General features: G+C 60.7%; 49 protein-coding genes, 1 other RNA gene and 2 pseudogenes (2 of these 52 cut by a window edge). 19 read left to right on the forward strand and 33 right to left on the reverse strand.

All coding sequences use genetic code 11. From position 1 onward, the window contains the following. From smpB to A5789_RS38000, 4 genes are all read left to right on the forward strand, one after another. A protein-coding gene (gene smpB / locus A5789_RS22030) for an SsrA-binding protein SmpB (RefSeq protein WP_063013852.1) crosses the window boundary here: on the forward strand, positions 1 to 271 show its 3' portion. The gene continues 203 nt to the left of window position 1, outside the view; only the last 271 of its 474 coding nucleotides appear in the window; its start codon lies off the left edge, out of view; it ends in the stop codon at positions 269 to 271. A gap of 81 nt (positions 272 to 352) precedes the next feature. Next, positions 353 to 723: a transfer-messenger RNA gene (ssrA, locus tag A5789_RS22035) on the forward strand. Between the two features lie 97 nt (positions 724 to 820). After that, positions 821 to 997 (forward strand): hypothetical protein, encoded by a 177-nt coding sequence (locus A5789_RS36775; protein ID WP_156511333.1) that lies wholly within the window; start codon positions 821 to 823, stop codon positions 995 to 997. A gap of 204 nt (positions 998 to 1,201) precedes the next feature. Continuing rightward, positions 1,202 to 1,438, forward strand: coding sequence for a hypothetical protein (locus tag A5789_RS38000; RefSeq protein ID WP_063013796.1), 237 nt, complete (start codon positions 1,202 to 1,204; stop codon positions 1,436 to 1,438). Here the strand turns inward: A5789_RS38000 and A5789_RS38610 are convergent. The 18 genes and pseudogenes from A5789_RS38610 to A5789_RS22130 form a co-directional block, all read right to left on the reverse strand. Next, positions 1,358 to 2,401 (reverse strand): annotated as a pseudogene (locus A5789_RS38610) (recombinase family protein); the annotation flags it as partial. The gene A5789_RS38000 and the pseudogene A5789_RS38610 overlap by 81 nt on opposite strands. After that, positions 2,361 to 3,923 carry a tyrosine-type recombinase/integrase gene (locus tag A5789_RS35835; RefSeq protein WP_082856991.1) on the reverse strand — a complete coding sequence of 521 codons (1,563 nt, stop codon included), beginning with the start codon at positions 3,921 to 3,923 and terminating at the stop codon, positions 2,361 to 2,363. The gene A5789_RS35835 and the pseudogene A5789_RS38610, both read right to left, overlap by 41 nt. Further along, entirely contained in the window at positions 3,920 to 4,288 is a 369-nt protein-coding gene (locus A5789_RS38615) for a helix-turn-helix domain-containing protein (protein ID WP_082856990.1), read from the reverse strand. Before A5789_RS38615 ends, A5789_RS35835 begins: the two co-directional genes overlap by 4 nt. Beyond that, positions 4,285 to 4,713 carry a recombinase family protein gene (locus A5789_RS22065; RefSeq protein ID WP_063013786.1) on the reverse strand — a complete coding sequence of 143 codons (429 nt, stop codon included), beginning with the start codon at positions 4,711 to 4,713 and terminating at the stop codon, positions 4,285 to 4,287. Before A5789_RS22065 ends, A5789_RS38615 begins: the two co-directional genes overlap by 4 nt. Next, positions 4,710 to 5,345, reverse strand: a complete 636-nt coding sequence (locus A5789_RS22070; protein WP_169812409.1) for an ImmA/IrrE family metallo-endopeptidase — start codon at positions 5,343 to 5,345, stop codon at positions 4,710 to 4,712. The genes A5789_RS22065 and A5789_RS22070 overlap by 4 nt, the downstream gene beginning before the upstream one ends. Before the next feature lie 135 nt (positions 5,346 to 5,480). After that, positions 5,481 to 5,888: a helix-turn-helix domain-containing protein gene (locus A5789_RS35845; protein WP_082856988.1), complete on the reverse strand. Its 408-nt coding sequence runs from the start codon at positions 5,886 to 5,888 to the stop codon at positions 5,481 to 5,483. Between the two features lie 103 nt (positions 5,889 to 5,991). After that, positions 5,992 to 6,672, reverse strand: coding sequence for an antirestriction protein ArdA (locus tag A5789_RS22080; protein ID WP_063013779.1), 681 nt, complete (start codon positions 6,670 to 6,672; stop codon positions 5,992 to 5,994). Beyond that, positions 6,665 to 7,075, reverse strand: a complete 411-nt coding sequence (locus tag A5789_RS22085) for a hypothetical protein (RefSeq protein WP_063013777.1) — start codon at positions 7,073 to 7,075, stop codon at positions 6,665 to 6,667. The genes A5789_RS22080 and A5789_RS22085 overlap by 8 nt, the downstream gene beginning before the upstream one ends. A gap of 110 nt (positions 7,076 to 7,185) precedes the next feature. After that, the gene (locus A5789_RS22090; protein ID WP_063013775.1) at positions 7,186 to 7,590 is read right to left on the reverse strand and encodes a hypothetical protein; all 405 of its coding nucleotides are present in this window, start codon (positions 7,588 to 7,590) and stop codon (positions 7,186 to 7,188) included. A 91-nt stretch (positions 7,591 to 7,681) separates the two neighbouring features. Continuing rightward, positions 7,682 to 8,308: an MT-A70 family methyltransferase gene (locus tag A5789_RS22095; protein ID WP_063013773.1), complete on the reverse strand. Its 627-nt coding sequence runs from the start codon at positions 8,306 to 8,308 to the stop codon at positions 7,682 to 7,684. Then, on the reverse strand, positions 8,305 to 9,306 hold the full coding sequence (locus A5789_RS22100; protein WP_082856987.1) for a replication-relaxation family protein: 1,002 nt from the start codon (positions 9,304 to 9,306) through the stop codon (positions 8,305 to 8,307). The genes A5789_RS22095 and A5789_RS22100 overlap by 4 nt, the downstream gene beginning before the upstream one ends. Beyond that, a complete protein-coding gene (locus A5789_RS22105) occupies positions 9,303 to 11,486 on the reverse strand; it encodes a type IV secretory system conjugative DNA transfer family protein (protein ID WP_063013771.1) in 2,184 nt (727 codons plus the stop codon). Before A5789_RS22105 ends, A5789_RS22100 begins: the two co-directional genes overlap by 4 nt. Further along, positions 11,476 to 11,706 carry a hypothetical protein gene (locus tag A5789_RS36780; protein ID WP_155525634.1) on the reverse strand — a complete coding sequence of 77 codons (231 nt, stop codon included), beginning with the start codon at positions 11,704 to 11,706 and terminating at the stop codon, positions 11,476 to 11,478. The genes A5789_RS22105 and A5789_RS36780 overlap by 11 nt, the downstream gene beginning before the upstream one ends. A 204-nt stretch (positions 11,707 to 11,910) precedes the next feature. Further along, positions 11,911 to 12,117: a hypothetical protein gene (locus A5789_RS22110; protein ID WP_227462793.1), complete on the reverse strand. Its 207-nt coding sequence runs from the start codon at positions 12,115 to 12,117 to the stop codon at positions 11,911 to 11,913. Further along, positions 12,114 to 12,353: a hypothetical protein gene (locus A5789_RS22115; protein ID WP_155525633.1), complete on the reverse strand. Its 240-nt coding sequence runs from the start codon at positions 12,351 to 12,353 to the stop codon at positions 12,114 to 12,116. Before A5789_RS22115 ends, A5789_RS22110 begins: the two co-directional genes overlap by 4 nt. A 14-nt stretch (positions 12,354 to 12,367) precedes the next feature. After that, complete coding sequence (locus tag A5789_RS22120) at positions 12,368 to 13,828, reverse strand: hypothetical protein (protein ID WP_063013767.1); 1,461 nt, start codon at positions 13,826 to 13,828, stop codon at positions 12,368 to 12,370. A gap of 62 nt (positions 13,829 to 13,890) precedes the next feature. Beyond that, positions 13,891 to 15,096, reverse strand: a complete 1,206-nt coding sequence (locus tag A5789_RS22125; protein WP_063013765.1) for an OmpA family protein — start codon at positions 15,094 to 15,096, stop codon at positions 13,891 to 13,893. Positions 15,097 to 15,204: 108 nt separating this feature from the next. Continuing rightward, complete coding sequence (locus A5789_RS22130) at positions 15,205 to 15,765, reverse strand: hypothetical protein (protein WP_155525632.1); 561 nt, start codon at positions 15,763 to 15,765, stop codon at positions 15,205 to 15,207. Between the two features lie 478 nt (positions 15,766 to 16,243). Between A5789_RS22130 and A5789_RS22135 the strand changes: the two genes are divergently transcribed. Next, a complete protein-coding gene (locus tag A5789_RS22135; RefSeq protein WP_063013761.1) occupies positions 16,244 to 16,960 on the forward strand; it encodes a hypothetical protein in 717 nt (238 codons plus the stop codon). Between the two features lie 148 nt (positions 16,961 to 17,108). Continuing rightward, complete coding sequence (locus A5789_RS22140) at positions 17,109 to 17,393, forward strand: DUF3892 domain-containing protein (RefSeq protein ID WP_063013759.1); 285 nt, start codon at positions 17,109 to 17,111, stop codon at positions 17,391 to 17,393. Between the two features lie 200 nt (positions 17,394 to 17,593). Here the strand turns inward: A5789_RS22140 and A5789_RS22145 are convergent, their stop codons facing one another. Beyond that, positions 17,594 to 18,061: a hypothetical protein gene (locus tag A5789_RS22145; protein WP_063013757.1), complete on the reverse strand. Its 468-nt coding sequence runs from the start codon at positions 18,059 to 18,061 to the stop codon at positions 17,594 to 17,596. A 285-nt stretch (positions 18,062 to 18,346) separates the two neighbouring features. On the opposite strand from A5789_RS22145, the gene A5789_RS36785 reads away from it, so the two are divergent. The 7 genes from A5789_RS36785 to A5789_RS22175 all read left to right on the forward strand — a co-directional run bounded on the left by A5789_RS36785 (position 18,347) and on the right by A5789_RS22175 (position 29,533). Further along, positions 18,347 to 19,939 (forward strand): hypothetical protein, encoded by a 1,593-nt coding sequence (locus A5789_RS36785; RefSeq protein WP_155525631.1) that lies wholly within the window; start codon positions 18,347 to 18,349, stop codon positions 19,937 to 19,939. Between the two features lie 1,656 nt (positions 19,940 to 21,595). Continuing rightward, on the forward strand, positions 21,596 to 22,690 hold the full coding sequence (locus tag A5789_RS36790; RefSeq protein WP_227462801.1) for a hypothetical protein: 1,095 nt from the start codon (positions 21,596 to 21,598) through the stop codon (positions 22,688 to 22,690). Further along, on the forward strand, positions 22,687 to 24,219 hold the full coding sequence (locus A5789_RS36795; RefSeq protein WP_155525629.1) for a hypothetical protein: 1,533 nt from the start codon (positions 22,687 to 22,689) through the stop codon (positions 24,217 to 24,219). Before A5789_RS36790 ends, A5789_RS36795 begins: the two co-directional genes overlap by 4 nt. A gap of 183 nt (positions 24,220 to 24,402) precedes the next feature. Continuing rightward, entirely contained in the window at positions 24,403 to 24,705 is a 303-nt protein-coding gene (locus A5789_RS22160; protein ID WP_155525628.1) for a hypothetical protein, read from the forward strand. Continuing rightward, positions 24,702 to 26,633: an RHS repeat protein gene (locus A5789_RS22165; RefSeq protein WP_064905989.1), complete on the forward strand. Its 1,932-nt coding sequence runs from the start codon at positions 24,702 to 24,704 to the stop codon at positions 26,631 to 26,633. The genes A5789_RS22160 and A5789_RS22165 overlap by 4 nt, the downstream gene beginning before the upstream one ends. 33 nt (positions 26,634 to 26,666) lie before the next feature. Beyond that, positions 26,667 to 27,542, forward strand: a complete 876-nt coding sequence (locus A5789_RS22170) for a hypothetical protein (protein ID WP_155525627.1) — start codon at positions 26,667 to 26,669, stop codon at positions 27,540 to 27,542. A 764-nt stretch (positions 27,543 to 28,306) separates the two neighbouring features. Further along, positions 28,307 to 29,533, forward strand: a complete 1,227-nt coding sequence (locus A5789_RS22175; protein ID WP_155525626.1) for a helix-turn-helix domain-containing protein — start codon at positions 28,307 to 28,309, stop codon at positions 29,531 to 29,533. Positions 29,534 to 29,557: 24 nt separating this feature from the next. Here A5789_RS22175 and A5789_RS22180 read toward each other — a convergent pair whose 3' ends face one another. Further along, entirely contained in the window at positions 29,558 to 29,836 is a 279-nt protein-coding gene (locus A5789_RS22180; protein WP_063013742.1) for a hypothetical protein, read from the reverse strand. 312 nt (positions 29,837 to 30,148) lie between these two features. Here A5789_RS22180 and A5789_RS22185 point away from each other — a divergent pair, with 312 nt between their 5' ends. After that, positions 30,149 to 31,387, forward strand: a complete 1,239-nt coding sequence (locus A5789_RS22185; protein WP_063013740.1) for an IS110 family transposase — start codon at positions 30,149 to 30,151, stop codon at positions 31,385 to 31,387. On the opposite strand, the gene A5789_RS38015 is transcribed toward A5789_RS22185, so the two are convergent. Next, on the reverse strand, positions 31,368 to 31,745 hold the full coding sequence (locus A5789_RS38015; protein ID WP_227462792.1) for a helix-turn-helix domain-containing protein: 378 nt from the start codon (positions 31,743 to 31,745) through the stop codon (positions 31,368 to 31,370). The two genes, A5789_RS22185 and A5789_RS38015, sit on opposite strands and share 20 nt — an antisense overlap. Before the next feature lie 91 nt (positions 31,746 to 31,836). On the opposite strand from A5789_RS38015, the gene A5789_RS22195 reads away from it, so the two are divergent. After that, positions 31,837 to 33,024 (forward strand): hypothetical protein, encoded by a 1,188-nt coding sequence (locus A5789_RS22195; protein WP_063013736.1) that lies wholly within the window; start codon positions 31,837 to 31,839, stop codon positions 33,022 to 33,024. Positions 33,025 to 33,115: 91 nt separating this feature from the next. Here the strand turns inward: A5789_RS22195 and A5789_RS22200 are convergent, their stop codons facing one another. Then, positions 33,116 to 35,005, reverse strand: a complete 1,890-nt coding sequence (locus A5789_RS22200; protein WP_063013734.1) for a DUF262 domain-containing protein — start codon at positions 35,003 to 35,005, stop codon at positions 33,116 to 33,118. Positions 35,006 to 35,205: 200 nt separating this feature from the next. On the opposite strand from A5789_RS22200, the gene A5789_RS22205 reads away from it, so the two are divergent. After that, a complete protein-coding gene (locus A5789_RS22205; RefSeq protein WP_155525625.1) occupies positions 35,206 to 35,739 on the forward strand; it encodes a hypothetical protein in 534 nt (177 codons plus the stop codon). Positions 35,740 to 35,978: 239 nt separating this feature from the next. Here A5789_RS22205 and A5789_RS22210 read toward each other — a convergent pair whose 3' ends face one another. The 9 genes and pseudogenes from A5789_RS22210 to A5789_RS22230 form a co-directional block, all read right to left on the reverse strand. Further along, positions 35,979 to 39,359, reverse strand: coding sequence for a Swt1 family HEPN domain-containing protein (locus A5789_RS22210; protein WP_063013730.1), 3,381 nt, complete (start codon positions 39,357 to 39,359; stop codon positions 35,979 to 35,981). A 165-nt stretch (positions 39,360 to 39,524) separates the two neighbouring features. After that, positions 39,525 to 42,365: a DUF1156 domain-containing protein gene (locus tag A5789_RS22215; protein ID WP_321190236.1), complete on the reverse strand. Its 2,841-nt coding sequence runs from the start codon at positions 42,363 to 42,365 to the stop codon at positions 39,525 to 39,527. After that, positions 42,362 to 45,928, reverse strand: a complete 3,567-nt coding sequence (locus tag A5789_RS22220; RefSeq protein WP_063013726.1) for a helicase-related protein — start codon at positions 45,926 to 45,928, stop codon at positions 42,362 to 42,364. Before A5789_RS22220 ends, A5789_RS22215 begins: the two co-directional genes overlap by 4 nt. Positions 45,929 to 46,250: 322 nt before the next feature. Continuing rightward, entirely contained in the window at positions 46,251 to 46,586 is a 336-nt protein-coding gene (locus A5789_RS22225; protein ID WP_063013724.1) for an Lsr2 family protein, read from the reverse strand. 155 nt (positions 46,587 to 46,741) lie between these two features. Beyond that, on the reverse strand, positions 46,742 to 47,824 hold the full coding sequence (locus A5789_RS35850; protein WP_082856984.1) for a patatin-like phospholipase family protein: 1,083 nt from the start codon (positions 47,822 to 47,824) through the stop codon (positions 46,742 to 46,744). Then, positions 47,821 to 49,668 (reverse strand): ThiF family adenylyltransferase, encoded by a 1,848-nt coding sequence (locus A5789_RS35855; protein ID WP_227462798.1) that lies wholly within the window; start codon positions 49,666 to 49,668, stop codon positions 47,821 to 47,823. The genes A5789_RS35850 and A5789_RS35855 overlap by 4 nt, the downstream gene beginning before the upstream one ends. 234 nt (positions 49,669 to 49,902) lie before the next feature. Next, a pseudogene (locus tag A5789_RS38620) lies at positions 49,903 to 50,316 on the reverse strand (hypothetical protein); the annotation flags it as partial. Continuing rightward, the gene (locus A5789_RS36800; RefSeq protein WP_155525624.1) at positions 50,313 to 51,578 is read right to left on the reverse strand and encodes a hypothetical protein; all 1,266 of its coding nucleotides are present in this window, start codon (positions 51,576 to 51,578) and stop codon (positions 50,313 to 50,315) included. The pseudogene A5789_RS38620 and the gene A5789_RS36800, both read right to left, overlap by 4 nt. Positions 51,579 to 51,957: 379 nt before the next feature. After that, positions 51,958 to 52,152, reverse strand: coding sequence for a helix-turn-helix domain-containing protein (locus tag A5789_RS22230; protein ID WP_063013722.1), 195 nt, complete (start codon positions 52,150 to 52,152; stop codon positions 51,958 to 51,960). A 1,150-nt stretch (positions 52,153 to 53,302) separates the two neighbouring features. Here A5789_RS22230 and A5789_RS22235 point away from each other — a divergent pair. The 3 genes from A5789_RS22235 (at position 53,303) to A5789_RS35860 (ending at position 56,525) form a co-directional block, all read left to right on the forward strand. After that, on the forward strand, positions 53,303 to 54,106 hold the full coding sequence (locus A5789_RS22235; RefSeq protein ID WP_063013720.1) for a TetR/AcrR family transcriptional regulator: 804 nt from the start codon (positions 53,303 to 53,305) through the stop codon (positions 54,104 to 54,106). Positions 54,107 to 54,473: 367 nt separating this feature from the next. Continuing rightward, a complete protein-coding gene (locus tag A5789_RS22240; RefSeq protein ID WP_155525623.1) occupies positions 54,474 to 55,178 on the forward strand; it encodes a hypothetical protein in 705 nt (234 codons plus the stop codon). A gap of 693 nt (positions 55,179 to 55,871) precedes the next feature. Further along, on the forward strand, positions 55,872 to 56,525 hold the full coding sequence (locus tag A5789_RS35860) for a TetR/AcrR family transcriptional regulator (protein WP_082856982.1): 654 nt from the start codon (positions 55,872 to 55,874) through the stop codon (positions 56,523 to 56,525). A gap of 60 nt (positions 56,526 to 56,585) precedes the next feature. Here the strand turns inward: A5789_RS35860 and A5789_RS35865 are convergent, their stop codons facing one another. Both A5789_RS35865 and A5789_RS22245 read right to left on the reverse strand, forming a co-directional pair. Continuing rightward, complete coding sequence (locus A5789_RS35865; RefSeq protein WP_169812408.1) at positions 56,586 to 57,047, reverse strand: aminoacyl-tRNA deacylase; 462 nt, start codon at positions 57,045 to 57,047, stop codon at positions 56,586 to 56,588. A 617-nt stretch (positions 57,048 to 57,664) separates the two neighbouring features. Continuing rightward, on the reverse strand, positions 57,665 to 57,671 hold the end of the coding sequence (locus tag A5789_RS22245) for a DUF6875 domain-containing protein (protein ID WP_063013716.1). Its footprint extends 653 nt past the window's final position; only the last 7 of its 660 coding nucleotides appear in the window; its start codon lies off the right edge, out of view; the stop codon is at positions 57,665 to 57,667.

The raw sequence follows: 57,671 nt of genomic DNA on the forward strand, positions 1-57,671 counted from the left end.
CGGGCACGGCACCTGGACCAACCACGCCCCGCGCCGCACTCGGAAACTGCTGCTGCACCGTCGCGAGATCGACAAGCTCACCGGCAAGACCAAGGAGAGCTCACAAACCCTCGTCCCGCTGTCGATGTATTTCGCCGACGGCAAGGTGAAGGTCGAACTGGCGCTGGCCAAGGGTAAGCAGGACTACGACAAGCGCCACGACCTGGCCCGCCGGACCGCGGAGCGAGAGGTGACGCGCGAACTCGGCCGGCGCGTGAAAGGTATGCACTGACCGGCGGGAATGTATGACGGCGAAGTGATGTTAATATGAACAGCCCGGCCCACCAGCCGGGTGTTCAACTGAGTTGAGTACGGGGCTGATCGGTTTCGACTGCGTACGTCGATTCAGGGGAAGCGTGTCGGTGCAGGCAGGAGACCACCGTAAGCGTCGCTGTAACCCAATAAGCGCCGATTCTCATCAGCGCGACTACGCTCTCGCTGCCTAAGCAGTAGAGCGTGTCTGTCAGTCCGGGTTTGCTCTCGGCCCGGGTACTGGCATCAGCTAGAGAGCTCTACCGTGCGGCTCGGTCGCGGAGTCGTACGGGACATCGAACAGCGACTGGGATCGTCATCTCGGCTTGTTCGCGTGACCGAGAGATCCGAGTAGAGGCTCAGCGAACTGCACACGGAGAAGCCCTGAAGAAGCGGCGGAGGACCCGGGTTCAATTCCCGGCAGCTCCACCACAGCGGCCTTACTCGAAACGGGGTCCGTAAGGACATCGTGGAGGGTAGGGCCGCTTTTTCCGTTTCTGGACGTGGCTTGGCGCGGGGAGGTGCCGGGGTGCTCGCAGATCGAGCGGGTGCCGGCAGCATTGTGAAGATCGGCGAAGGGCTGGCGAAGTCGGTCGGTGCGGACCCCGTCAATGTCGAGGTAGAAGCGCTCGAAGAAGGTGTGGTTGAGATGGCGCCTCACCGCGTCGGTACGGGTGCGATAGAGCTGGGCAGGCTCGTTCAGTAGGTCGAGTCCTCGTTTGAGCACCTCGACGCCCACGGCGAGTTCAGCGCCGGTGGCCGCCAGGCTGGCTTGGACGCTAGAGCGGTCGGTCTCGATCGCGCGGAGCCGGGATTTGATCTTGGCTTGTGGCAGCGTGCCGTCGGCGGCGAGGTCGAGTAGGCGCTCTTCCTTGGCGTCGAGCTCCTTGAGTCGCGTGGTGAGCGTGGCATGCATGGTACGGACGCTGGACTGTTCGTCGGCCAGCGCTTCATCCAGCAGTCCGCGGATGGTCGTGTGGAAGCTGCTGGGAAGGCTGAGCGTGGCGTAGTGGTCGACGATGGCGCGTTCGACTTGCTCGGCCGGAATGTGGGGCATGTCGCAGTGGTTGTCTTGCCGCCCTCGGCAAAGGAAGTAGCCATAGAGGTGGCCGTTCCGTCCTCGGGCTTCGGTGTAGATGAAGCGTGACGTTCGCCCGCGATTGTGGCATCGATCACAAAATAGATCGCCTTTGAGGTAGTGCTGATGGATGCGGTCGCGTTGCCCGCGCCGGCTGCGCATGTCCACGACGTCTTGAACGCGATCGAACAGTTCTTGCGTGACAATCGGTTCATGCCGACCGGGGCGGAGTTCGCTGTCGACTTCGATCCATCCCGCGTAGTAGGGGTCTTGGAGCATCCGATGCAACAGTTTGAACGAGACCGGGCGCTCCGGGATGGTGCCACGTGCACGTGCGGTCAGTCCGAGGTCGGTCATCGTTGCTTCGAGCTGTTCGAGGCCGTAGTCGCCGGTCGCATAGAGTTCAAATGCCTTGTGTACCAAGGGAGCACGCTCTGGATCGAGGGCGATGGTGTTGATTTGTTTGCCTTCGTATTCGACCCGGACGTTCAGGTAGCCAACTTTGGCGAAGCCAATCGTGCCGCCGTTGCGGGCCTTGGTGCGCATCTTCTCCTGAATGTCTAAGCCCTGCAACGTATTCATCAGGTGATTCATCACGTCGAGCATGCCCTCCATCGCCACCGCGTGGGGACCTTCGCCGAAGTCCTCTTTGGCGCTGATGATGCGCACGCCCATCTTGTTGAGCTGCGTCTCGATGATGGCGGCGTCGAAGCGGTTGCGAAAGGCGCGCGAGCGCATGTAGACGATGACGTACCGGACTTCGGGATGGTCGGCGAGGTACTTGAGCAGTTCCCGGAAGACGGGCCGCTTGTCGATCGTCTTGGCAGAGTAGCCGGGTTCGATGAACTCCTCGACCACGTCCACCCCCATCGCGTCGGCCTTGGCGTGCCCTTGGGTGCGTTGGGTGGAGATGGACAGACCGTCGGGGTCGATGTCGATGGCAGTGTCGAGCTGCTTCTTGGTCGAAACACGCAGTAGGAGAACAGCTTTGTCACTTCTCTGACTCCTGCTCGGTTGGGTTCGTCGGGCCATTGGGTGCCTCCTTGCATGTGGGGGAGAGGAACGGTGGGTTCGTTTGTGTCAAGTCTGTGTGAGTCGGAATCCATTGCCACAGAGGCCATTCGGAGGATCCGGTCGGGCTAATCGCGTTGACGGCAATTTTGACGGCAACACAGCCGAACTTCCACGTCCTTTCGCGTGTTCGTACGACGTTGTGTATAGAGGTCAGACGCTCTTGCAAGGTGGCCCCGTTTGCTCTGAAGAGCCTTGTGTCCCCAGTTCGAGCCTGGGAGGAGCCACCAAGGAAAGCACCTAACCCATCAGGGGTAGGTGCTTTCCTTTTCTGTGGATGACGGTTGGTCGAAGTGCCCGCATACGCCGTTTGACGGCGATTCTGACGGCTACGCTGCCTTTTGACGGCTGCCGTGAACAAACGGTCCTCGACTTTGCTGAGGGCGTTGCGCTTGCTGGCGAGATCCACGTGTTCATAGATGCCGGTGGTGCGGACGTCGCCGTGGCCGAGGATTGCTTGGATGTCGCGGGAGTGGACATCGAGGTGCTTCTGGGTGGTGGCGTTGCTGTGGCGGAGGCCATGCAGTGTGATTCGTGGTAAATCAAGCCGTTTGCAGATCCGCATGAACGATCTCGCCAGATTGTGTGACTCCAGCGGTCGTCCGGTGCTAGTCGTGAAGACCAGCTCGTTCTCATCGCCAGCGCCTTGCCAACTTTCACCGGCAGTGCCCCTGGCGACTGCCTGGCCGGCTCGGTGCTGCAGGAGCAGGTCGCGGGCTGTCGCGAGTAGGGGTTCGTCTCGTCGGCTCGACTCTGTCTTGAGCTCGACCTGCCGAAGTTCACCGTCGATACGTTGCACCTGTTGGCGGATGCGAAGTACGCCATGATCGAAATCGACGTCACACCACCGAATGCCGACGACTTCACCGGCACGCAGTCCGTAGAGCGTGAGCAGGACGAAGGCTGGATAGAGCGGGTTCTCGCGGGCAGCATCGAGAAACTGAACCGTCTCATCGGGAGTCCAGTGCGCTGCTTCCTTGGCGCGGTGGCGCGGCAGTTCGACCAGGCGGGCGACGTTTCGGGTGATCACTTCCTGGCGCATTGCGTAGGTGAGGGCGGCGCTGAGCACTTTGCGGGTCTGGTGGAGGGTGGGGACCGATCGGCCGTCGGCGTGGAGGTTGTCGAGGAAGGTCTGCACCGTGCGCACGGTCAGTCTGTTGAGGTAGTAGTGGCCGAGGCCAGGTTTGATGTGCAGACGTACAGCCGACTCGTGCCGCTTCACGGTGAGGGAACGGCGTTTTTCGTGTTCGAGCCAGAAGTCCAGGTATTCGCCGACTTTCCATGCGCGGTCGGCAGGTAGGAGTCCCCGGCGGGCTTCATCGATGGCCTGGGTGAGTTTGGTGTGGGCCTCGGCGCGGGTACGGCCGTAGACGCGCAGTCGGCGCGTCTTCCCGTTGACCGTGCCGAGGTACGCGGCGCCTTCCCACCGCCCATCCTTCCGCCGGTACAGAGTGCCCTCGCCGTTGGTCCTACGCCCCGTCATGGTCGGCCTCCGGCATCGGATAAGTTGCCGACGAAACGCTCAATTTCCATGATGGGTACGAATCGTCGGCGCCCGATCTTCACCGTCGCGAGCTCGCGACGGTGGATCAGCTGGTAAACGCTCCATCTGCTTAGCCGAAGTCGCTCACAGGCTTCGGGAACCGTCAGGAGTGTCGACTGCGTGCTCGTGGTCGCGGGGGCCTTTGGCAAGTTGCCGAGTTGGGTGCGAAGCCACGCAGGATCGTCGGTCCCGCGGTCGGCCAATCTGAGCGCCACCGCTCCAACTGTTCGCAGCAGGGCGCGCGTGTCATCGGACAACACGGCAGAGCGCTCCGTGCGCGGCGTGGTTGCGGTAGCACGGGTCATGCCGGTGTCTCCGCAAACGAATGTGCGACCGGATGCTGGGAATCCTGGTTCGGCAGAAGCACCCGGACGTCGAGGCGTCGGAAGTGTTCGGTGAGCAGCTGCGCGTGGGCGCTGTTGAGCGCAAACCGGCGAGCTGAGGGGAAGATTGCGTAGCGGATGTCAGGGTGCTGTTCCAGGTGGGCAAGCAGTCGTCGAAGTACGGGGCGCCGCCGCAAGCTCGTTGCGGGAGCGCCGATCTCGACGAATTCCTTCACGATGCCAAGCTGATGCTTGGCCGCGGTGCGGAACCCTGCTTCGCGCTGCAGCTGAATGCGGATCGGCTCACCGCCCGCCGCCCTGTCTGCTTCGGACACGGCAGCTACGGACAAGAACATGACGGCCGGCGTGAAGCTTGCGTCGTTGACGACAGCATCCTGAGGACTCATGCCGCCCTCCAACTGGGGCTACCCTGAACGGCGGAGCCCACACGGACTCGCTCGTCGTAAAGACGCTCACGGATGACATCATCGGGAACGTCAAAATAGGCTGCGAGAGAGGTGATTTCGGTGAGGCCCGCCCGGAGGGCGCGTCGGAGAAGCTGATCCGGCACAAGCAGGTGACGGGCGAAGTAGTCGGCTGCGCGCTCCGCCTCACAGGCCGAGGATCTGACCGAGGGGCTTGGATACAGGGCCGCTGTGCGGCCGTGGTCAAGCACTCGCTTGAACTCGTGGGCGAGATAGATCCTGTGTCGTTTCCAGCTATCGGCTCGACGGAGCGAGATGACCCACTGTCGCGTGTGAACGTCCCAGAAACTGGCGTGGGCGATTTGCTGGTCGGGCGAGTACTCGATGCGGATACGGGGCAGCTCGGTGATGAGCTCTATGGGGGTGAATCCGGTGGATCGCCCTTCTCGCATGAGGGCGATCGCTTGTTGTTTGGCTAAGCGCAGGCTGTGGTCCCAGCGCACCGGTTGGCGAGGGATGAGGCCTCGCAGTTTGGCGATGATCCCTCGCGGCGGCGGGCCGGCGTGCGGGCGCTTCAGCTTGATGAGTTGAACTGACGGTGTCGTGGTTGGCATGGTGGTCTCCTTCCAATTGTTGTAACTGTCTCTATTTCCTTTCGTTTGCGTGGTGAACGGAATTGTTTTGCAGTTGCCTCCCTTTTGCAGCGGCCTCCTTTCATTGTCAGTCATTTACTTGTCGCCGAATCGTTGTCAGGCGGGCGGATTAGAGTTGCGGTTAATGGCTTCGTGGTAAATGTCGATATCCGGAGCGCTTCGTTTGACGAGCATGTTGATGCGCGCCTGGATGTGCTGAGCGACGTCGTCAGGGACACGGTGGTACGTGACCGCGATGTGCGGTCGATCGGTCGGCCGCTCCGTCTTGGGCATCCATCCGGCTTCGTTGAGCAGGATGTCCACCGGCATTTCCAGTCCGTCGGCAATGGCCTTTAGTGAGCGTGGGCTCGGATGAGCAAAGCTGCCTTCCTCAAGACGTAGTATTGAGGAATACGCCAAGCCGGTGCGGCGAGCGAGGTCGCTGCGCGTCAGACCTAGGTCTTTGCGTCGTTTCTGAATAATCACGGCTATCCGTTTGGCTTCGTGGGTCCGCGATGCGGCCATGTATCAATTCTCCCGTTTATTTCACGAATTAATAATAACTCCTTTTGTGCGTATGCGCAAAAGTAATTGCTATTTCGGCAACCTCTGCCATCGGTCATTGCTTTTATGTTTTTTCGTCGAATATCCACACGCCGCCACCTTCTGCCGGAAAGGCCACGATGTCGTCCTGTGCCAGCAGTTGCTCGCCGATCGCCTCGTAGTCGATGTAGGCCAGGTGTTTGAGCTGGTCCGGGAAGGCGTCTTTCAGGACGTCATCCAGTCCGAGCGGTGCGAGCAGGTGGCGCACGTAGCCGTCGACACTTTCGTAGTGCCCCTGGTAGGCACGCTCGAAGCGGCTGAATTGGCTGGGGTCGTCTTCGTGGGCGCTGGCCCAGGCGGAGAACGCCGGGCCGTAGTCGATGATCCCTTGCGCGACCGCGCTCAGAAGTTCGATGGTATGTACACCTTCAAGCCCCAGGGGGCCGGTGGTCGGCCGGAAGCTGGCGTAGCCCTGGTAGTCCCAGATGTAGAGTCCTTCGCGGTCATAAACCTCCTGCTCACCGAACATGCTGTAGAGCTCGGCGTGGATGCTTCGGGGGTCTCGGGCCATATCTATCCACGCACCGTCGGTCAGTTCGGCCCGAAGCGGCAACCCTCTGGTGACGTAGATGCGCGGATACCGCGGCGGATCCTTCTCGTGGCCGATTTCGGCCTCACGGTAGGTTGGCTCGTCATCGGAGGGTTTACGGGCGGCCTCTGGTTGGAAGTTGCTGTGCGCGTGGCTGTTTGCGTGTCGCTCATTCATGATCACCTCCTTCCAGCTGCTCGATGGTTCCGGTCGGCAACTGGCGTTGCACGAGCCGCAGGGTCAGTGCTTCAACGGCACCTTGGAGATCGCTGGTGGTCAGCTCGTCGTAGGCGTCGATCAGCTCGACAAGCCGGGCGAATATATAGCCGGCCTTGGCTGCCAACTCGTGCAGTCCGTCTTCCTCGGCCACGTCGAACTCGTGTGTCCGCTGCACTTGCTGCAACGCAACGGCGGCCGCAGCGGCACGGGCATCCAGGCTGGGGTGCCGGGCGGCATCGTAGATCACCCGGAGCAATGTTTCGCCTACGTCCCACACGAGCTGCTCGCGGTCGTGGTTTTGTTCGGCAGGCAGCGTCGTCTCGCCTGAACTGTGTTGTGGATTCTGAACTTTCTCGCTCATGTTCTTCTCCTTTCGGTTATGTTTGAGTGTTGGCCGGTGGACAGCAGTGAGGTCTGTGCATTCCTCGATCTGCTGTCCGCCGGCCTCTTACACCGGGCGCTGAGCGTGGCTCAGCTGTCCGCCTGCTCGCCGTCGCCCTGCTGTGTTCCGCGACGGCTTCGCGGTCGCCGATTCCTCTGTGATGCAGCGTTATCCATGGTTTCCTCCGCCTCTGCCGCGCCGTCGGGCGCTGGGGCGTCCTCGACGTTGGCGGGCGGTGGCGGGCTGGCGGTGAACAGGTTGGCGATAGCCGTTTGCCTCGCGCGGGCCTCTTCTTCGATGGCGGCGCGCGCGGCGTCGGCTTTGGCCATCAGCTCGGGGTCGTTCTTCGCGGCTTCGATGTAGGCATCGACAGCGTTGAAGCATTCGGCCTTCAGGCTGGTGCCGCGGAGTTCGGCGATCCAGCTGAGCTGGGCGTGGCGGGCGGTGTCGATACGGATCGCAAGGGTGATTTCCTTGCTCGACGGTTCGGACATGGTCCTTCTCCTCGGTGCGAGCGGCCGGTAAGCACGTGGTGCGCTTACGAGTACGGCCGCAGGACACCGACGAGTCGGTACCTTGCTAAGCTCAGCCCGCTCGGGGGCCGGGACGGGCGCGTGGATGTTCGAGGGGTCCGCGTGCTCGTTTTCTGTCGGAGGGCACTGGATAGCCGGGAATCGTGATGTTCGAGTGGATTTCGTTGCCCCACGCGTCCCACCCCGGTTGCGCCCGGCGCGCGAACAGCTCCAAATAGGGTCCGCTACTGACTCTTTCGATGATGGCGTACTGCTCTTCGGGCTTGTGACTGTGGTCCTGCACCGGTGCCATGAACCACGTCGGTTGCGCCCGGAAGTTGACCTTGGCCTTCCCTCGTGTGCCAAACAGGACATGTTCGGTCATATGCCGCAGATAATTGCCGAGTTGCAGGCGCGGCTTGACCCAGGTCAGTGGGGAGCGATAGGTGAAGCCCCAGGCTTCCATGACGTCGTAGCCTGCCCGCCATGATCCATTGGTGACCCACAGCCACAGGTGCGCATCGTCTTCGGCCAGATCGACAACCGGCATGTTCTTGATCTGCTCGACGGTCATGAGCGGGTAGTGCTGGCTGGCGCCGCGTCCGCCTGCCTGGTCAATATTCCACGGTGGGTCGGCCATGATCGTGCGGTAGCGCTTCTGGGGCGGACTGTGATGGTGAATCAGGTTGTCTTCGTTCATATATCGACTCCTTTCTGCATAATGGGAATGAGTTGGTCGGGCGCGATGATGCGGAACAGATCAGCGGGAAGCCTGCGGTCCTTATCGATCGCCTCGCGGAGGGCGATGCGCCGGCGTTCGGCCTTGGCGTCGGTATCGGCGCTCATGCTCCAGACCACGAACGGAAACGCGCCGTCGCTGCGGTCCTGTTCGATGCCTTGCCGTCGGTAGGCGTCGTACTCATGGCACTTCTTGAGCAACGTCGGGATGCTCTCGGTGCCCATATCGATCTCGATAAAGGCCGCGTCGACGTACTCGCTGCCGGGCGGGGAGGCGGTTTCGGCGTAGAGGTCCGGCTTGAGGGTCAGTCGCGCGCCACCGACGCCCAGGTAGGTGCGCCAGGCGGCGGGCTCGATCGCGCACCGTACCAGCTCGATACGTTCCTCGCGGGCGGCCTCGACTAGGGCCACGTGGGCGGACGCGATACCGAGTTGGTGGTCGAGAAACCGTTCCGTTGGTTCACGGAACGGCCGCCGAGACTGCCGGGCCGTGGCTTGCCGCAGCAACCGATCGCCCACCTCGTCGACGTAGTGGACCGTGGCAGTGCTGCCCGCCTGATGTCCGCCGATGCGCTGTTTCAGGGCACCGAGGACGCGGTCTCGCCGTAGCCGGGCCAGCACCCGCTGGGCGGTTCGTAGCCCGGAATCTGGTGGCATGTCGCCGAAGTGCAGTGCGTGGATGTGAGAGACGGTCAGGTAGCGATGTTCGGCCACGGACCGCAGGATGGACCAGTCCCGGTGACTCAGCTGCTTGGCCACCTTGCCAAGGTCGCGGACGGGCCGTTTTCTGGCGGGTGTGGTGCCCGGTAGGGCACCATCATTCGGCTTCCGCAGGGACCGAACTGGCGGGGCCAGAGGGGGTTTTGTGGTGGAGGCGGGACGAATAGCGGGACGAATACCATCAACAGATGTAGTTTCTCCGTCGCTTCCGCTCCTGCCGCGTGATCGTTCCGTCGTCATGCTTGTCTCCTTCGCCGCCGAGGCGCACCATCTGCCTCGCCGTTCACCTGGTCGAGCAACTCGGCGAACCCGGCCTCGATCTCGTCCAGCGGCTGGCCGTAGCGCTCCCGGCTGACGCGCCGGATCTCGTTCGGGTCGCTAGTCTCCGGCGGCGGTGGCAGCGTGACGCCGGAAGCCCACGGCTGAACGGTGTTCTCTCTCATCAAATTCACGTAGACGTGATGCGCAGGCAGCGCGCCGAAGTCCTCGGGCGCGAGCACGGACTGTCCGGTGGCCATGTCCTTGGCGTCGCCGGCCTGGAGTTGGAAGGTGATGCGGCTCCGCGCGTTGTTACGAAAGGCGTCGAGCATCGCCGGTGGCAGCTGCTTTTGGTACTGGTGGGCCAGATGGAAGCCAGCGCGCAGGCTGCGGGCGGTGGCCAGCGCGTCACCGAGATCGGTTGGCAAGCGCAGGTAGTCCTGTACCTCGTCGATGTAGACCATGACCGGGGTGCGGGTGTCTTCGGAGGTCCCGGCCCGTTCCCGGATCGCCTGCCACAGTTCGGCCAGGATGATTGCGCCGAGCAGCTGCGCCGCCTCGGGTCCGATCACGCCCTTCTGAAGCGGCACCAGCAACACCTTGTTCTCGCGGAGCACTTGTCGGATGTTGAACTTCGGGCTGCGCTGCGCCAGAACGGCTCTCAGTTGTTTCGTTAGCAGTGGACGCAATTTGTTGGAGAGCGGCGCGATCTTCGTGTCCACCGCCTCCGGCGACATCGAATCGAACCACGCCCAGAACGGTCCGGCCGCAAACGGATCGTCCCGGATGACTCGCTGCGTCAGTGAACGCCGGAAGCCAGGATTGGTGAGTAGCAGCGGCAGCATGGTCAGGCTGGCGTCGTCGCGCTTGGCCAGCACCTCCAACGCATTTCGCAGAATGTCGGCCGACCGCGGCCCGAGATCGCCGTGGATGGCATGGATAGTCCCGAACAGCGAATCGGCGATGACTTCGGGTGTGCGGCCCTCGCTGTGCGCCAGGGGATTTATGCCGACCGGTGCTTCATCGAGCGCATCAAGGAGGACGATGTCCTGTTTCCGGTGTTCGGGAATGCGGGCCAGGATGTCAGACACCAGGTCCTTGGGCTCGATCACCACCACCGGTCGGCCAGCCTGCAGGTCCTGAACGATCAGGTTCAAGAGCAGCGTCGACTTGCCAGTGCCGTTGGGGCCGATCACCCAGGTGTGGCGCATGCTGTCGAGCACGTCGTAGCCGAGCGTGCCGGAGACACCGGGCGCGTTGGCCTCGGCGATCACGCGCTCACCAGTGAGGAGCGCCGGGGTGGGTCGCACCGGCTTCGGGTGCAGCGGCGGCTGCCCCGGGAAGCACTCGTCGCGGTCGCTGACCGGCCAGGCCAGCAGATGGCTCAGTTCCGGCACACTCAGCGGTTGAGAAGGTGCGAGCATCGACCACGTCGCCTTTGGATCGTTGATGTTCTTCGGCTTCTCGTCCGCCAGCTTGAAGTGCACCCCGGCCGTTTCCACTGTCCCGATGGCCGCGGCCAAGCCGAGCAGCAAGGATTTCCGTCGTTCCGCGGTGCCGGCCTCGACGCCGATCCGAATCACCGCCGCGAAGCCGTGCTGGCCGAGTTTGCGAATGAGAGCCTGGCGAGCGTTCGGTCGCCGGTCGGGAAGCAGCCCGCTCCAGACCTTGGAGGCTACGGACTGCTGACCGCCCTGCGCCGGTTCGACCGGCGGCAACATCGGCTGACGGCGGGGGCCGAGGACGACCTGAATGACCAGGCGCTCAGAGTCTTTCACCGCCGTCAGAGCCGAGAGGATGGAGCGGCTGGAGGCCACCCGGTCGACTGGCTCCAGGGGCCAGTCCGTCGCCGTCAGTTTCAGCCGGCGAGCCGTGACAATCCCCCCGCGCTCCTCCGCGTCGAACGGCGTCACCACCGACCCAGGCACCAGCTGCTCGACCGAACGCCGAACACCAGACGCATGCCGAAGTTGGCTGCCAACAAGGTATTTCACACCGTCGCTCGTTGAACGGGCTTCGAGGATCAGTTGCGGCGCGTGCTTCTGCGCGGCCCAATGGCGGAGTAGCGACGTGGCTGCTCCTTCACGGAAAGGGCTGGGCCAAAACAGGATCTGCCAGGCGAGCGAGTCTGCGGCCAGTTCTGATGCTGAGTCAATCGTCATGGCGATCCTCCTTTCGATTGCTGCGGGTCTTCTCCGAATCGGTATCGGCGTCAGCCTCGGCCAGCGCGATGGCGATGACGGCGCGGCTCAGTTTGTAGAGGTCAGGCGGGGTACGCTTCTCGCTACGCACGGTGATCTTGCGTTCGCCCCTCGTCGATGCCTTACGGCGCTTGGCTTCGCGGTCAGCGCGTCTCGGATTGGTTCTCCCTGTTTTTGACATAGGTGTCCTCCTCGCTGAATTACGTTGGTATTTCGGTGATTACGTGAATCGTCGATGCGACCAATTCTTTGCGTGTGCGCAAGAATTACAGTTGCCACTATGTTGTGCGCGTGCGCAAAAGGCAACGAGCGTTGCAAAAACAACTACGCCGACGCGAATATGCTTGCTAGAGGTCAGGATTGACGAGACTTCAAGCGATTTCGTTCACCACCCGGCACGCATTTTTCGCCAGATGATGATGCCGCCAACCACGAGCGCGATCAGGCCGATCACGCCGAGGATCACCGCCAGCGTCGGCCACATCGACTGAATCAGGCTCACCGCGAAGTAGATTGCGATCACCCCGAGCAGGATGGCGATGCACGCCCGCTTGAATGCCTCGGCCATGCCCTGGGGCGAATCGCCGCTCACCGTGGCCACCGCCGTACCCACTCGATCGCCTCGTTCGCGACCAGGCCCGCGAACGCCAGTGCCAGCAGGCTGCTCGTTGGTGCGAGATCTTCCCGTTCGCCGGCATAGCGCTCGATCTCGCCGGTGAGGCGCAAACTGCGCCTCACCACGAAATTGACCAGCTCACTGCAGGTTTCGAGATCATCACCACGGGGCACTTTGGGTTGCAGTTCATTCAGGACGACGCGGTGGTTCATCGGACGCTCCATCCTCACCACTCCCCGCCGAGGTCGTCGGTGTCGTCGTCCGCCTCGGTGGGCGTGATCGGCACCAGGGCTGTGCTCGTGGAGATTGTCCGGCGCGGATTGTCCCTCGCGGGCGTAGTGGCCTCGGCCACCAGTTCGTCCAGGCGGTCCATCAGCTCGATCAGAATGGACCGGTCGACGCCGACAGACGGCCGCAGCAGGTTGCCGTTCGGACTGCCACCCTGGTCGGAAAGCGTTGCCTCTGGCCCGCATCCCTGGTGGTACGACCGGGCCAGTAGCCGCACCTGATCCGCCCCCTTGAGCGGTGCGCCCATGCCAGTCAGCGTGGCCGCGAAGACACGCCCCGCCCTCAGCTTGAGCGGCGGCAACTGGGCCGCGAGGCCATCACACTGGCGACGCAGCGCCACCCGCTGCTGTTCGATCGGTGCCAGTGCAGCGGCCAAGTGGGTGACCTCATCGGTCTGGAGCGAGCCGTCGCGGAACTTCGTCGCGAACACCACCACGTTCACCACGATCACGATGAGCGCGAAAAACACGCCCAAGATGGCCGCGCCGGTGATGCCGCCGCCCGCCGCCACGCTGTCGCTGATGATCCGGTAGGCCATGACGATCCCGGCTCCGACAGCGAGCGTCGTCGCCAAGATGACGAACACCAGCGGCAGGAGGCGCGCCGGGCCCGCGGGCAAGGCGATGCCACCGCGAAAATTTCTGTAGCCCTTCAGGTCTCGGCCGAAGAACTTCAGCCCCACAGCCACGGCTGCCGTGCCCAAGCAGGCGAAGACGATCGCGGTGGCCAAGGGGATGATGCTGCCGCCCCAGGCCGCGCCGCTACCACTGGCGATGCCGGTCAGGTCGACGTTGAACACCTGCGCCAGGAAGTACAAGAACACCAGGCAGTCCGCCAAGGGCATCCAGGTCGCGAATCGGTGCAGCCACACCGGCACGCGCCGATGCTTCAGGCTGCCTCGGTCGCGTTCCTCGGTGATGGTCGCGCTGACGGTCTTCATGCGCTCACGCGCCTCGCGTGCCGGAATGACATCGCCGTTCATGCCGGTAACCGGCTGCTCGTCCAGCCGATCCAGTTCGCCGCGCACCGTGGCCATTTCGCCCTTGATGACAGCGGCCTGGTCCACCAGCTGGCCGAGCTGCTCGGCACCGCGCTCGCGAGCCTCCTCGGCCGCCAGCATGCCCTTGCTCATAACCAGGGCTTCCATCTGGCTGAAGGTGTCCGGATCGCGGGTGACGCCGATCCGCCGCTGTTCATCGACCAACGCCAGCACCTGCGGCAGCCACTCGCGCGGGATCGGCTTGCCGGTCGCCAGCGACAGGGCAATGTCGCGCCTGGGCACATCCGGTGGCGATGACGTCGGATGGGTGCCGGTCGTCGGCGGCCTGGTGATCGCGGCGGGCAGGGCCTCGTTGCGATCGACGTGCCCATTACTGGGCGCAGTGGGTTGGATGGTCATGGCGGGATCTCCAATCTGGTTGGGGGATAGGGATTCTGAGGAAGTAGAAGAGTGGCCGGGGATCACCGGCCGCCGCGGTGGAAGGTCAGCTCGACGCGCCGGTTCTGCTGGGCCCGCAGCTCGTCGAAGACGCCGCCGACGATGTCCGGCACCACCGGTTCGCTGGCCCCCTTGCCGGTGACGGTGCCGAGCTGCCGGGTCGGAAGGCCCAGCGCCACAAGCCGATCCGCCACCGCTCGGGCACGTTGGCCGGACAGGTCGCTGTCGTCCCGGCCGCTGCCGGTGTCCGCGATGAACCCGGTGATGTCAATGGACTGGACGTCGCACGAGGCGGCGGACGCAACGATCGGGCGGAGGGCATCGTCGGCATTCGCCGGCAGGACGGCGCTCTCCGGGGCGAAGTGCAGCATCGAATCGTTCAAGTTCGCCCAGACCGGGCAGCCACCTTCCGTGATGGCGTCCGGCACTGGCACCACCGGCACCGGCATGGTGGCCACCGGCGCTAGCGCGGACGGCGCGCCATGCGCGACAACGCAACTGGCCGCTCCGGCTCGCTGGCAGATCCCGGCCCACAGTTGTTCGACAACGGTACGGGCGAACGGCGGCAACCCCGGTTGCGATCCAGCGGCGATACCGAGGCCATGGAACGTCACGTGACGGCCCTGAAGGTTCGGGATACGGCCCTGCCGGCCAATGCTGTCGATGATGCTGTCCGGCTTAATGTTCCAGCCGATCACACGCAGATCGACTGGCGCGGCCGTGGTGATGCCCGAGGATATGACTGCGATGTCGCCGGGCAGCTGGCTGGCGCGGTCGAGCAGGTCCAGGAGATCGAGACCGGGCTGATCGGCACGGTTGTTGGCGAGCGTGTTCGCCAGCTCGTGCAAGGAGGCGGTGATTTGGCGATCGGCGTCGGCGGTGGCGTGCTGCACCTGTCCGTTCGGCCGCAGTGGCGTCAGGTCCTTCGTGGTGACGGTGCCGGTGGCCGAGGTCAGTACATGCACGGCGGCGTCGCCGGGGCGCTTGGACTGCTTGGCCATGGTGGTCAGCTTGGAGATGAGCGAATCCGGCAGGGCCGTACGCGGTTCGGCGCTGGTGGTCGTGACGACGATGGTGATGGCGGCGGGCGCCTTGTCCGTAGGGTGCGAGGTGCAACCGGTCATGCCGAGCAGCGTGGCCAGCGACAGAAGGATCGCGACGCCCGCGGCGAGGCCGGCGCGGACGCGACGACCGATTCGCCTGTCGGGGGTTACGGTGGGAGGGGCCATACGGGGACTCCTTATCTGGGAATTGGAAGGCTTGGCGAGGGATGAACTCGGATGGTGCGTAAGTGACCTGGTGCCGGATGGCCATCCGGCACCAAGCGCACACGCGCGTCACCTTGGCCAGCAGTCGATCGCCCAGACGGCGAGCAGCCGCAGGTAGCCGGTGCTCAGATCCCAGGCATGATCGGCACTTGCCGGAGCAGCGGCGTAGTGGGCGTTGGCGAAGATGGTGATCTCCGCGCGCAGCTCGCGGATGTTCCGGAAGACGAAGGCCGTGATCTCGTAGACGGTCTCGGCATCATCGCCCTCCGGGATGGCCAAGCCGCCGCCGGTGGGCTTGGTCGTGGCCAGCGCCGATGTGGCGATGGTGTCCTGCTGCGCGGCGTCGAAGTCTGGATCTACCTCAGCGGCTTCGCGTGGCCACTGCCGAATCCACTCCAGCAGACCGGTGTTCATCCAGCCGGTGAGTTCGCCGGCGTGTGCGGCCACCGTGGGGGCAGCGTCGACGTGGCCGCTCAGGAACCGGCGCAACTTGTTGTCGAAGACGGTCTGTTGCGCCAGCGCGAAGTTCGCGATAGCCGACGCCGCGGCGGGATCGTCGCCGGGCGGGACGAGCGGCTTCAAGTCGCCGGATAGGCCGATCTGGACGTAACCGGTTGGCATGCTTGACATGCGGGTGCTCCTTGAGAGTGGTGGCCGGATGGCCGGAATGGTGCAACGAGATGTTGCTGAGTGGGAGCTGCAGCGCTCCCGTTTGGACGAGGTCAAGATTTACCAACCGCAAACTTGCGTGCCAAGCGAGATCAAATTTGCGGGCTAATATCCGATATAGTTGCAGCTCAACGAGCTTTTATGCCCGTTATGGGCAACTCTGGCTGGAGCGCGCAAGTCGCCTGGCCGCTTTGAAATCGACTTTGCGGATCGATTCGCGGATACTTTGCGGGTGAATGATTCGATGGCGTCGGGGTGCTGGGCTCGCGCCGAAGCTGTGGGCGAAGTGATGTTCGAGCTATCTCTCCGCGGCAGTAAGCGCACCGGCCGCTCTGCGTGAGCCGGGATGTCGGACACGTCACCTACACTGGTCGTGTGGCCATATCGGTGGCATGCCGTACACTACTGGTGTACGGAACGACAGTGAAGGTGATACGGATTGGCGACCGAAGAGAACGGGTTCTTGGAGTACCTGCAGCTACAAGGCAGTGACAAGCTGGTCACCAAGTCCGAGCTGATCGCCGCGGTCCGCCAGTCCGGTCTTCGGTTGACCTCTCGCCAGCTGACCTTCTACGCCACGACCGCTGGGCTCGTACCCCATAGCGTGCGTGTCGGCTCCCGCGCGGGGGCGTACCCGGCAATCGTGGTCGACTTGATGAAGTGGATCTTGCGTGCTCGCAAGGTGGGCGTCTCGATTGAAGCTTTGAAAGAACTGCTCCCGCTTTGGAAGTACCTTATTCAGGCGCGATCGGCCGGAGTGGTGGACTTGAAAGAGCTGGAATACATTGCACGCCAGCACGTCGAATCGTCGGAGGGGGCAATCAACGTCCCGAGACTTGTCATCGACACACTCGGCCAACTGCCGGAGCGCGCCGTGGAGATCGTTGACAAGGACGGGCGGCGGCGGCGATCGATCGAACCCGAGACGACGGTCGGGTTTGCGATCGCTCGACGGCAGGCCGATGAGGAGGGCGGGGATGGCGACCCCAACTGGTTCGTTGTCACTCGCATTACGTTGGCGTTGCCGCCGAACTACTCGACTGATCCCACCACGGTCATCCTCGGCCTGAAGCCTAACGAGAAGCTTCCGCCTGATCCCGACGATCAGACGGTCGAAACCTCTGTTGCGGCGAAGCAGGAGGAGGTGAGCAATTGAGAAGCCACAGATACAAGTAGCGAGGCGGGCATTGGTAGTGCCCGCCTCGCCGTGAAGGCCGCTACGCAACCCTCGATACACCCCAAGCGTACGGCCTTCACTTCGCAGAGCAAATCGAAACGACGAAAGTAAAGGTCAGAAGATCAACATGGCTATTCGTATCACTGCCATCCATCTGGAGGGCGGCTACGGTCACGAGCATATTCAGCAGGTGCAGTGGACCAACCCCGCAACCAATGAGACTCGCAAAAGCTCTCGGGCCGAGATTGTTGCCTGGATCGAGAACGAGGACGGTAAGGCGTACGTCGAACAGCCGCCGGCTCCGCGGGCCTGGGTTCATGTGGTCACTCCGGGAGGCGGTCGCGCGAAGTACCTTCAGACCAAATCTGATGGTGTCTGGTCGAACAACCTGCTGTCGTTGCCGAGGTTCTAGGCAGCATAAGTAGCTCACACATGAACGGGCGCACCGGCTTCCGACCTAACGGTTCCCTTCGGTGCGCCCGTTCTGCGTGTGCTGCTCCTGCTCCAGAGGTCCTCACCGACTGTTCAGTTCGGAGCAAGGAGAAGCCCGCGCCCCGGTGTTCGGGGTGCGGGCATGCGGGGGCGCGCTAGTGGGTGCGGTGGATAGATCGGTTAGTTGAAGGGTAGGCCGCCCGTTGGGCCGCTCTTATCGATAAAGCCGCGGCGGACGGGTTGGTGGAAGCCGACCGTTGGCCAGCTGCCGTTTGCTCCGGCGACGAGCGCCAAGATTGGAGCCAGGTCGATGGGCGTTTCGCCCTTCGAGTGGGAGGGAGTCAGGACCTTCGAGGCCCGGCGAGGCCACCTCTGTATCTCCTTGAGGGTCTTGGGGTCGCGTTCGATGTAGTCCATCTTGGCCGGGTCCTTCCACAGCTCGTCGACAACGACGGCGAAGATGGTCGGCACCAGTTGTAAGAACTCATGCCAGACGTCCTCGGCGCGCGCCGGGTTCAGCCATGGATAGTGGACGCCTGAAAAGATCCGGCATCGTTCGTACCCAAGCCAGATGTCGAACCAGGTCCAGAGATCAGTCGGGAGGTCCTCGGGAGCATAGGCCTCTAGCAGGATCGGATCGTTCTGCATGCTCCGAAAGAAATCCTCACAGGCACACCTGATGTGTTCTGCGATCGGACCTACACCAGTCGCATCCTGGTTGTCGGCAGTCGGCCTATCGGGATCCCTTGGCGGTTCTGTGTCACCACTTTTTTGCGACATAAGAGAAATCCTCTCTCTCATGCGCGCCCAACGTTTGTAATAACACAATCGTTAGCGTAAGTAAATAGCTAGAGTTTTTGTACCTACGGGCGATTCCAGGTTCGAAGCGTTAGAATGAAACGCTTATCCGAGCGGCTTGCAGATGGGGGATGGATGACCGAATCGCACTCTCTTGGCGTGCCCGACCCCACCGTCACCATGAGGCAAGAGGCGGCCGAAGACCTGAAGAAGTGCTGGGTAAATGGAACCGGTGTCCTGGTCGGCAAGGATGGTCAACTGAACGAGCACTTGCTTGCTTCGTTGAGTGATCTTCAGGCACTGGTCGCCTACCTCCTTGCCGACCAGAACCTGGACCTCACGCAACCCGCGGTCTTGCATGCAGTATTACGCACGATTCATCCGTCAGATGCTGACATCACCGAAGAGTTGATGGGCGCTCCTCGTGAATATTTGGAATCGCGAGACGCGCGCACGCGGGTGGCTATGGCATGGGCAATCGGCGTTCTGATGCGAATAGACGGAAAGTATCCGCAGAACGCTGGCGGCACTCGTAGAGATACGCCTGGCAGCGGGCGACGGAGATATATCGACGCCGCAATCGGCATAAACCCTTTCCAGCTGAACGACCCCAAAAATGAGAGCGATAAGCGCAGCAAGAGCCTCGACGTGTTTCGTGAGGCGTATATCGACCACCTCGTCGAACAACTCACCACCCCGGAAACTCGGGATCGAGTTGTCCGTACTGCGCGGGCGAAAATGCAGGAGTCGGCTGTCCGGGAGCCCACCGCCGATGCTCCGGTCACCCGTCTCCGGCCAGCGACCCCCACCTCCCAAGTGGATGGTTCAGCCGAGGCCGACACGCATGCTTCGGCCCGCGATACAGAAGCGGAAGAAGGCGGGGCAACAAACAAAGCAGGCGCAGAGACCGGGTGGACACGGTATTGGAAGCACCTTGCCGCCTTTGGCGCTGTCATAGCGCTCGTAATCGGCGGAACGATCATCTTCGTCCACCGCGGCTCGGGCAGCGCTCGCCCGAGTGTGGTCGCCGGAGCAACGACCGTGGCGCCGAGTTCGACCGACCAGGCAGCGCCAGGCATCCCGCTCTCCCCGGACCACGTGTGTGAGAACTCGCCTCCGGCGACTGCGGTGGGGCAGGTCAAGGTCGAGATCTGCGTCGAGTACTGGTGCACCGGCGATTTCCACGCCGCGAATGGCGTCGACACGATTCCCGGCCGGGGCCAGATCAAGTTGCGTCCCTTGCTGTTCAATAAATCGCCCTTTGCGGTCGATATTTCGATCTCGCCGAACGCAGCAATCCGTCTACTGGTGGTCACCCCGAAAGATCCGAGCGTCTGGTGGCAGCCTCCGCCAGTCACCTCCCAGGCCGGCGACCGTCCGGTGCCGATCAAATGGAACGGCCAGGATACGTGGGCCGTCCCGCCCAACGCCCCTCATGACGCCGTCCGCATCGACCTGCCCGGCAACATGTACACGTATGACGGGTTCGCCACGTTCTGGGACTTCACCATGCTCGCTCCCGGTGAAACAGCGTTCAAACCGCTGCGCTTCGACGATCAGCACCACGCCATCCAGGAGGGCGATCTGGTATTCAACGTGCCCCTCGACGACCAAAGGGCCAGCACGGCACGGGCGCTGGTGCTCGTCGACCGCAACGACCCCACGAAGATCCTGGCCTCCAGCGACACGACCACCTGGCCGAGGCCGTCGGATCTCAACTCGTTCTGAAACTGTCGTCCGCAGGTGCGATTACGGGTTCAGTCCGCGGAAGCGTACATCGAAGACTACTTCATGAATGGTGGTCCGAGGACGGCGCCTGTATGACACCAGCGTTAAGACATAAGCTAGTCTTTTGCCGTGGCGCCGAATTTCCCGGTCGCTCTAAGATTACTATTTACTTTTTAGAGCAAAAATGTTATAAATAGACGTGGGGGTCATCTCAGGTAGGGAGTCGAATGCATCACGAACGTGGTGCCTCGACTCCTTGCCTGAGATCTCTGGCGCGACCGAAGAGCGCGCTCGCCTATCGAAAGATATGGCGTTCCAATGAGTGACGGCAAGGAGATTGGATGTTTTTGAAAAATGCATCTTCCAGTTATCTGCGCCGGTCCTGCTTGGATTCGCGCATTGGCCTTTATCATGTACGGACCTAGTTCGCTAGTGCCCGCGAGAAAGTTGGCAGCAAATGTCGCTTGTCGGCAGTACAGCTCGCCCGCCGAGGTAGGGATGTCATCCGGGTATGTCGGATCGGTATGGCTCTGCGGGCCGAATCATATTGAGGAGTTTACCGCCGCTGTTGGCCGGCCTGGCGCTGCGCTTCAAGCGACTTACCTGGTTGTACGTGTACGCGACTGGCCGAAAGTCCGTCGTCAGAGCAGATCCGTGTTTGGGTGGTCTCAGTAACGTATTTCGAATATCATTCGATACACGCGCTAGAAGGCTTCCCACGACTACCCCGAGAGATTTCCGGCAGCGCCGGAAATCTCTCGGGGGTTTTCTATCGCGACTGTTTAAAAGATGAGGACAGTTTGGTTGCTATGGATAGACTCGACAGTACGATTGTGTACACTGGAGTGACCGCCCTACTGTTCGCGTTTCTACTCGCGATCATCCAGGTGGCATGGCCCGGAGGTGTGCCACTTGCAGGAAGGGCTCGGGTATTCGGTTATGAAATGACTGCCTACCGTAGACGAAACCGAGATCTATGGGGCCTGCTGCTAGTTGGCTTAGCGTTGCTATTCTACGTGGCTGATTTTGGTAGCAATATACTCGGGAGCGTCGGGGACGCATTTGGGAGGTTGTGGTATCCGGCGAGATACGTGGGCGGAACACTTGAATTCCGTCCAAGTATCGTATTAGCCTGGGCGACGATTGCCCTAGTTCTTCTCCGGGCATTCGCGCTCGTAGTTGCCCGAAGATATCCTGACAAAATTAACGTTTACTCTAGGTCGGCCACCGCAGTTGCCGGGATCTGCCTCGCTGTAGCGGTGGGCTTCGGCGTGTCGGCAGTATTTGAGCTGAATTTATGGCAGACTCTGGTGTTGTATGCTCTCATTGCAGGCATTTACTTCGTCTTGAAGTCGCAGTTTATTTCCGACCTCTTCAGGTTATCGTGGCAGAGACTCATTCTGCTATGGCGCTTCTTGTTGCAAGGAATCGCTCCTCTACTTGCTCGATTGGTATACGTATTTTGGCGCCTTGCCAGAATGATCACGCAAGTACCCCGCATTCTTGAGGGACCCCTGCGGCGGGCTGAGGAGCGTGTGCGAAACCCCGATACACAACCCAGTCGGGCAGCGCAGAAAGCCGAGCAATTGTTGGAGGAAGCTGAAGAAACTGAGCGAAGGGATAACCGATGATGATGGAGGATTTTTTAAAGTGGAGATGATAAAGTGTCGCCATTGCCTGCAAGAGTATCCGTTAACTGAAATTTACGGTTTGCAGCGCTTCGGCATGCACGCTCAAATGATGCGACACTCGGGCCAGGATCTGGAAGGATGGCCCGAAGGAGCTCGGCCGTGGTCTGAGGTTCGTCCCGCTGCGGTCGATACTTCTCGTAGGCGAGTTAGGTTCAAGCGGGCTGACAAATATGCGAACGCCACCAATTTGGGTGGCGGATTCGACCCGTACTGTCCATATGGACATGTTGTGATAGATGCGCTTGCTGACAAGCCTTTCGTCATAACGGTGGCCGGCAACGTCAATGCGGCGAAATCAACGTATCTGCTCGGAACAGCTGCTGAAATCTTCGCAACGGGCAGGTTGGGGCCGGTCGGCATCTCTGCAAGCATCTTGCCGTCACAAGTCGACGCTTTGAGAGCGAAAATCGATCTAGTTTACGGTGAGGGTCAACCATTACCCCCGACCCCCGAGGAGGAGGTCCATGAGGGGTACGTCGCTCGATTGCAGCTTCCAGATGGTACTCGCAGGAGTCTTGCGATGTTTGACGTCTCTGGAGAGGTCATAAGGAATGTTCAGAAGTCGGCGCAAAGCGGGCGTTTCCTATACGAGAGCGATGCGATCATACTACTACTCGATCCGGACGGATTTCCGGACCGAGATGCATTTATGAAACCGATAGTTCCAGGGACAGATTTGGCTGGCCCGCAGCAGGTCTCTACACTTGCGGATGGCATCGAGCAAGTGACTGAGCGCAAGGTGAATATACCGATAATTGTCACTGTGTCGAAAGCTGACAAATTCGGATCTTGGTCAGTCGATGTGCCGCAGCCGAAAACGCTGCAGGAAGTAGACAAGTATCTTCGAGAAGAATCCAAACAGGTGCAAGAATTCCTCATCTCCGAAGGGCTTGAGCCTGTTGTCTCGACAGCTATTGCACGGTTCGGAGAGGAAAAGACTGGTTTCGCGCGAGTGAGTGCTTTGGGTATGGATTACGGCAAGCAGGAATTCGGCGGAACCTTGCGCCCCGATGGCTGTTGGCGCCCGGTGGCTTCCGCGATATCGCTGGGTGGTATGTGATGGTATTAGTTGGACAGGCAATCTATACGTGGTCCAATAAGAATCTCTTCGGACAGTCGGGATTTGGATTCGTTGCAGTATCACCCGGCGTCGAAAGTAGACTGCAATGGCTGGCTCAGGAAACGAGACAACTGACCCTGTTTGAACCTTTAGCTGGGCATCCAGTTGTCGATCCAAAGCTTCAGGAAGCTATTCTGCCGTTCAGGGAAGTAATCGATGGAATAGCGATCACGGGGTACAAGACCTTCCAAGGTGAGGATGGAAAAGGAAGGCCGGGGCGGTATTGTATCCAAATGCTCCTCTCGGACGCTTTCAGTCTTCCTGTGTCCTGCGTCGCTTCGTTAAACCCGCAGCTTCTGGTTCGGCCTCGATCGCTCGATGTTGATTCCGAGCTTGAGCTTCGGGACCTCGATTCAGACGAACTGGTTCCTGTAGCGGCTAGTTACGGCGATGGGGCGCGAGTAGGGGCGCTCATAGCACGGCTAAGAGAGAGCGATTGGAGGTATCTCGATATTTCTGCCGATGAGCTTCCCTATCTGGGCGGTTTGATGGGCCTACTTAGCGAGATATGGGATGTGCATTCCAGCATTGCGGTGCATCAAGTCTATCCTGAGCCGTTGTGGAGGCTCGTAATTCGGGCTGAAACGGATCGAAGCGATGACCGGTATCCGGATGGTATTTCTTCTTCACGACCATTTATCGCTCAGGCCGGTGATGAAGAGTGGATGATTTTGCGCGACCGACTCGGCGCAGCTAAAACGCGTCGGGATCTGGCGGTGGCGTGGGACATGGGGAGTGTCGGCAGTGTGCAGGGGAAGCCGAGGACTGTGGATGGGAATCGGGTCGCATCTGCTATTGAGGCATTTGCTAACGGACGAGGGGCAGAACTGTGCGATATGTTGAATTCGCAGTCTGGAGTTCGCAATTCGCAGTTGCGAGAAGTTGTCCTTGAGTTCCTCGCGAACAATAACCGGCGGATGGTCGCGCGCGACTCCGATACAACAGGCGTTAGCGCGAGTCTTCTCGCCGCTTATGAGGGTGCGTGGGGAAAACGCAATAGGAATTTGTCTAGAATAATACCCGATTCGGCTGTCGAGCTTGCTACCCTTGCCCAAGCAGCCTTGACGCCATCCCTCCTAGAGGAGATTGCCAAGTTAAACCAATCTGCAGACAAAACTAAACACGTGACCCTTTCAGATCCTTCTGTTCAACCGGAACTGTGGCGAGTTATTAACCAACTTTGGTCCCGTGAAGATACCGCAACGGGTATAATTGCCACTTTGCGCCTTTCGGGCGTCACTAACACTAGTCTTATCGGGAAGCTGCTTGAGCTTCCTCGTCAGACGATTCCTTACGATTGGCTGTTTGAAGAAGTAATCCCCGCGACCTTCACCGTGTCACATGGTCTGAAACTCGTTGCCGAGAATTTCGACGAATTCAAGGATTATGCGAATCTTAATCAATATTACTGGAGGATGTTCAGGTTCGACAAGCATGCTATGCGGTTTTGGAGGCGCCTTCGTCGCTAGTTGGATTAGGTGTCGGCCGCCCGCGACTTGCGCAAGGAAACGTTGATTTGGCGTTGCATGTATGCCCGCGTTGAATCGGTACACCGAGAGTTCTGGTTCCGGTCGTAACCCGATACTTGTACTATCGCCGGGTATTCAATGCTGTGGAGGTTAAGCCATGGCGTGACGATCGAGGGGGCACCGATGACGATGAAGGTCGATCCCGACGCGCTACGTGCGTGGGCGAAGTGGCTGGACGGACTGTCCGGCGAAATCGACAGGCTGCGAGACGGATTGACGGAGCCGGCCGAAGCGAGCGACCTGTTCCCCGGTGTTGACCTCGGAGCAAGTATCTACTCGGCCCGCGACCAGGTGAAGGGCGGCTTGACCTTCTTCGCGGCTCGGCCGCAAGAGATGGCCGAGATCGCCAAGGGGGTTGGTGACAAGTACGAGATCACCGACGACGACTTCGCCGCGAAGCTACGTGAGATGGGTGGGCTGAAGTGAGCCCAGAGCCGGGCCGTCCGACGCTGAAGATCTCCGATGTCGAGAAGTGGAAGCCGGACGTGCTCGGCTTGTGCGCAACACAATTCGACAAGGTTGTCACCAAGGGTGATCAACTGCTCCAGTCCATGCTGACGACGCAAGATGACCTCGCCGAGTCGTGGAAGGGCGCCGGGGCCGATGCAGCCGCGTCGCGGGTGACGAGCGAGAAGACCGCGGGCAGCCACCTGATGGAGAAGATCGCCGGGCTCAAGACCGCCTTCACCACGCAGCAGACGGAATTGGCACACGCCAGGCAGTTCGTGATCGACAAGCGAAACCTGATCGTAGGCATGGGCTTTGAGGTCGCCGACGACGGCACAGTGACCGCGGAGGCCAAGCGAAAGGCAATCCAAGCTGCGGCCGGCAACTCGCAGCAGGAACCCGCCAACGTGACTATGGCAACGCTGCAGGTGGGTTACGAAGCCCAGCAGCAACATGTTGCGATGCTGGGCGCCCTGCAGCACGCCGAGAACACTGCCGTCGGTGCAAAGGCGGCGATCGACATCGCGAACCAGACGCTCAACCATGTCGCCATGTACGAGCTGCCGCCCAAGCAGATTCGCGCGATGTTCCCAGGCCTGACCCATCCAGATACTGCGAAACCAGGTGAGCTGCCGCCCGTGCTTGGCGGCGCGTTGCAGCTGGAGCAAGGCATCCCGATCACGGTGACAAACGCTGACGGCTCGACGACCACCACCACGCCGAATCCGGACGGGACGCTCACCGTTTCGACGTCGGTGCAGCAGCCGGATGGCTCCACTGTCATGACCGAAACCACGGGGAAGCAGCCGCCGATCACCACGGTCACGACGAAGCCCGACAGCGCTGGCATCACCAGCGTCACGGTGACAGCCGCGGACGGCAAGTCGCAGCAGTTCCAGAAGGTGCCCGAGGGCAACGGTAAGACCAGCACGTACGCCGTCAACGCCGACGGCTCGCGCGGGACGAAGGTGTCTGAGTCGTATCCGCAGAACGGCGGCACGACGACGGACCGCTTCGGGCCGGGTGGTGTCATCGAACGCCAGTGGCAACGCCCAGACGGCTTCCGCGCGTTCGAACAGTACGTCCCTGGCCCGGATGGACAGCCCAAACTGGCCGGCACGGCCAATTCGGCTGGCATGCGCTCGGTTATGAATCCCGATGGCACGATCACGACTACCGACGCGCAGGGCAAGACGGCGCAGACGGCCCAGCTGGCTGATGGTCGGATCGTCACCAAGTTCCCCGATGGCTCGGTACTCCAATATGACCCGAACCAAGCGCCCGCCGGAGCGCCCAAGCAGACGATTTGGGACAACACCAAGCTTTGGGCGGGTACAGAGTGGAACAGCTTGTACGGTTCGAGCAAGGACACCGTGATTCAGCATCCGCTCGCGACGGGGTTCGCCGGAATGACTGCAGGGTCGGCTCCTTTCGCCGAGGCAGCTGGCAACTCGTTGGCCGCCCAGGCGCAGGCGGCGATGGCGGATTCGCAGGCATCGCAGGCCCGAGCACTTCAGTTGCTGGATTCCGGGACGCCGGGCGCCGGGCACGCGTTTGTCGGGGCGATGGACTCCGCCACCGACGCAGCCAGCAAAGCCCAGCTGAGCCAGTTGCTCAAGTCCGACGGGAAGATGCTTGGCGGTGTCCCGTTGGGCGCGGCGGTCAATATCTACACGAACTATGACGACTGGAGTCACGGCAAACCTTTGGACGAGGCGGCAGCCAACGCAGCCGGCGGGACGGCAGGTGGCTGGGCTGGCGGCCTTGCCGGAGCGGAAGCCGGGGCATGGGCTTGCTCAGCGGCCGGGCCGATCGGGTCAGCCTTTTGTGCTGGCGCCGGAGCTGCACTGGGTGGCTTTTTCGGCGGCTCGTTCGGTGCATGGGCCGCTGAACAGCCCTTCAAGTAGCCTGACGCAGGAATCGAACCAGGAGGATGCCGGTTGTCCGCGAACACGAGGATCCAATCACCGCTACTTCCGTGGCCGAGCGAATGGGGCCCGCAGCGTCCTCCGGCCAAACTGCTGCTCGTGCTGGGCTTCTTTAGTTTGTGTTTCCTGATCGCAATCCCCTACGCTATCGACTTCGCAACCCATGGAGACACGCTGAGGGCGTTCTATGGCGTGCTTGGTGGGGTCGTGGCGGCGAGCTTCGTGTTGATGCTGTTGCCCAGTTTGCGCGTCCGGCGAAAGAGCCTGCCGGCCAACCTGCACGTCGGCCCGAGCGGACTGTTGATCGAGGTCAAATCTTCGTGGCGCCCGGTCATGATGCTTTGGCTCGTGACAGGCGCGATCTTCCTGGTCGTCCGCGGAGCGCTGTTTGTGCGTCACCTTTCGAGCGATGACGACGGGGCCGGCTCGGCGATAGATGTCGGAGGGATCGTCATCGTCGCCGTCGTGCTGGCGGTGATCGCGTTCCTCGTGTTCTTTCTGTTTGGTCGTCATCGTCGGTACAACGTCGTTCTGTCCCCGGGCGGGATATCGCAGGGCATGGGCCGTACGGTCCGGACGTTGTCGTGGGACCAGGTCGGTGCGGTGCTGCCAGACATAGTGAACAACGCTCATACGGTGCGCACCTACCCCACGGCAGGTGCACGAGTTGATGTTGAGAACGGACGCGGGTTTCTCGACCGCCTGCAGCAAGGTTTGCTGGAGCAATCCATCGACGTCGCCGCGTGGACACTGGCATTGGACCCGTCGCTTCTGCTGTATCTGATCCGCTACTACTGGCAGCATCCCGAAGCACGCGATGAGTTGACGTCGGATGCAGTCGTTGATCGGATGCGCCGCGGCGAATTGCTCACCGGCGCAACGCAGTAGTGACGTAACCAATGCGCTCACTGAGGAGCCAGCGGTGGCCGTCATGCCCATAGTCCCGCGCATGGAAGGTGCGGCAGATCGCGGCAGACCTTGTCGTCGATCGTGACGGTAAGACCTGAACAGTGTTGCGTTAGCTCCCGTGCCACATCGCGGGCTTGTTCCGCGCTCGCCTGGTAGTCGACTGTGAGGGCACCGGATTCGATACGGATATGGCGCTGGCGCCGGCTCCCGTAGGTGGCTGGCATCGGGCATCACGCTCCGCACCGTCGATGTGTGTCGGCATTGGTCGGCGCGGCGCTGGCGGTCGCAGCGCCAGCCCCGTACCGGGCGCCGTTCGGCGTCCGTTCTGCCGCACCACGGTCTAGCGCCCTTAGCAGGGCGGCTCGGCTCGCTGCAGCTTCAAATTCCGGTTCGACGGCGGCGCCCGAGTGAGTGATAGTGGCCGACTGCATGTTCGGGACCTCGGTTCGTAGCGGGATCAGCGGTGCGCCCGACACCGGGGGCTTTCGCCGTCAGTTCACTTGCCTCTCAAGCGAACTGGCGCGCCATTGGAGGAGAGAGGGGCGTCACCCCGGTGTCGGGTGCGGTCACGACGATATGGCGTAATGGCGGCGCTTTCGCCCGCAAATACCCACCTCCTTTTGAATATACGGAAACCGGTATATGGTCCGCTGTGTGGCTAAACTCGTTGCCCGGCAATGGGTTTGCTTTCGCGCAACTTCCCGAGATGCATTTCATTTTGAGGACGGGGATCGGCCGTGCACATGACAACTGGTGAAGTGATCCGGCGCATTCGCAAGTCCATCGGGATGACCCAGTCGGAACTCGCCGCCCTGATTCACGTCACGCAGCCGGGGATTTCCCAGCTCGAACACGACGGACCTGCCATTCACGATGTCCGAACGTTGCGCCGCGTAGCTCGTGCGCTGGGCGTGCCACTTGACATACTGGTGGTGGAGGACGAAGAGGAGGCGGCCGTGAAGCGACGCGAGTTCTTCAGAGTAGGCGCCCTCGGCGCTGGCAGCATGGCGGTGGTAGGCGCAGGAACGTCGCGGGCCGCCGCGGACTCGGCTTCTAGATCGACGCTTAAGGTGGGAGCGGCCGATGTGTCCGCGCTTTCCGACAGCGTGAACCAGATCCATGACCTCGATCTCGTTATCGGTGGCGATCGTCTGCGTGCGGTGGCGGCCGGGCAAGTCCGCTACGCACAGCATCTGCTGAATGTGGGCAGCTACAGCGACGCCGTCGGGAGCGATCTGGCAAGCGTGACCGCTGAAATGATGGTGGCGGCAGGCTGGGTGCACTACGACTCCGGAGATCCGGACAGTGCCGGCCGGTACTACGCAGAAGCTGCTCAAACCGCCACAGCGGCCGACGATGGCGTCGCTGCTGCACATGCCCTGGGCAACGCGAGCCACCTCATGGTCAATCGGTTCGGCTCAAACACAGCTCCCGATCAACGAGCGACCCAGTATGCACAGGCTGCTTCGCGGGCTGCGCTTAAGGCAGGTGGCCCCAAGCTACGGGCACTGATGGCGCTACGTGAGGCCGAAGCTCATGGTGCCCGCGGTGACAGGGCCGAAATAACGAAGGCGATCGGGAGGGCCTTTCGAGCCTACGAATCGACCCGAGGCTACGACCCTGATTGGGTATACCTGCCCGAAGCCGAGATGAGCGGGGTGTCGGGCAAGGCATATATGCGTCTCGGCGACCATGCGGCCGCCACGACACATCTGCGAGATGCGATCGAGCGGTCGGCCGCGTGGCCGCGGGAGCGCGCGTCATGGCAGCTGCATTTGGCACACAGCCTAATTCAGGACGGCGACGTCTCGCAGGCATGTTCGGTGCTCACCGGCACGTTACCGACGATCGCGGATCTGGGCTCTGCCCGGCTACAGAAGCGTCTGGATGAGGCCGCCCAAGCACTGCGGCCCTACGCGAAGGTGCCCGAGGCCCGGGAGTTCCTTGGGAGATGGACTGCCCGAGCGTAAGTGGCCTGCTCCTCTTCGCGAGCTTTAGTCGGACGGTACCGACACTGTGATGTCTCCGCCCGATCGGCCGACAATTTTCGCGTCGCCCACCTTGGCCGGGAAGTCTCGGAAGTTGTTGTAGCCGTGGCGGTTTCCATCGAAGGTCGGGTCAAGCGCCAGCATCTTGCTCTTGATGGCGCTGGCAGTCGGGGTGTCGGTCATGATCTGCGAAACCGCTTCGGCGAGTATTTGTTTGGCTTGGTGCACGCTCCCCGCCGAGCTTTGTGCCTTCGCCTTGTCGGGCGGCAGATACGCCCGGCTCACCCTGACGCAGCACTTTGCTAGCAACCAGATCGATAGCCGCGCCGGTCATTTCGTACATCACTTGCAATGAGGATGCGCGGCACTCGCGACTTCGGTCCGGCACCAGTCCAGGCCGGTGGCGGCTTCGAATAGCCATACGGATTGTCCCGAGGGCTGAAGCGTGATTGCGTACGAACGCTCGATGAATTTTGTCCGTTATGGGACGCTCCGCTGGTGGCTCGACTGCTCTTTGCTGAATGCGTCCGATCGCTTTGCAGGTTGTGTCGGCGGGCCGCCTCTCAACGTCTGCTGAGGGCTGGGGAAGGAGCGTTGATGTCGCGCGGTTTGTGGGCCGGTGTCGATGCTGGGAAGTTCCATCATCACTGCGTGGTGGTCGACGGCGAGGGCAAGGAACTGCTATCGAAGCGGGTTGCCAACACCGAGCAGGAGCTGCGTGAACTGATCAAGACAGTGATCGGCCTCGACGGCGGTGCGGGACTGACCTGGGCGACCGATCAAAGCCGCGGCGGCGCTGCTCTTCTCATCGCGGTGCTCCTGGACTGCGGTCAGCGGGTGATCTACCTTCCGTCGGGCAGCTTTCATCACGCCGCTGCGGCGTTGCCTGGGGAAAACAAGACAGATGCGCGGGACGCGTACATCATCGCCAACCACACTCGGACGCGTACCGACCTGCGGCCGTTACAGTCAGCCGACGAGATCGCTGTTCAGGTACGACTGTTGTCGGCGCGGCGCCGACAGTTGGTCGCCGACAAGACGAAAGCGCTGAATCGGCTTCAGGGGACATTGCTGGAGTACTCCCCAGCCCTGGGCGCCGCCTTCGACTACGCCCACTCCCAAGGCGCCTTGCTGCTCCTCACCATGTACCCGACCCCGGAGGCCATCCGGGCAGCCGGACCCGCCGAAATCGAAAGGGATCTTCGACGTGCCGGCGCCCGCCGCAGTGCCCAGCTCGCCGCGCGCGCAACAGAAGCAGCCGCCGATCAATCGATCCGCCTCCCCGGCGAGCAACTCGCCGCGGCGATCGCGGTCGAACTCGCTCAGACCACTCTCAACCTGTTCGCCGCCGTCGCCACAATCGAAAAGTCCATCAGGGCAGCGTTCCTCAAACATCGGCACGCGGAAATCCTGCTGAGCATGCCGGGCCTCGGGCAAACACTGGGCGCCGAGCTGCTGGCTGCGACAGGCGGCAACATGCAGATGTACGTGACCGCCAACCGGTTCGCCAGTGTCTGTGGTCTGGCACCCGTTGCACGCGACTCCGGGAGAATCACCCAGAACCACAGACGCCCAAAGCGATTCGATCGACGGCTTCTGCGCGTGTGCTACCTGTCCGCCTATCGGGCGATCCGTGACGACGACAGAGCCCGAAAGTATTACGACCGGAAACGGTCCGAAGGAAAGACTCACATCCAAGCCATCCTGGCGCTTGCCCGCCGACGCTCTGACGTACTCTGGGCAATGCTGCGCGACAACCAGCTCTACCAGCCACTGGCACGGACCGAACGGCCCTCCATACATCCAGAGGGCCCTGCTACGCCTCGTCCTCGATGAACGTAGCGACCCGCAGGAGCGTCGAGTCGAGCGCACGCACCACATGGAGCAACTCGATAGCGTCCAAGCGCCGCTCGCCAGATTCGTACTTGCTGACGAAGGATTGAGGCATGTCGAGCCGCTCCGCGACCTGCACCTGTGTCAGCCCAGCTTCCCGCCGCAACTGCCGCAGGAAGCCGCATAACCGCTGGTACTCGGCCGAATATATCGACTTTTCCACAAGGCCAACCGCACCTTGCGAAAGCGAATATCCCAATTTAGGATATTGCGCAGCTTGGCCATTTCGGTCCAGGCGTTCCGGGGTGGCGGGAGGTGAACCATGGGCGGCGACGGCGACTAAACGGCTGGCAATGGCCAAATGCGAGGGCCGCAACGGTCCATGTTCCGTTGCGGCCCTTCGCTTTTAGCGTTGGCATGACAATCCTGTATTGCTACAATGTAGGTAAGCTATGCAGGATCATCTTGAGCGCATCAACAAACTGCAGACCATCATCGTCGCGATCGTTGTGGCGGGTGGCGGTGTGGCGCTCATGATCTTCGGCAAGCAACTGCCGTCGATACCAAATCTGTTGTGGCTCAATTTCTTTCCTTGGAGCGAGGTCGGCGGCACCCTGCTCGTGGCCGGCGTGCTCGGCCTCGGCATCGACTACTTCACGGGGAAGGACCGCGATCAGCGGGACACCGCTCGGCTGAAGCGGGTTCTCGCGGACTCTGCTCCAGCCATGCGCGACGCAGTCATCGACGGATTCGCCTTCGGCAACCAGGATCTGGCCCGCGTCGCCAGCCCGGAGACGCTCGACGACATCATCCGAAATAGTTTGGCGCTCAGGCTCGGTGACGCCACCTTCGCCGACGAGGTCTACCAAGATGTTCGGGACCAAGCAGTGCGTGCCCCCGAACGCTGGCACGACGCCACCGTCGAGATTCGACTGACACCGCTTTCTGATGTAGATGGGGCGAACCCTGATGCTCATGCTGAGTCGGCCGACTCAAATCTGTTCGGCGTCAGCGTGCGCTGGGAGTACACGGTGGTGCCGAAACATCACAGCCGGCACTTCGCTGTCGTCGCCAACCGCCGTGAATACCTCGACCTGACGAACGGTCACGACGGCACCTCGGCATGGGTGCTTGTTCCGAAGCCTGGGGTCGATCCCACCAAGCCCGCGGCGTTCGAGCTGGTTCAGTTCAGTGTCGACGGTAACGACCGACCGATCCGCCGCGCCGCGCGTAAAGGAGGGCAGGTGTACAGCGTGGACCTCGGCCTCGATGCGAGGCAGGCCGAGGAGCTGGTGACTGTTGCCTACACCTACCGGACCGTCACCGAGCAGCGAGGCAATCTGCTCTACATCGACATTGAGCAGCCCACTCGCGGTATCACGGTCGAGCTCGACTACAGCGAATGTGACATCGAACGCGTCCGGGTCTTGGACTTCATCGCCAGCAGCCGCACCGCCCGGATCGAACGCAGCCCCGCCTCGGTGCCAGGTAAGACGGTCAGGGTCGGATTCGACGGGTGGGCCTTTCCCAGAAGCGGCGTCGGGTTCGTATGGACGCTCAATCAGGACCCCAGCGGAAGCACTGGCCGCACTTCCGAGTTAACTAAGACTTTCGTCGACGAGGGAAGTGGGCGACGATGAAAACTATCGAACGACACTGCCACGTTGTCATGACCGCGGTTTTGCCCCGGAGACAACATCCGGCTCGTTTCTACAACGAGCTTTCCGCCATTTAGGTGCCTGCTTGGTTCCCAGCGCTAACATGCTGAACCGGCCCTGGCCACGCTTGGCAGATCTTGTCGGCCAGCACTTCGGACCGAGCTTCGATGTCGTCCTCAGTCCAAGCCTTCTCATGCCCGTTGAGGAGTTCTTTCGTGAGGGCGAGCAGGCTGTATTGGTTCAGCAGCGAGTATTTTCCTCGTTGGGCGTGTTTGCCAGTCGGCGCAGTCAGTTTCGCCTCATCGTCGGTCCACGGCCGGTTCGACAAGCCACCGTTGAGACTTTGAGTGGTGAGTGTCAGGTTACCCAGACTATCCACCAGGCGGTCGCGGTCACGGGCTGCCGCCTCGTTCAGTGGCGGCTGCTCGTCCCAATGCTGTTTCCACTTCCTTGGCATGACGTGCTCGACCTGCAGATCGCCGTGGACTGTGACGGTCTCGTTCCGCTCAGTGCGGAGTAACGCTTCGACGGCCAGCAGCACTACCCGAAGTCGGTTCTGCTTGACCCGGCCATAAAGACGTAGTCCTGGCAGATCGGTCTTGATTTCCTCATCGGTCGGCCACCGCCGTGACTCGGCTTGCTGCTCCGACAAGAAGCGCTGCAGGGAGGCACCGACGGATTTCGGCGCCTCGCCGTCGAGCTTCGCGAGGGCGGACACCATCAGCCTGTTGATATCACTGCTGGGGAGGCGAAGCAGCGTACGTCGAACGACCCAGCTTTCGAGGCATGAAAGTGCGAGCGCGACTTGGTCTTCGGGAATGTCATGGTTGTCGGAGACGAGCCACATCAGCAGCGGTGTCGTCGCTGCCAGTTCGAACTCCTGGATCACCCGGTCGTAGAACCGGCCGACTGGATCGGTCGTCGGGCGGGTGGCGAATGAACGAAACGTACTGGCGTCACTGGCGAGTGCGGTCAAGAACCGCTCGGCCTCGGCCACCGTCTTGGTATGTGGATCGGCGTACTCGGTGAAGATGCGGAAGGTGTCGTTGATCAGGACCTCGCGGCGGGTCCGCATGGTTAGCCAGTACTGCAAGAAGATGTCGATGCGCGAACGGTTGTGCCGGCCCTGCGCGATCTCTTCACGCCACCAGTCGTCATCGAACTCCAGCCAGAAGCGATCAGGCCAACTGTCGATGTCGGCATGAAGCTTCTCTCCGCGTTGGAACACCCAGTTCTTAATCAGGTCGGCCTTCAGTAGCGGAGTGCCGCGGTCGTTGAGCGTCTCGAAGATCAGCTGGTCGTCGTCATGCCCGGACAAGTTGATCGCCACAACCATCAGCCGGAACTGCAGCACATCCGTGAGCGCCTTCGCTCGTTGCAGGCTCGGATTGCTAGCACCGGCAGACCCACCATCATCGATCCAGTCTTCAATCTGCCGGCGAAAGAAGTTGTGCGCTTCCACGATTCGATGTTCCTGAAACTTGTCGGCCGCCTTGGCGGTCATTGCCGCTGTGAACGCCGCGTGGTCAACCCGAGACGGTCGCAGTTTCAGGTGCTCCGCCTTGTCCTGAAACCGCCTGGCGGGGTTGACCGTCAACTCATCAAGCGCCTCGGCCTGATCTTCGTAGCCGCGGCCGATGAACACCTTTTTGGCCGCGTCCAATAGCAACAGCAGCGTGGTCGTGCGCTGTTGGCCGTCGATCACGCCGTACCGTGTGACGTCACCGGTGATGGCCGGCCGAGCCTTGAAGACGATAGCACCGAGGAAGTGCGCGCTCACCGCGGCGAGCGCGTCCTCATCGCTTCCGGCCGCGACTACCTGCTCGGCGACACGAACGACGTCTTGCCACAACGGCTCCCACTGATCTTCCTCCGACCAGACATACGGTCGCTGGAAGACCGGGATCTCGTAATGCACCCTTCCGTCGAACAGTGCTCGCGGTGACAGCGCATCAGCTTTCATCTGGTCCGAACTCCTCGCATCAACCGTGTCCCTCCGGGGCGAATCAAGCATAGGAGAGCCGACCGACAGCATGCTCCCGAACCGACTTGGCCCTGAGCAGTTGGTAGTCGAGTAACGGTTCATTTCACGGTGGCGACACTACGACCAGATAGGCGCCCGCCTGGCTGCGATGGCCGCGGCGACGGACTCGGAGGCAATCTGTGTCAGGCAATAGCGAACGCATACTTCTCGGCTCCAATAATGGAGATCGAGCGACGTTGTTCTTCGACGGCCGTGTCAAAGTCTGGTCAACGACGCACCTTTGGACAGTCATGGACCGCTACCGCCATAACGCTCTCGGCGAGACGGTCCTGCTCGGAATCGGCCGCGAGCTCACAATCCCGGGGCCGACTGACGGACAAGAAGTCCCGAAATTCGAGGTAACCCTCGATGCGAAGGAAGGGCACAATGTCGCCGCGACCATCGCCGGAGACAACGGCACCGTCGTCCAGTTCTTTCACGACGGCACCATCGCTGTCGGCAACGACGGCAGGGACATCGATGAGGTGCGCAACCTCCGGCGAGAAGCGACTCGCGATCGAAAGCGGAACGGCATCGGGGGATCCGTCACCGTCACCTTCACCGGCAACTACCGTCCCCGTAATCTTCGTGAAGCTGACCACTACATCGAGATACCCGAGCGGACTTCTCCGCCATCGTTCCGGCTCTATTCTGACGAGTTCGAGATCCGCTGAACACGTTGATACAGCTCCCCGCCGCAGTGGAGCGGCATGTTGGACGTACTGCAGGCCCATGGCGACCCAGTTTCTTTCCACCGACCAGTCCACCAGCGGAACTGCCTCGCTCTGACGGGAGCCACGGCCGAGTCAGCGCTACCGGCGACAACTCGGCCGTGGCGACCTTCCTGCATCTCGACTTCGTCATGTAAAACGTCACGCGGGATGTCGGATGGTTTTGCTGGTGTGGGTCACCTTCAGCTCTTCTCGAAGCCCGAGCTAGGATCGAACTTCAGAACGCGGGCGTTCTCACTGAGCGTGCGGACCTCGGACTCATCGAATCCTTCAGATTTGATGGCTTGGATGTCGATGGTGATCTCCAACCGAGCCCCCGCTCCAGCGAGTCGGTCGATGACCTCGCGCGTCACGTTCCCGATATCGCGTGAGTAGCGGTCGGGGTCGATCTTTACGGAGCCGAAGAAGCGATCTAGCACTGCTTCAGGTGCCGACTCCGCAGGTGCCAACTCGTCACCGCCCAGTTCAGCCGTGCCTGTCTCGGTGACGTCGCCCTGACCATCACTTCCGGTTGTTTCACGCACCACGACTTGCGCAGCTTTACGGTCTGCGTCGAGCTGCTCCTGTGCTCGCTTCGCGTCGAGGAGCAGTGTGCTGTCAGTGATCTGGATGGCCGCTTTCGGGTCGGGAGGAAGGACCAGCCCCCGGTAGCGCCCGGTCTCAGCGTCCTTGCCGACGGCGATCCCGAAGCATTCACTATCAACCAGGACTGTCGTGAGCGCCTGCTGGATGGCGGTGTCGAGAACTTCACGGCGCACGAGTCGGGGCATGTAGGTGTAGCGAGTGAAATAGCCCCACAGTTCGCCGACGGTAATTTCTCCGGCCTCGTCCCACAAGGCAGCGAGTTCCTGGTGCAGAGTGGCGCCTAGGATCGGCGCACCGAAATCAGTGATGAGTTGGTCTTCGCGACCGAGCTTGACGGCTACCCGTTCGGCGAGGGATCGGCCACCGGAGTCGGGCACCTTGTCAGCAACGAGCTCGAACGGCTTAGTGGGGTCGAACTGCTCGGGGTAGAGAGCCCAGACGAAGGTGTCGCGGATGCGATCAGAGACTGTTTGGTCGAGCCGTCCCACCCAGTCATCGGTCTGCCGGCGCTGCTGGGCAGACAAATTGAGGCTGTCACTGGTGGATTGCACCCGCTTCCAGCCAAGGTAGCTGCGGGTTGCTGCTTCCAGGTTTTCCACCTCGCTCTTGTCAGCGACGAGGAACACCAGCGCATTGCGATGAGTGCGCTGGCTGGCTCCCTTGGTTTCAAGCGCTCCGCGCACCCATTGATGGGTGGCCGAGTCCGCGCCGTCCTGCTTGCGGCGGGTGTGCCTGGGATGTGCGATGACGAGGCGGGTTTCTTCAAGGTCGGGGATGTCGGCGCTGGACGCCGGTGCAACGTGCACGCGGTCGAATACTCCTCGGGAACGCTCCTCGCTCTGAAGCCGTCGCGCGATCTCGTTCCAGACCGTCTCGACGTCCTCGCGGAGCCGTTCGGCGTAGTCGTTGGCAGTCTTGGTGACTGACGGCTGAGTATCGAACCAGTAGTGGCCCTGCTCCTCGTAGAAGTAGGTCGACCGCTGAGCGAGCAGCTCTATCGCGCTACCGAAATTGCCTAGCGTATCGCCCGGCACCGCAATGCCGAGCCATACGTATTGCTTGTCCAATCCCTTGCGAGTGCTCTTGATTCGTGGGGCAGCACCCATGAAGATCGTCCGCGCGATCCGCTGAGTCACGAACCGCTGGCCCAAATTTGGCCGGTCGAGGTCGATCTGCTGAGCGGTTGATCCCGGGCCGTCAATGTCAGAATCGATGATCGGCTTCCACTGTTCTTCCAAGTACTGAGTCAGATCAGTGTTCACCGTTGTGGCATCTAATGGCACATTGCCAGGCAGGATGAGTGGCGAAGCGTCGTTTGACGCCCACAGCTCATGCACAATCGAAGACATGAGCTTTAGCACGCCACGGGTGCGCTGGAACCGCTCCAACGTCGACCAATCCTCATATAGCCGATCCAGCAGCTCTGGGTGCAGCGGGTAGGAGGCGCGGATGCGCTTCTCGTAGTCATCGCTAGGCGACGCCGCATCGCGCGGGAACAGGGCCGTGTTGTTGCGGTACAGGGTGACGAAGCTTCGCGCGACCGCCGATATTGTGGTGAGACCTTCGGCGTTCGGCGGCTGGAATAGGCGGCGACGGACGATCTCGAATGACTCGTCCTTGCTGGATGGCCGCCATTGGTCTGCGACCCGGCGGATCACGTTCTGGAGACGTTCGAGGGCAAGCTGTCCATTGGCACCGCCGATCTCGATATCCGCCCCGTGCCCGTCATTGCCGGTGTCGGATGCTGGGATCGAGACGACGAGCATCGCGCCGGGTACCGACCGCACGATCTCGGTTAGAGACTGGGCAAAGGTGAATTGCGTCTCAAACGAGCCTGACGGTAGCTCCTTATCGGTCACGAGCTGGCGCGCGTAGGCTACCCATTCGTCGATCAAGATCAACGCGGGGGCGTACTTGTCGATCAAGGTGCGCAGGGCCGAACCAGGATTGGTGCCCGCACGGTCCGCATCAGCGACAATCTCGTAGGCCTCCCGACCCCCGAGTTGCCACGCGAGCTCACCCCAGAGGGTGCGAACCTCAGTACCATCGTCCTTGACCAGCGGCGACCCTGCTTGCAAGTAGGTACCGACGAGAGCAACACGCTTGACCCCGAGCGTGTCGAGATTGGGATTGCCATTCGAGGCTACTAGCTCTTGCAGCTCTTGCGGCAACGACCGTGCCGGCGTGCCGCTGAATAGGTGGTACAGCGCGAGCATCGAGTGGGTTTTGCCGCCACCGAAGTTGGTCTGGAGGTTCACCACTGGACTCGCGTTCCCGTCCCCGTTGAGGCGGCGCAACGCGCGGGAGAGCAGATCTCGCAGCCCCTCGGTGAGGTAGGTGCGGGTGAAGAACTCCACCGGGTCGCCGTATTCCGGGCTGGTCGCCTGCCCGGTGTGCACCAGGTACAGGTCAGCGGCGAACTCCGATGCCGTGAACTCTCCGCGCGCCACATCCTGATGCGGGCGGATCACCTCTCGCCAGGGCTTCAGCCCCGAGCTGGGTTCCAAGGACACCTTGGTGCGCTTAACCTGCTTGCGCGTCTGATCTTCGAACACAGTGCGCTGTAGATCGATCCGCAGTTTGCGGACATCTTCCGCAGAGTCGACCGCCCCGACCGCATGCAGTAGTCGCTCAATCGTGTCCAGTGTTCGCGCAGCGTCGTCGGAACTGAACGGCTCGTTGTGGGCCCACAGGTTCCGGCTCTCTCGCAGCTCGGACGCGAACCCCTGCTGAGCACGGGATAGCACGTCCTTGAAGTGATAGCCCTGCTCGGTTATCGCGCGAAGCTGCACCTGCACGTCATGTTTGGCGAATGTCCGCAGTGGACCGCCGCGCCGGCGGGCGTCTTCCTCGGCCCACTTCGTGGGCCACTCGCTAGAACCCTGGGCCCGAGTCATCACCTCGTCGACCACATCCTGCAGACCCTCCGCGAGCAGGTCAAACGCCTTTCCCACGCGGTCTCGGTTATTCATCGCCATGTCATCTCCCAAAGACTGTGCTCAATGTTGCAGCCACAACCTGCGAGTGGCAAGCAAGGATGCGTGGACGCGGCGGTTCGGACGAGTCTGCCAGGCGACCGCGCAGGCAAGAGCGACTTCTTGGCCCAGATACCTGCTTGTGCTCCACGTCCCATCGCAAACCAGTCATTCGTCTTCGTCTTCGTCGAAGTCGAATGCCTGCTGTGCGGACCGTGGTGCGGAGCCGATCTTGCGCGCTTGCTCGTTGACGTCACCCCACGCGCTGACCAACCCGTTAAACAAAATCGCGTCCTTGGCGTCCTTCTTCTTCTCAGCCTCGTGGAAAAGTAGGAAGCCCAGCTCTTTCACCGCATCCAGGTTCGCGCGGGTCTGGACGCTTGGCAGCAGCTCGGCCACCTTGTCTGCGCCGTCCTTCGCCATCACAGCTGCGAGCCGTACCGTCGCCTCCCACACGCTCACGCGGTCATCGGCAGCGGGGTCCCACGCGCCATCAAGTTGAGCTGGCGGCAGCAATCGCGCCTTGCCGCCTTTGGCCTCGAAGATGCCACCACGTTCCAACGCACCGATCGAGGTATCGGACGAGCGCGCCAGCTGGTCTGCGATCCCCGCGCTCTCCTGCCCCCAGCCGTACTGGCGGTACCACTTCACCGCGAAGCGAGTATCGGGGTCGAAGTCTGACTCTTGCTCACCAAGGACCTCATCGAGTGTGGCATTGATGAGCAGAAGCGCGTCTTTAATGCTCATGTCGGACCCGTCGGCTTCACGAACTCGCGAGTAACGGGAGAACACTGCGATACCGGGGCCGATCGCGGCTTGAGCTAGATCAACCGGAGCCACGTCGCCTGACAGGAGGTCACGCAGCGCACCCGGAAGCTCCGCTTTGAGTGAAGCGATAAAGGCACGACGTGTAGTCGCGGCTGCATCCTCCGGGCGCGGGCGGCATGCTAGAACGATTGAGGAGGCGAGCGCATTCGTCCCAACGCTGAGCATCCGTCCGCTGCGCTCGCTGCGCATCGGCCACGTAGCCGTGACCTCCCAACCCGAGCCGATCAGGCCGTCCAAGAGCGTGTGCCAACCCGTGGACGCGGTACCGACGTCGCGAGTGTCCTGCTGCTTATACGCGTAGTAGACAGTTATCGGTACATTTCGGTTCGCGCCATGCCTGATCTCCGAGAAGACACGATTGAATCCGTCCACGAAGAACTTGGCTGCAAGCTTCTTGCCAGCATGTCGATACTGGCTTGCCACAAGTTCTTCCGCCTTCGGTGTCAACAACGTACCGAGAGTTTTTCGGTGTACGTCGCCGAGTGAGCGCCTAAGCCAGACATAGAAGAAGTCCGATAAGTCAGAGTACGAGATGTTGTCATAGTATGGCGGGTCGGTTGAGACGACGACGCCGTCGTATCCTCGTCGTGCCGCATCCGCTTGAAGTACGCATCCTGGCAGCTCGGCGGGGGCTGGCATCGCGCCGATGCCAGCTGCAACCCAGTTCACATGCGAGAGAAAGTTGCCGACCGAATCCGAAAAGGGGTTGATTTCGGCATAGTCCCATGCCATAGGAATCGATTGACGTGCGAACGTGTCGCGTACGCCTTCGATCGTGTTTATCCAGCTGCAAGAAGTCGACGACCAGTCGGCCAGCTTACTGATCGCGAAGGATAAGTACGTTGCTACTGCGTCCCCGTAGGCGATGGCACCATTTCCGCCTTCTTCAAGCCGCGCGCCATCAACCATTTGTGCCGACTTCGCATCGCTGATTACTCGTTCACGTACTTCCGCGATCAAGTCGCTGAGCGTGATCAGCACCGTCAGTTGCCGGTTAGTGAATAGGTCTGAGAATCGAGTAAGCCCGTAGGGCGGCGTCCAGATATTTCTCGGATCGTAGGGCAACTCCTGATCCGGGGCATCGAGCGGTCGAGGAACCTGGGCCGCTAGCACGTGCTCTTCGCTCGGAGGCAGGTATAGACGGCCTCGGTTGCCTTCGGCCACAACCGCGATCAGATGTGCTCCAAGCCGGCCCGCCGATCCCTCGGCCTTGATGTAATCAGCTGATATCGGCGTCCCGTCTACGATGCTCACTGCTCCACGACCCACGCGGGTACCGTCGTTCTCCCCCTTTGGGCCATCGACACCTCGACGAACGTCGTACACAACACGACCTTCAACGACAGATGGAACGATATACGCTTCCTTGCCCTTTTTTTTGCTCAGCCACCAAGTCGCCGCTATCGGCACATCGACGGGGTTCGCGGGGTTGGGATTTCGTACGGTTCGAGCCCAGATCCATGCTATGACATTATGTTCCGTTCCTCCCGGTGCTACGGCCTTAGGATAAACGCCAGCCAGCCTGTGCTCTGCCTCATCGCGCATCCACTGCCCGTACATACGGACGTCTTCCGCCAAGCCTTCAGCCCGTTGCCAAGGCGTTGTTCGACTGCTCACGCAGGGATTGATCGGTGGCCTTCCGGCAAAGCGTGGTGGAATCTCTATGAGCCCCTTTGTGCGTAAGACGGCCACCGGGTTCAAGTCTGACGCGTAAGAACTGAGCCCAAGCCGTTGGGCCTCAAGTGGAATCGCCCCACCCCCTGCGAACGGGTCTAAGAATTGGATGGTCCCCTCGGGATTCGAGCGGCGAATCTCCTCTTTTGCTCGCGCAATTAGCTGCTCGTTGTTTGAGTTTTCCCACTTTACAATTTCGGCAAGCAACGCATGGAGCCGCGCTCGTTCCTTATCCTGTTCTTCCTGCGTGGGGTACAGATCTGGGTGCGCCGAAGGGTCATCGACAAGTTGAGCAAACAAGACTGCACGAGCAGCGGCCAATGGCCGGGGTGCCCAATACAGGTGCATTGTCGATGGATGGCCTCGCCGCGGCACAGATTTCTCGTGCTGGGCGGCCTCATTGATCGCCTTGAGCGGAAGCGAAACTTCTATCAGCTTCTTCTTCGGAGCGTCGTTCACCGTATCGCTTTCGTCGATTGCCGTGGGATTGGGTACCAGCTGGCTCACTGGGGTGGACCTCCCCGGAACCAATAGTCGCGCCACTTCTCGTTATAGGAGCGGGTTGTGGCCGAGGGCTCCAGGTGAGTGAAGGCGTTGGTGATGTAGCGGAGCTCGTCGTGCTCCGCGCCCTCAGGTGAGACGAGGACGAGTGCAAGGCGGTGCCGGTCAACTTGGGTCTGCGCAAAGGTGACCTCGTTGGCGGTGATGGTGAAAGTATCTGAGCCCACGACGCGGCCCTTAACCTCGATGTAGTGGATGCGGCCGTCACTGTCTATGGACTGGATGTCGTAGCCCGGATTGTTGCGGGGCATCTCGATGGGTGTCCGGCCGAGCGATCGTTCGGCGTCAAGCACGGCTTCGACGGCGCGGCGTTCGACTTCGTCGGTGTCACGCGCGAAGATCTGCGGTTGGTGGTGGGCCTCGTCCGCGATCACACTGCTCGGAATGACAAGTGCCGTCCCGCGGATAATGGCGGGGACAGCGACAAGTTGGGTGGCTTCGTCGAGTTCGCGGAGTCGGTGGTCGAGGCGTTCGTCAAGCTGACGCGCTCGGGCGTAGGCAGTCTCTGCCCGGAGTCGACCGATAGTTCCCGCGCGTTCGAGAGCCTCAAGGCGAGTGTATTCGCGGTCCCAGTGGTTGATCTCGGCGAGCAGTCGGTCCTTGACCTGCTTTCGGGTGCGTGAGGTCTCGATGTCAAGACGGACCTTGATTTCGTCCATACGCGGCTGGAGGCCGTCTCTGAAGGACCAGGCGCGAACAGCCTTCTCGTAGTTCTTACGGGCCCAGTCGCTGGCTGCAATCGCGGCAATTGCATCGGCTTCGTGCGGCTCAGGTGCGTCGTAATCCAGATACGGGGGCGCAGCTGAGACAGTGACGGTGCCGGTTTGTTCCAGCAGCGGATAGTCAAAGTGGTGAGACACTGTATGGGCGCCTGGGGCGGCGTTCTCAATGCGCTGCTCGACCGCATACATCAGCATGGGGGCGTCAGTTTGCTTCTCACGCCGGTCGACAAGGGTAGTGCCGCGTTTCAAAACCGCGCCGAGGTCTTCGATGGTCGCCTCGATCACGGCGTGTAACAGTGGGTGCCCAGGGGCAATGAGCGCGGCAGTGGTTTGCCCTGTGGGTCGGGTGAGGTGCAGTTCGAAGGTGACGCGCTCGTATTGGTCGGCGACCTGTGCCCATCGGTTGAGGCGCCGGGCGGTGTCAATGACCCGGGTAGGGACGCGGGTGACCTCGTAGCGACCCTTCTCGCGTTTGCGGATGCGGCCACCGAGGCGCTCAAAGGCGGGAAGAAAGAATGCGGCGATGTAGCCGGGCTGGAGACGGCGCTCACGGGCCTTCTCCATACGTGCCCGCACCTCGTCGAGATCGAGTGCACTGAACATCTCCGGGTGAAGAGCACGCTCAGCGACCATCTCGTCCAGGCCGTGGGAGACCCCTGCGTCAATGATGCGGTCGAGCCTTGCCTTCGTCTCAGGCTGATCGCCGTACCGGATGGCCTCGATGAGTAGATCGCGTAGTGACCGTTCTTGGAACGCGTCGGCATCGCCGAGTACGTTGAAAAGGTTGCCGTTGTAGGCCATGGACATCTGGGCGATCTTGGACAGCAGCCGTACAAACACGTCGCCCTCGCGTGTGTCTTTGGCGACCATGTTCCACAAGTGGCAGACTTCACGCTGACCGATGCGGTGGATCCGGCCGAAGCGCTGCTCGATGCGGTTCGGGTTCCATGGCAGGTCGTAATTGACCATCAGGTGGGCGCGTTGCAGGTTGAGTCCTTCGCCGGCGGCGTCAGTGGCCAGGAGTACCACGGTCTCGGGGCTGTAGGTGAACTTCTCGCGTGCGGCCTTGCGCTCTTCGCGGCGTATGCCTCCATGGATGGTGATGACCGAATCGGCGCGGCCGAGTCGCGCGCTGATTTTCTGGTTCAGGTAATCCAGGGTGTCGCGGTGCTCAGTGAAGATAATGATCTTTCGGGCTGCGCCGGCGCCGTCGTGGGCGAGGACCTGCTCGTCGAGGATGGTGCGTAGCTGTACCCACTTTTTGTCGTCGTCTTGCAGTCGGACGCGGCGCGCGACGCGGATGAGGTCTTCGAGGATCGAAATCTCGGCCTGCAGCTCGGGGATTGTTTGAGCCGCCGTTGCGAGATCTACAACTTGGTCGACCTGCGCCTCAAACTGAGCGCGTTCTTCCTCAGTGGCCTCCTCATCAAAGTCCTCAAAGTCCTCAATCGCCATCGCTGGGAGCTCTGTGTCAGTCTGAGAGGGGTAGGTCGGGCCAGTGGTGTAGCGGGCGGCGTCTTGAGCGCGGCGCATCTCCCGCAGGCGCCCCTCCAAGCGTTGCTGGCGTCGGTCCAGCGACCGCAGAATGGCTTCTGGGCTGGATGCGAGGCGCCGTTGCAGCACCGTCAGGGCGAAGCCAACGTTGTTGCCCCGCTTCTTGTCTCCTGCCTGAGCGATACGCTCGGCGCGTCCCATCTCGGTGCGCACATAGGCGGTGACCAGTTCATACAGTTCCCGCTCCGCAGCGCTCAGCTCGTACTCCACGGTGTAGGCACGGCGTTCAGGGAATAGCGGCTTGCCCTCAAATGTGAGCAGGTCCTCCTTCACCATTCGGCGCATCAGCCCTCGCGTGTCGGTGCGGTGCACACCCTGCCGAAACTGCCCCTCGAACCGGTCCCGGTCCAGTAGCGACATAAACAGCTGGAAGTCCTCTTCCTTGCCTGCGTGCGGGGTCGCGGTCATCAGCAGAAAGTTGTGCGCGGTCTCCGACAACAGCCGACCGAGGCGGAATCGCTTGGTCTCGTCGACTTCGCCCGCCCACGATGAGTACCTCGCCGACATCCGGTGCGCTTCATCAACTACGGCCACATCCCAAGTCACGTCGGAGAGCTGCTCCATCAGGTCGTCGCTGCGGGAGAGCTGATCCATCCGCACGATCAGATACGGATGCTGAGTGAAGACGTTGCGGCCCTCCGCATCATCGACCATCTGCCGACCGAAGACCTGGAAATGTAGGTCGAACTTCTGCGACAGCTCCTCACGCCACTGCTCGACCAGCCCGCCGGGCGCAACCACGATGGCCCGCTCGCAGTCCGAGCGAAGGATCAGTTCCTTGATGTATAGGCCAGCCATGATCGTCTTGCCTGCGCCGGGGTCATCGGCGAGCAGGAACCGCAAGGGGATCCGCGGCAGCAACTCTTCATAGACCGCGCGGATCTGATGCGGCAGCGGGTCGACGTCGGAGCTGTTAACCGCCACCATCGGGTCGTACAAAGCCGCGTATTTGATCCGCAGCGCTTCGGCCGCGAGCCGGAACTCGTCGGGATCACCATCGAACGCTGGTGCCGCGTCGAAGTCGCCCGCCAGTTCTAAACGTACAGTGTCGGCCTCAGTCAACGTACGGGCGCCGCTGCGTCCGGCGTCGTCGCGGTAGAAAATCTCGTACAGTGCCGAATCGATGGGATCGACGGCAATCAACGTGACCGTCTGCCCGGGCACCAGCCCGCGGAGGCGCTGCCCCGTGCGTAGAGTCGCCAAGCTCACCGTCGTCTCCGTGGTCTCGCTCACTGGGCAGCTCCCCTCCGATTTCAAAGCAGTAGATCAGGATACGTTCGACCTCCGACATCTTCTCTTGGACCGCATGAGATGCTCAGGAAGGGCATAGGCTTCCGGGAGCATAAGGGCCCCTCATCCGGCGTCAACGCTCTGAACCCTCGCCCCGCCCAGCACAGCACTTAGCATGCCAACACGACCTGCCCTTGGCGTCTGGTGATGCGCCGAGCGGTTCGCCCGGAAGAGCCGAAAACGCTTGTCCGACTAGCCTGCAGCGGCGACTTCTGCTTGGCTTCGCCCAAAGTGTTGGCGCCAAGACGAATGGCTGGCGGTGGTCTCAGCTCGCCCTGTTGTACGCCTCGATGATGTCCGCCTGGATCCGTCCACGGCTCGACACGTTGTAGCCGTTGTTCCGGGCCCATTCGCGAATCGCGCCGGTCTGTTCCTTATCGCCCACGGTGCGGGCGGCGGTCTTCCGTTTACCGCGGGGGATCCGGCCCACCTTGCGAGCAGATTCGGTCCACTGTTCGAAGTGGCCGCGCAACTTGCTCGCGTTCTTAGCCGACAAGTCGATCTCGTACTCTACGCCGTCGAGGCTGAAGAACACCGTCTCCTCGGCTTTCGACTTGCCGTCGTAGTCATCGATCAACTCGACGGTGACTTTCCTGGCCATGTTGTTTGTTCCTGTCTGATTCTGTGAATACTGGAGCAGCAAGCGTAGAACGCTGGTCGCTTGACTGCTCATCCGGGTTACGGGAATGTATCGCAGCCCACCTATCCGTACCTTCGAGCCGACTGATCACCGACTGATCCGTCTACTCTTGAGCGTCAGTTGGGCAGATTAGGGCAGTAGAAGGACAGTAGCGACCGGGTTAGTTGCTCCCCTCGCGTGGACAGCTTCGCAAGATCCTGGCTTGCCATTTTCGCGAAGTTGGTGGGGTAATCGTTGACGCTGCTTCTCGGAATTAAGTCGGAGACTGGCAACGGAAGATTTGAGTCGTTCATGCCCAAGTAGCTGTGGACAAAGCCGGATACTTGCCGCGCCTCGCCCGTAAGATGAATCCGAGAGCGGGCCGCGTCCTGGGTTTTTCGATGGGTTATGTCGAAGCTCTGCGCGAGTCGGCGGAGCATAAAAGATGCCGCTACGCGGTGACTAGTTCCCCTGCCGGCATCAGAGACGATTAAGTAGTCAAGTTCATAAACGTGGCTGGTGTGTTGGTGCGAACGACCAGGTAGAAGAGGCGAAAGGCCAAGGTTGTCATATACGCCCCCATCGGTCATAGTGACTGTCTTTTCGTGGGGCGATCCGTCCCGGTATTTGAAGTTGTACGTTCGCGTTATGGCAGGCAGTAATGCTGGGAAGGCTGCAGAGGCGGCTGCAGCTTCGGCAACCGCAATCTTGTCAGTAATCCGGCCGTATGGAGCGCATGAGCTGACGTTGCTGCCGAAGCGAATTGCTGATGACGTGGCCAAATCGGTTGCCGATATTACTGTTGACAGTCGGTCGTGGGTGACCTCGGAGAGATTCTTCTTACCAAATTCTCTGTGTGATAGAGCTTCGACAAGGCTGTCCGTTCTATTGTGTACTCGTTGAGATTTGCCGGTAAGGGCCTTGGCCAGACTCACTCCATTCCGAGAGACCGAATGTGGGCCAAACGTGCGCCAAACTAGCTCCGCCTGTAGACCTGTCCGAAGGAGGTTTACGACCGAGTCGTCGAATTCTGCGTAATTCTCCGGCCCGTAAGCCCACATGGCTGCTAGAATTCCTCCTCCGCTTATTCCGGACACTACGCGAACGTAGCGTAGGAGGTCACGGTCATGCAGGGCCCGTAAAACTCCGATCCCAAAAGCGATCGCCCGAAAGCCGCCACCCGAAAGTGCGAGCCCGATCTTTGGAGACGTACCGGTCATTTCTTACCAGCCCTAGCAAAAACGGACCACCAACGAAATTTGCGGGGAGTGTTATCGTCGTAAGAAGACGCATATCCGCCCGAATAGTATTTTGCGGTGGAGGGTGCTAATGATATCGAGTTTTCATGCGACTGTATGCTCCCCCCCGGGCGGGTGACTACGCGAACGTACATGCTCGGTGGTTTTCCGGATTCGACCCAATCGGTCCAACTCGCGTGGTCGCCGCCCAAGATCAGCATGAGGGCCCTCCGACCCGCGCCAGCAGGAGATACCAGCCACTTCATACCAGCAACGTCAGTGGGGCTTGGATGTGCTCTTCCGTAGGGATGGGTATGCCAGATCCCTACGAACCCAATACGTCCATTTGTTTGTGAACGATAGCGGTCTATAATTTCTTGCGTTCCTTCAGTGCCGTGGCTGAAGAAAATATCCGAAAGTTTCGAGTCCGGCGAAGGTCCCGTGGCCACGTCAACATGGACCACATTAATCGCTTCGTCGAATGAGCCGAGGAGCATTCCTCCAGTTTCGATGCTAGCGTTGCGGACTCGTGCCCCGCGTCGAGTTTCGGCGCGCATCTCATGTAGTGCTCGCTGTGTAAGCCGAATTTCGTACTGTCCTGTATCATCGCGCGCAACATGGTCGTTCGGCCAATCTAGGCGGGTGGTGCCGGGGGCGGGAGACGTGGTGCCGATTTGAGTTGCGATTGCACTCATCGGCTTCCCTTTGGCTGGACTTGTCAACTCATTTATCCCGAACCAGAACAATGATGAGGCTAGGGCGCCTGTCTGAACGGATGAGCCAACGAAAGTGGGCGCTGAACAGCCCGGCTCAGGAAAGAACAAATCGGATCTTGGAGTGCTGGGGAATATATCCCCCGCGATATCTGACCACGCGCCACTCTCGAATCCATAGGCGTCGATCGCTGCCCTTCGGAGGAGGTCGTAGCCAGAGCCTGTTGAGCCACCATGTGAGACGGTCACAATGCCGAGCGTGGCGTCGTGGCCAAACAGTGCTGTCAAGACCGGAGGCCAGATCTCCCTGTCGGGCATACGTCTAGCTTCGAGCGCGGCCCTGACACTCGCATTGGCGGTCGCGTCCACCACTAGGTCGAATTGTGAAACGTTGGCTGTTGCGCCGAGAAACTTGGCGACAACATCGCCGTTGACGAAATCGACAGTAAGCTCGGGTCGGATCTCTGAGAGTCGTTTCGCGAGAGCCCACGACTTGCTGAAGCCGATATCGCCATCACTGTATGGCTGTCGAACGAGAATTCCGGGTGTGACCGCACCGCTGTCGGCGACCGTCAGTTGCGCCACGCCGGCTCGTACGCAATGCTCGGCGATAGGTGCACCTAACGCTCCGCATCCGAGGATCAGAACTCGCTTGTTCGATAGCCAGTTAGCGGCGGTCCCGGAGTCGCGTCGGTTAGTAGTCTCTGGCCGGTTCTCGTAGACGACCATCCACTCAGCTTTTGCATATCCCATCCAACTCCGGCCGAGATCCTGCACTTCTTCTGAAAGTTCCAGAGGAGCGTTGGCGGGCATATCGCCGATAAGCTTAACGATCCGGTGCCCTAAGTCGTCGAGCTTCCACGCTACTATGTGCGTAACTGCACTTTCACCCGCCACGCCACGGCCTGGTGTCCCAAGAACGAGTATCGTGGGAAACTTCTCTGACGTATCTGTCAATGACTTGATATAGTTATTGATCGTGCTGGCTCTTGCCAAAGAATCGAGCAGAAACTTTCGGGTCACACCAAATCGATCAAGTGAAGTCGCTAGGGCGGAAACATTGTCCGGGTACTCAAAACCGATAATATCAGTCAGCAGCAAGACCGGGGCCACGAATATGAGCTCTTCGTGAGCATCGAAAGGCGAAAAACTCGATGCTGAGACACGTGAGTAGACGTCCGTCGCTCCGAGCCACTCGACAATATCGACTCGGTTACCCCTCCGGCGGCACCATGCGTATATAATCTTATGATTTCTATCTCGTGTTGATCCGAAGGGAGACAGAGGTAAAGCGTGCGTCAGCTCGGGGTGAACTACCAGCCAGCCCGCGTCACCTGAGGCATAAGCTGCGGGTGGATGCAGGGGCTGCCCATGGGGGTCGAGAGTGCCAGAAGCTGCGCGTTTGAGCCACAGGTTTAGCCTGGAGATCAAACCCCTCATGCCCTCGGCAGGGTTCCACTCGACTGAAGGCGCGAGGTACAAACAAAGCGTGCTGCCCCAATTTACATGCGGGCTTCCCGCCCATCTTCGGTGGTGCACGCTGACTGATGGATGCTTGAAGGGAAATTGGCCCCCGACGGTAATTTCGAAACGCTCGCGAGCGCGAACCTTAATGCCCCCTGTGACACTGGTGATCCCGCTTGTATCGAGCGAGACAGTATACGCTGTTGTTTGATCGCGACTAACTGTGCGCAAAATTTCTATGGCACCGTTGCTGGCCGCCGCGAGCTCCTGCAGCTGGTCAGTGGCGAGGTCGTTCACTGGCCGAATCCGACGGCTTGGTCAGGCGCACGCTCGCCGCCACGATCGGATATGACCGCATCTTCGATAGGATCTGTTGTGTCCTCAGTTGCATGCGCAGGTGATGGCAACGCGCTCGCAAGGCTCGTGGCGGCCGCGGTTACTGCTGCAAGACGGCTTGCAGCCGAAATATCGATCTCACGAACAATACGCGCGCCCATAGAATCGATGCCGAGAATGATGGGCGACGGCGCTTTATCGTCTCCCCAGGACATAGTGCAGATTGTCTCATCCGATATCTCAGCGTAGCGATCGGCTGCTTTTCGGTGGGGTGGATTCGCGCCTGGCGTATCGCTAGCAGGGACAATGCCGCTACTGAATATTACGACACCACTTTCGAGCTTATGGCGTTCGAAAGCGTCCATGATGTCCAGTTGAAGTTCGTCATTACCTGAATCGTCGGGTTTGTACATGACCTTCTTTGAGCAGTGGTGTGGAGCCAGTAACAAATCCCATTCTAAGTAATTTGCGCGATCATGGTGCTCGCTGTACTCGAATATCTTCATGATTGTGTCATGTGCCAAGTCTCCGAACAGCAACAACTTTCCTGTAGTGCCCGTGTCGTCAGTTAGTGTCACTTGCATGGCGAGGGACGTCTCATTGCGCGGGGCTGCACAGTCCTCTCGGAATGGCGCATGAATGAATGCTTCAAATCGGTCGCTGTAGTCGCGCCCATCGAGTTTAGTTATCGATTTGCCGGGCCAAGATTTATACTCGTCGGGAAGTTCATCGTACGCTTGCTTGCTGTGTTCATCGTCGTAGCCGACCACCTTAATTCGGTCACCACTGGCAGGTTGACCGCCCTTAGCAATGGCGGCCATAGTCGCCTCAATCCGGCGTTCTGACTCTTCGCGGAAAGCAACCGCATCAGGACAAGGTTCGGGTGCATCAGGGTCGTTGAACTCTCGCCACAAGCGCGGCGTAGACCACAGCTCGCCGATCTGAACTTTGGACAACAAGTCGGCGAAGCCGAGACAGTGATCCTTGTCGGCATGTGTGAGGGCGAAGGTCGCCAGGTACGGCTTGCCGTCTTGGGTGGGGAGAGCGTCGACAAGCCTGTCGACCACTGCGACCTCGGGGTTCTCTTCGTCCTGAGCCTTTGCCAGGTCGTGCAGGTCGATCTGTAGCACGGTCGATTCGTCGACAACCAGTGTCGTGCTGTCGCCGGTGCCAACCGGCCAAAATACCGCTCCACGAGCGGGCAAAGCTTCAGGACTGGCCACGGTTCCTCCCCGAGTGCGGCGTAGCTTCGTTTGAACAGCGTCGTGACTGTACTGGGTGACTCCGACAACAACCGGCGGCAAAGGCCCAGCCATGATCTGCAACGTTATGGAAGCAGGTGATCCGGTTCTGCTGACGTACCCAATGCTTTCCGCTATCGGAAGGTTGAGTGGCGATGTTACGGGCGCCACTCGTCGGTTCCGTACGGACCTGCATGCGCGGTGAGACATCACGTGGAATCGCCTAATGCGCTTGTCTTTCAGCGAGAGTTCGGCGGGCTGCGCCTGCTCGTCGGTCACATCCGCAAGGGTGATGTGGCCGATGGCATCTTCACGGTGAACAGCGGGAGTAACAGAACGTGTGCTACAGACGGCGTCCGCCCTACTTCCGCGCCGGCCGCATCTGCACGCCGCGGGCGATGAGCGCTTCGCGGACGGTGCTGAAGGAGCTGTCGAGTTGGACGGCTATGGTGCGGAGGGAGTTGCCGTCGGCGTACAGCTTGGCGGCTTGGTTGATCTGGTCAGGCGTAAGTGGCTGGCGGCGCATCGTGACGCCATGCTCGGCGAGCAGCTTCAAGATGCTGGCCTTGGAGATGTCGTAGCGCTTGCAGGTTCGGGTGTGGGCGTGCCCGCTTGGTAGGCAGTGACCAGCTCGGCAACAGTTTCCGGCGGCAAGCGTCGGGTCAGGCTGCGAGGCTTTGGCGGCGAAGTGGCTGGTCGGCGGGGCGAAGAATCGACGAGCTGGACAATCCGCGCGAGGTCTCGGGCTGACCACTGTTTTGAGTAGCGTTCGAGAAGGCCGACCACAGCGGCCTTACTCGAAACGGGTGCCGTCAGGACATCGTGGAGGATAGGGCCGCTCTTCCATTTCTGGACCCGGCCTGGCGCGGGAGGTGTCGGGGTGCTCGCAGGTCGAGCGGGTGCCGGCGGCATTGTGGAGATCGGCGAAGGGCTGGCGAAGCCGGTGGGCGCGGACACTATCAACGTCAAGGTGGACGCGCGCGAAGAAGGCGTGGTTTGGGTTGGGCCTGGACGAAAACGAAGGCGCGACAAAAAGTCAGGTAGCGGATAATTATTCGCTGAAATTCACTGTACGATTCGGATTAACATTGCTGCCCGAGGTGGTCCGATGTGCAAGAGCTCGCTGCCACGCCTGCACGACCGGCTCCAACTCTTTGCTAGACAGCTTGTCGACAGCTCCCAATTCCAATAGCCGTAGCGTCAAGGCGCCGATTTCGGCTCGTAGAGCCTGTTGTAGCTCGAAATGAGCTTCATCGCGGACTTGTTCTGGGCTTAACCTGCGCGGCATATTTGCTTGTATAATACCATAATTAAGCTATTCCGAATAGCTGCTAGCGTATTTGATTGCATTAAGGGTAGCGACGGTATTTTCTGGACATTGAGTACGTGGCAATAGATAGAGAAGAAACTCTGAATAGGCGCTCGCGCAGCCGCGGTAGAGTTGCGCGTTTAGTTCAGTGAGTCATGGAGCAACTTCGAGTTATCGGGTCGGAAAGCATCTCTGGTTTATCGCTTGCGCACATGCGCACATCGGCATCCTGGACCACAGTCAGTAGGCGCTGCGCTCTGGCGTTGCTTACGCGAACCGCCCACCAGTCGCTTTGCTTGATCCGCACCTGCAACCTGTGAGAACCTTCCTCATAGGCTAAAGCTCGGAGTTCAGGATCTAGAACTTTGGACTGCTGGTCTCAAACGAAGGAAGTACCGTGTCCCACCCTGACCTCCTGGCGGAGCGGCGCTCATGGGCGAAGCCGGCCGGCAAGAGGCGCCGCTTGTCGTCGGATGACTTGCGCAAACGGCTTCTCGATACTGCCCTGGACATGCTTCAGGAGACGGGGCTCACGGTTAGTTTGGCTCACCTGAACATGGAAGAGCTAATCCGCCTCGCTGACGTTCCGCGGAGCTCTGTCTATCGCGAATGGGAGTCGAAGGAAGCCTTCTACCTCGATCTGATGGAGAAGATGATCGAGCCCGCGACGAAGGACGGAGCTTTCGACGAGGAAACGCTTCTGGTGGTCGCGGTCATCATCGACGAGCATCGAGACCGACTGGCGACCGCCGAGGGGCGGCGAGCCGTCTTGCGCGAAGCGGTCCGGCGAGCAATCGAGCGCAACGTCGCTACCGTGACCACTGCCTTGTCCTACCGCACCTTCACCGCCTTAGTGGCAACCTTGCCGAGCTTGGTCGGCGCGGACCAAGAGCGAATACTTCGTCTCCTGCGCGGGATTGAACAACAGTTCAAGAGTCGGCTTGCCGCCTTCTACGAGAGCCTGATTCCGCAGTTAGGGCTGCGATTCAAGCCGGGATTCAACGGGACAATGCTGGCGCTCACCGGCTCGTCGGTCGTCGAAGGCCATATCAGCCGGCAGTGGACTAACCCCATGATCGTTAATACGCCCGTTCTGATGCCGGGCATCACTGATGAACCAGTCGAGTGGCATGTTGCCGCTGTCGGGTTCCTCGCGGTGGTCGACGGGATGACTGAGCCTGATCCAGATTTCGCCGGTTAACTCATACTTGGAGCTCATGCCGTTGCGCGGTCACAGCCGCGTCGCTTGGGAAAGCTGGCGGAGCATTTTCGCATCGCGTTCCTTGAGGTGTATCGGCGAGGTCACGCTCTCTGCCGCACCTGAGAACGCAGTTGTCCGCTTTCTGCCATGTCGTGAGAACCTGTGGTGAAGTTCCCGCGGCACAAGGCTTGAGACTTCAAGTCTCAAATGGAGGAGAATCGTCGTGTCAGATCGGTCTGGTGTAGATGACGAGGGGCACGCGTGGGCAACGGGGACAGGCCGTCAGCGCCGGCGGCTAACAAGGCCCGAACTGCGAGAGCGCCTGCTCGACGTAGCGGTGGACATGCTGCGGGACACTGGATTGACAGTGAGTTTGGCCCATCTCAGCCTAGAGGAACTGATTCGGATTGCAGATGTTCCGCGCAGCTCCGTCCGACGGGTCTGGGCGACTAGCGAGGCGTTCTACCTCGACTTGATGGAGCGAATGATCGAACCCGAGCAGTCACTGGGCGTCGCGTTCGACCAGGACACTCTGGACGTGACCACGGCTGTCGTACTGCGGTATCAGGATAGGCTTGGGACTCCTGGTGGTCGACGAGCCGTGCTTCAAGAAGCAGTGCGGCAAGGTGTCGAACGCAACTTCCACGCGATCGCCGAATCGCTGTCCTGGCGAACGTTCATAGCGCTGGTCGCCACGCTGCCGGCTCTCCAGGCGGAAGATCATGACCGATTGCTTCGAGCCCTGCAGACGGCAGAATCTCATTTCATCGACCGGATGGTGACCTTCTACCAGGAAATGATGTCGATACTCGGTCTTCGCATGAAGGCCGAATTCGACCTGCGCACCTTCGCTACGACGGCATCTTCCTTGATTGAGGGGATGATCGGACGGCGGATCACCAATCCGGCGATCGTCCGGTCGCCGATTTTGCTACCCGGTATCGACGACAAGCCAGTCGAGTGGCATCTCGCCGCAGTCGCTTTTCTCGGCATCCTGGATCTCATGGTTGAAGCCGACCCGGAGTGGACGGCTGCGGAAGAAGTGCAGCTGAAGCCGGCCACCGAGCTGTAAGACCGTCGAACGCTGCGGCTTCCCCTCCTCCTCGTCCCACCGTTCGGCGTAGCTGGGAAGGAAAGCGCCGCGCGAATGAGACTAGGAGTCTCAAGGCTTGTAGTTCACGTGCGGAGTCTGTAGTCTCGCCATCAGCTTCTTTGAGGTGAGCTCGGGCCGAATGGAAGCCTTCAGCCATCGAAGGAGGCTCGCGAATGGCGCACCGCGGACGCTTCGGAGACCCCAAGTCCTACCTTCGACTCGCCAGCGGGGCGAGGTGCCCGACATGGCGGGTGTGTCACCCCAGGCTTGCCGCCCTATCTGCCGGCAACTGGCACCACCGCCGGCGCAAGTTGCTGCTATGCCTTTCGCTTGTATCCCGGCTGCTCTATGCTAGTGTTCGCACACGGAAGGGGTTTAGCATGCCAGCTGACACCACCGAACGCCCTGAGTGGTTTGGGCCGTCCCGGTACCTGGACCACTTCCTCTTTCTGCATGATCTAGTGAATGTGCTAGTCGAGCGAGGCGAGGAGGGGGCGCGCGAGATGTTTGCGCGCACCGCACCCTTCCATCCCGAAATAACTATTGAGACACATATCAGGACGGCGGAAGCAAAGTGTGGCCTGGTATCACAAAGGCCGGCGAGATAGTTATGAATCAGGCCAATCACACAATGCTTCACATGGGTTTGCGTCTAAGGAAGGTGTCGGTGTCATGAAACTTGTGGAGCGAGTTGATGCAGTTCCGCTTGCGACTGCGGAGCTGCTTCTTCGACATGGGGCGCGAAAGGTTCGCACTGCGGCTATTGCAGAGCGCGCTGGCATCACTGAGAGTACACTCTTCCGACAGTACGGCAACCTGGAAAAAGTATGGACAGCCACAGACGCATGGTGCTGGGGGGAAGTCACTAAGCAGGTTGCTCGTGCTTCATTCGGATCACCTCAAATGGATGCTCGCAGAATTCTATTGCAGGACACCGCTGCCATCTGGGAAATGCGAGACGACCCAGATTTGAGAGTTGCTGCGACATGCGCACTACTTTTCATGCGACGTAAGCAAGCATTTGATTTGACTGAGAATTCGAAAGCGCAAGTCGAATTCGAACGCCGTATCGATACTCTGTGTCAGCGTATTGCTCTTGACGATGGACTTTCTCCAGAATGTGGATCGACCGTCGCCCAGCTGATCCTGAATTATATGGCTTCAGTATGGCTCACTTGGGCGACAATGCATTTTGGCTCGGATGACATAACCACAGCCCACGACCTGACGGCCGATGAAGCACAGATGGGTATCGCTGTCTTAGTGTCACATGAATATCTTCGTCGCAGCGGAGCGTCATCTACTGACGTCGACGAAACCACATGAGTACGTTGATCTCTTGCCGCGATGCGGTCGGCTGATCGCTGCCAGCCGACCGCTAGGTCGCTATTCTGAGAGGTCAATTACTATCGCATTGGTTGCTTGGGTCAGATGCGATGGGTCTACTTCTATTTCAACACCCACGGCGCCGCCGCCGACGAGCACGGTCATGTAGCCGAGCAGACCACGGTCGACAACTACGGCCACGTTTGGGCCTAGACCAAACGGCGATACCCCGTGCTTCGGGTAGCCAGTAACGTTTAGCAGATCGTCGGCGTTCGCTAATTCGAGACGTCCACATCCAAGAATATCGGCCGCGTCTTTGAATTTGATTCTTCGATCCATCGGCGCGACAAGAACTGCGTAGGTGCTTCCGGTGTGAGAACGACAGAAAACTGACTTGGTAACTCTGCCTAACTCGTATCCGAGGGATTCCGCGAAGTCATTTGGGGAGCGAATTTTTCGTCCAGCATTCATGTGTGGCCGAATTTGGTGCGGCACTTCGGTGGCGTCGAGATGTTTTTGCACGCGCTCATGTATTATGCTCATAATGAATTTATTGTACAACTATTGAACTTTAACTACCAGCTTTCTCGATGAATGCGTGAGGGCGATAAACGCGATAGTCGGCAGGTACGCTATGTTGACTAGTGGTGTGCGACGTTGAAATGCTGCTCTCTACGGAAGACGAGCCTTAGATAATAGTTTCCGTGAGAGGCGACGGGCGCTTGTTCGTGATCAGAGGTGCGGGCTTTACGCCGGGCCGAAGTGTGAGGGGTTCAAGGCAGAGGTGACTGGCCCAGTGCCGGCGCTTCCGACGTCCTTCGGCAATTCGCCAAGCTTTGTTCGATCGCTGCGAAGCGGCTCCCTCGACTTGTCAGTCTGAATCTCATGACAAGGGATGGTGGTTCGGCACGTTTATCGAGGCGACGTATGCCGCCCGACTTCCGTCGTGCCAAAATGATGCACCTCGAATGATACCGGACGACGCAACATCGGTGTCGGGTGCAAGGCGTCGTCTCGACGTCCAGTCACGGGTGTCCCTGCATGAGGAAACGAGGACGGGCCCGGAGTTGCGACTATCGCATACTCCAGGCCCGAGGCCACGCTGAGGGTGTCGATGCCCCCTGCTCGACTTCCGTGAGTTAGGCG

Origin of the sequence: Nocardia sp. 852002-51101_SCH5132738, from assembly GCF_001665695.1 — a bacterium.
GTDB lineage: Bacteria > Actinomycetota > Actinomycetes > Mycobacteriales > Mycobacteriaceae > Nocardia > Nocardia nova.

Excerpts from the sequence above, each read along its gene's own strand:
- A5789_RS38000 (WP_063013796.1), top strand. The coding sequence starts at position 1,202 with ATGCATGGTACGGACGCTGGACTGTTCGTCGGCCAGCGCTTCATCCAG.
- A5789_RS35835 (WP_082856991.1), bottom strand. The coding sequence starts at position 3,923 with ATGACGGGGCGTAGGACCAACGGCGAGGGCACTCTGTACCGGCGGAAG.
- A5789_RS38615 (WP_082856990.1), bottom strand. The coding sequence starts at position 4,288 with ATGACCCGTGCTACCGCAACCACGCCGCGCACGGAGCGCTCTGCCGTG.
- A5789_RS22065 (WP_063013786.1), bottom strand. The coding sequence starts at position 4,713 with ATGAGTCCTCAGGATGCTGTCGTCAACGACGCAAGCTTCACGCCGGCC.
- A5789_RS22070 (WP_169812409.1), bottom strand. The coding sequence starts at position 5,345 with ATGCCAACCACGACACCGTCAGTTCAACTCATCAAGCTGAAGCGCCCG.
- A5789_RS35845 (WP_082856988.1), bottom strand. The coding sequence starts at position 5,888 with ATGGCCGCATCGCGGACCCACGAAGCCAAACGGATAGCCGTGATTATT.
- A5789_RS22080 (WP_063013779.1), bottom strand. The coding sequence starts at position 6,672 with ATGAATGAGCGACACGCAAACAGCCACGCGCACAGCAACTTCCAACCA.
- A5789_RS22085 (WP_063013777.1), bottom strand. The coding sequence starts at position 7,075 with ATGAGCGAGAAAGTTCAGAATCCACAACACAGTTCAGGCGAGACGACG.
- A5789_RS22090 (WP_063013775.1), bottom strand. The coding sequence starts at position 7,590 with ATGTCCGAACCGTCGAGCAAGGAAATCACCCTTGCGATCCGTATCGAC.
- A5789_RS22095 (WP_063013773.1), bottom strand. The coding sequence starts at position 8,308 with ATGAACGAAGACAACCTGATTCACCATCACAGTCCGCCCCAGAAGCGC.
- A5789_RS22100 (WP_082856987.1), bottom strand. The coding sequence starts at position 9,306 with ATGACGACGGAACGATCACGCGGCAGGAGCGGAAGCGACGGAGAAACT.
- A5789_RS22105 (WP_063013771.1), bottom strand. The coding sequence starts at position 11,486 with ATGACGATTGACTCAGCATCAGAACTGGCCGCAGACTCGCTCGCCTGG.
- A5789_RS36780 (WP_155525634.1), bottom strand. The coding sequence starts at position 11,706 with ATGTCAAAAACAGGGAGAACCAATCCGAGACGCGCTGACCGCGAAGCC.
- A5789_RS22115 (WP_155525633.1), bottom strand. The coding sequence starts at position 12,353 with ATGAACCACCGCGTCGTCCTGAATGAACTGCAACCCAAAGTGCCCCGT.
- A5789_RS22120 (WP_063013767.1), bottom strand. The coding sequence starts at position 13,828 with ATGACCATCCAACCCACTGCGCCCAGTAATGGGCACGTCGATCGCAAC.
- A5789_RS22125 (WP_063013765.1), bottom strand. The coding sequence starts at position 15,096 with ATGGCCCCTCCCACCGTAACCCCCGACAGGCGAATCGGTCGTCGCGTC.
- A5789_RS22130 (WP_155525632.1), bottom strand. The coding sequence starts at position 15,765 with ATGTCAAGCATGCCAACCGGTTACGTCCAGATCGGCCTATCCGGCGAC.
- A5789_RS22140 (WP_063013759.1), top strand. The coding sequence starts at position 17,109 with ATGGCTATTCGTATCACTGCCATCCATCTGGAGGGCGGCTACGGTCAC.
- A5789_RS22145 (WP_063013757.1), bottom strand. The coding sequence starts at position 18,061 with ATGCAGAACGATCCGATCCTGCTAGAGGCCTATGCTCCCGAGGACCTC.
- A5789_RS36785 (WP_155525631.1), top strand. The coding sequence starts at position 18,347 with ATGACCGAATCGCACTCTCTTGGCGTGCCCGACCCCACCGTCACCATG.
- A5789_RS36790 (WP_227462801.1), top strand. The coding sequence starts at position 21,596 with ATGATAAAGTGTCGCCATTGCCTGCAAGAGTATCCGTTAACTGAAATT.
- A5789_RS22160 (WP_155525628.1), top strand. The coding sequence starts at position 24,403 with ATGACGATGAAGGTCGATCCCGACGCGCTACGTGCGTGGGCGAAGTGG.
- A5789_RS22175 (WP_155525626.1), top strand. The coding sequence starts at position 28,307 with ATGACAACTGGTGAAGTGATCCGGCGCATTCGCAAGTCCATCGGGATG.
- A5789_RS22185 (WP_063013740.1), top strand. The coding sequence starts at position 30,149 with ATGTCGCGCGGTTTGTGGGCCGGTGTCGATGCTGGGAAGTTCCATCAT.
- A5789_RS22195 (WP_063013736.1), top strand. The coding sequence starts at position 31,837 with ATGCAGGATCATCTTGAGCGCATCAACAAACTGCAGACCATCATCGTC.
- A5789_RS22200 (WP_063013734.1), bottom strand. The coding sequence starts at position 35,005 with ATGAAAGCTGATGCGCTGTCACCGCGAGCACTGTTCGACGGAAGGGTG.
- A5789_RS22210 (WP_063013730.1), bottom strand. The coding sequence starts at position 39,359 with ATGGCGATGAATAACCGAGACCGCGTGGGAAAGGCGTTTGACCTGCTC.
- A5789_RS22225 (WP_063013724.1), bottom strand. The coding sequence starts at position 46,586 with ATGGCCAGGAAAGTCACCGTCGAGTTGATCGATGACTACGACGGCAAG.
- A5789_RS35850 (WP_082856984.1), bottom strand. The coding sequence starts at position 47,824 with ATGACCGGTACGTCTCCAAAGATCGGGCTCGCACTTTCGGGTGGCGGC.
- A5789_RS35860 (WP_082856982.1), top strand. The coding sequence starts at position 55,872 with ATGAAACTTGTGGAGCGAGTTGATGCAGTTCCGCTTGCGACTGCGGAG.